This window comes from Streptomyces sp. NPDC060205, from assembly GCF_042728395.1.
In the GTDB taxonomy this organism is placed as follows: domain Bacteria; phylum Actinomycetota; class Actinomycetes; order Streptomycetales; family Streptomycetaceae; genus Streptomyces.
This window is the reverse complement of the sequence record NZ_JBHWZP010000046.1, coordinates 1-42569: the sequence shown is the minus strand read 5'-3', so window position 1 is coordinate 42569 and position 42569 is coordinate 1. Positions and strand designations below refer to the sequence as shown.

Annotated in this window: 40 protein-coding genes and 5 pseudogenes; 20 read left to right on the top strand and 25 right to left on the bottom strand. The window is 67.5% G+C overall.

Annotation, left to right across the window (positions count from 1 at the left end; translation table 11 throughout):
• Nucleotides 1-501: IS5 family transposase (locus ACFWGJ_RS11445; RefSeq protein WP_387322704.1), on the top strand; the 501-nt coding region annotated here is incomplete at its 5' end.
• A 506-nt stretch (nt 502-1007) separates the two neighbouring features.
• On the opposite strand, the gene ACFWGJ_RS11440 is transcribed toward ACFWGJ_RS11445, so the two are convergent.
• Nucleotides 1008-1409 (bottom strand): hypothetical protein, encoded by a 402-nt coding sequence (locus ACFWGJ_RS11440; RefSeq protein ID WP_387322702.1) that lies wholly within the window; start codon nt 1407-1409, stop codon nt 1008-1010.
• A gap of 127 nt (nt 1410-1536) precedes the next feature.
• Between ACFWGJ_RS11440 and ACFWGJ_RS11435 the strand changes: the two genes are divergently transcribed.
• The gene (locus ACFWGJ_RS11435) at nt 1537-2772 is read left to right on the top strand and encodes an IS701 family transposase (RefSeq protein WP_387322707.1); all 1236 of its coding nucleotides are present in this window, start codon (nt 1537-1539) and stop codon (nt 2770-2772) included.
• A gap of 560 nt (nt 2773-3332) precedes the next feature.
• On the opposite strand, the gene ppgK is transcribed toward ACFWGJ_RS11435, so the two are convergent.
• Together ppgK and ACFWGJ_RS11425 are read right to left on the bottom strand one after the other, a co-directional pair.
• Nucleotides 3333-4097 (bottom strand): polyphosphate--glucose phosphotransferase, encoded by a 765-nt coding sequence (ppgK, locus tag ACFWGJ_RS11430; protein WP_387322700.1) that lies wholly within the window; start codon nt 4095-4097, stop codon nt 3333-3335.
• Between the two features lie 288 nt (nt 4098-4385).
• A complete protein-coding gene (locus ACFWGJ_RS11425; RefSeq protein ID WP_387322699.1) occupies nt 4386-5234 on the bottom strand; it encodes an alpha/beta fold hydrolase in 849 nt (282 codons plus the stop codon).
• 493 nt (nt 5235-5727) lie between these two features.
• On the opposite strand from ACFWGJ_RS11425, the gene ACFWGJ_RS11420 reads away from it, so the two are divergent.
• On the top strand, nt 5728-6915 hold the full coding sequence (locus ACFWGJ_RS11420) for an MFS transporter (RefSeq protein WP_387322698.1): 1188 nt from the start codon (nt 5728-5730) through the stop codon (nt 6913-6915).
• Between the two features lie 148 nt (nt 6916-7063).
• The gene (locus ACFWGJ_RS11415) at nt 7064-7699 is read left to right on the top strand and encodes an isochorismatase family cysteine hydrolase (protein ID WP_387322696.1); all 636 of its coding nucleotides are present in this window, start codon (nt 7064-7066) and stop codon (nt 7697-7699) included.
• A 427-nt stretch (nt 7700-8126) separates the two neighbouring features.
• Here ACFWGJ_RS11415 and ACFWGJ_RS11410 read toward each other — a convergent pair whose 3' ends face one another.
• On the bottom strand, nt 8127-8894 hold the full coding sequence (locus ACFWGJ_RS11410) for an SDR family NAD(P)-dependent oxidoreductase (RefSeq protein WP_387322695.1): 768 nt from the start codon (nt 8892-8894) through the stop codon (nt 8127-8129).
• Between the two features lie 393 nt (nt 8895-9287).
• Between ACFWGJ_RS11410 and ACFWGJ_RS11405 the strand changes: the two genes are divergently transcribed.
• The 3 genes from ACFWGJ_RS11405 (at nt 9288) to ACFWGJ_RS11395 (ending at nt 11538) form a co-directional block, all read left to right on the top strand.
• Nucleotides 9288-9746: an OsmC family peroxiredoxin gene (locus tag ACFWGJ_RS11405; RefSeq protein WP_387322694.1), complete on the top strand. Its 459-nt coding sequence runs from the start codon at nt 9288-9290 to the stop codon at nt 9744-9746.
• Between the two features lie 29 nt (nt 9747-9775).
• On the top strand, nt 9776-10039 hold the full coding sequence (locus ACFWGJ_RS11400; RefSeq protein ID WP_387322692.1) for a DUF2630 family protein: 264 nt from the start codon (nt 9776-9778) through the stop codon (nt 10037-10039).
• A gap of 620 nt (nt 10040-10659) precedes the next feature.
• Nucleotides 10660-11538, top strand: a complete 879-nt coding sequence (locus ACFWGJ_RS11395; protein WP_387322691.1) for an enoyl-CoA hydratase/isomerase family protein — start codon at nt 10660-10662, stop codon at nt 11536-11538.
• A gap of 123 nt (nt 11539-11661) precedes the next feature.
• On the opposite strand, the gene ACFWGJ_RS11390 is transcribed toward ACFWGJ_RS11395, so the two are convergent.
• Entirely contained in the window at nt 11662-12180 is a 519-nt protein-coding gene (locus ACFWGJ_RS11390) for a winged helix-turn-helix transcriptional regulator (RefSeq protein ID WP_387322689.1), read from the bottom strand.
• 113 nt (nt 12181-12293) lie between these two features.
• On the opposite strand from ACFWGJ_RS11390, the gene ACFWGJ_RS11385 reads away from it, so the two are divergent.
• Nucleotides 12294-13751, top strand: coding sequence for an MFS transporter (locus ACFWGJ_RS11385; protein ID WP_387322687.1), 1458 nt, complete (start codon nt 12294-12296; stop codon nt 13749-13751).
• A gap of 104 nt (nt 13752-13855) precedes the next feature.
• Complete coding sequence (locus ACFWGJ_RS11380) at nt 13856-14734, top strand: alpha/beta fold hydrolase (protein WP_387322686.1); 879 nt, start codon at nt 13856-13858, stop codon at nt 14732-14734.
• 34 nt (nt 14735-14768) lie between these two features.
• Here the strand turns inward: ACFWGJ_RS11380 and ACFWGJ_RS11375 are convergent, their stop codons facing one another.
• On the bottom strand, nt 14769-14933 hold the full coding sequence (locus tag ACFWGJ_RS11375; RefSeq protein WP_387322684.1) for a hypothetical protein: 165 nt from the start codon (nt 14931-14933) through the stop codon (nt 14769-14771).
• 126 nt (nt 14934-15059) lie between these two features.
• A pseudogene (locus ACFWGJ_RS11370) lies at nt 15060-15512 on the bottom strand (IS5/IS1182 family transposase); the annotation flags it as partial.
• 50 nt (nt 15513-15562) lie between these two features.
• Between ACFWGJ_RS11370 and ACFWGJ_RS11365 the strand changes: the two are divergent.
• The gene (locus ACFWGJ_RS11365; protein WP_387322682.1) at nt 15563-15889 is read left to right on the top strand and encodes a transposase; all 327 of its coding nucleotides are present in this window, start codon (nt 15563-15565) and stop codon (nt 15887-15889) included.
• Nucleotides 15890-16124: 235 nt separating this feature from the next.
• Here ACFWGJ_RS11365 and ACFWGJ_RS11360 read toward each other — a convergent pair whose 3' ends face one another.
• Nucleotides 16125-16781, bottom strand: coding sequence for an FMN-dependent NADH-azoreductase (locus ACFWGJ_RS11360; RefSeq protein WP_387322680.1), 657 nt, complete (start codon nt 16779-16781; stop codon nt 16125-16127).
• 807 nt (nt 16782-17588) lie between these two features.
• On the opposite strand from ACFWGJ_RS11360, the gene ACFWGJ_RS11355 reads away from it, so the two are divergent.
• Together ACFWGJ_RS11355 and ACFWGJ_RS11350 are read left to right on the top strand one after the other, a co-directional pair.
• Nucleotides 17589-17882, top strand: coding sequence for a muconolactone Delta-isomerase (locus ACFWGJ_RS11355; protein WP_387322678.1), 294 nt, complete (start codon nt 17589-17591; stop codon nt 17880-17882).
• Between the two features lie 9 nt (nt 17883-17891).
• Complete coding sequence (locus ACFWGJ_RS11350; protein WP_387322676.1) at nt 17892-18278, top strand: PPOX class F420-dependent oxidoreductase; 387 nt, start codon at nt 17892-17894, stop codon at nt 18276-18278.
• A gap of 25 nt (nt 18279-18303) precedes the next feature.
• On the opposite strand, the pseudogene ACFWGJ_RS11345 reads toward ACFWGJ_RS11350, so the two are convergent.
• The 3 genes and pseudogenes from ACFWGJ_RS11345 to ACFWGJ_RS11335 form a co-directional block, all read right to left on the bottom strand.
• A pseudogene (locus tag ACFWGJ_RS11345) lies at nt 18304-18882 on the bottom strand (SDR family NAD(P)-dependent oxidoreductase); the annotation flags it as partial.
• Between the two features lie 163 nt (nt 18883-19045).
• The gene (locus ACFWGJ_RS11340; RefSeq protein ID WP_387322675.1) at nt 19046-19801 is read right to left on the bottom strand and encodes an SDR family NAD(P)-dependent oxidoreductase; all 756 of its coding nucleotides are present in this window, start codon (nt 19799-19801) and stop codon (nt 19046-19048) included.
• Nucleotides 19802-19946: 145 nt separating this feature from the next.
• On the bottom strand, nt 19947-20210 hold the full coding sequence (locus tag ACFWGJ_RS11335) for an Atu4866 domain-containing protein (RefSeq protein ID WP_387322674.1): 264 nt from the start codon (nt 20208-20210) through the stop codon (nt 19947-19949).
• A gap of 139 nt (nt 20211-20349) precedes the next feature.
• Here ACFWGJ_RS11335 and ACFWGJ_RS11330 point away from each other — a divergent pair, with 139 nt between their 5' ends.
• Both ACFWGJ_RS11330 and ACFWGJ_RS11325 read left to right on the top strand, forming a co-directional pair.
• Nucleotides 20350-21198: a helix-turn-helix transcriptional regulator gene (locus ACFWGJ_RS11330; RefSeq protein WP_387322673.1), complete on the top strand. Its 849-nt coding sequence runs from the start codon at nt 20350-20352 to the stop codon at nt 21196-21198.
• A 202-nt stretch (nt 21199-21400) separates the two neighbouring features.
• The gene (locus tag ACFWGJ_RS11325) at nt 21401-21928 is read left to right on the top strand and encodes an ANTAR domain-containing protein (protein WP_387322672.1); all 528 of its coding nucleotides are present in this window, start codon (nt 21401-21403) and stop codon (nt 21926-21928) included.
• On the opposite strand, the gene ACFWGJ_RS11320 is transcribed toward ACFWGJ_RS11325, so the two are convergent.
• Together ACFWGJ_RS11320 and ACFWGJ_RS11315 are read right to left on the bottom strand one after the other, a co-directional pair.
• Nucleotides 21877-22860 (bottom strand): helix-turn-helix domain-containing protein, encoded by a 984-nt coding sequence (locus tag ACFWGJ_RS11320; protein WP_387322670.1) that lies wholly within the window; start codon nt 22858-22860, stop codon nt 21877-21879. The two genes, ACFWGJ_RS11325 and ACFWGJ_RS11320, sit on opposite strands and share 52 nt — an antisense overlap.
• Nucleotides 22861-23536: 676 nt before the next feature.
• The gene (locus tag ACFWGJ_RS11315) at nt 23537-24250 is read right to left on the bottom strand and encodes a TetR family transcriptional regulator (RefSeq protein ID WP_387322668.1); all 714 of its coding nucleotides are present in this window, start codon (nt 24248-24250) and stop codon (nt 23537-23539) included.
• Between the two features lie 101 nt (nt 24251-24351).
• Here ACFWGJ_RS11315 and ACFWGJ_RS11310 point away from each other — a divergent pair, with 101 nt between their 5' ends.
• Together ACFWGJ_RS11310 and ACFWGJ_RS11305 are read left to right on the top strand one after the other, a co-directional pair.
• On the top strand, nt 24352-24834 hold the full coding sequence (locus tag ACFWGJ_RS11310) for an SRPBCC domain-containing protein (protein ID WP_387322666.1): 483 nt from the start codon (nt 24352-24354) through the stop codon (nt 24832-24834).
• A 178-nt stretch (nt 24835-25012) separates the two neighbouring features.
• Nucleotides 25013-25306, top strand: a pseudogene (locus ACFWGJ_RS11305) (Tn3 family transposase); the annotation flags it as partial.
• A gap of 81 nt (nt 25307-25387) precedes the next feature.
• On the opposite strand, the pseudogene ACFWGJ_RS11300 reads toward ACFWGJ_RS11305, so the two are convergent.
• The 7 genes and pseudogenes from ACFWGJ_RS11300 to ACFWGJ_RS11270 all read right to left on the bottom strand — a co-directional run.
• Nucleotides 25388-26319 (bottom strand): annotated as a pseudogene (locus tag ACFWGJ_RS11300) (FAD-dependent oxidoreductase); the annotation flags it as partial.
• 229 nt (nt 26320-26548) lie between these two features.
• Entirely contained in the window at nt 26549-27400 is an 852-nt protein-coding gene (locus tag ACFWGJ_RS11295; RefSeq protein WP_387322665.1) for a ketose-bisphosphate aldolase, read from the bottom strand.
• A 95-nt stretch (nt 27401-27495) separates the two neighbouring features.
• Nucleotides 27496-28446 (bottom strand): DMT family transporter, encoded by a 951-nt coding sequence (locus ACFWGJ_RS11290; RefSeq protein ID WP_387322663.1) that lies wholly within the window; start codon nt 28444-28446, stop codon nt 27496-27498.
• Nucleotides 28443-29435, bottom strand: coding sequence for a BadF/BadG/BcrA/BcrD ATPase family protein (locus ACFWGJ_RS11285; RefSeq protein WP_387322661.1), 993 nt, complete (start codon nt 29433-29435; stop codon nt 28443-28445). Before ACFWGJ_RS11285 ends, ACFWGJ_RS11290 begins: the two co-directional genes overlap by 4 nt.
• Before the next feature lie 70 nt (nt 29436-29505).
• Nucleotides 29506-30678, bottom strand: a complete 1173-nt coding sequence (locus tag ACFWGJ_RS11280) for an SIS domain-containing protein (RefSeq protein ID WP_387322659.1) — start codon at nt 30676-30678, stop codon at nt 29506-29508.
• On the bottom strand, nt 30675-31970 hold the full coding sequence (locus ACFWGJ_RS11275) for a D-tagatose-bisphosphate aldolase, class II, non-catalytic subunit (protein WP_387322656.1): 1296 nt from the start codon (nt 31968-31970) through the stop codon (nt 30675-30677). The genes ACFWGJ_RS11280 and ACFWGJ_RS11275 overlap by 4 nt, the downstream gene beginning before the upstream one ends.
• Before the next feature lie 197 nt (nt 31971-32167).
• Entirely contained in the window at nt 32168-32956 is a 789-nt protein-coding gene (locus tag ACFWGJ_RS11270) for a GntR family transcriptional regulator (protein WP_387322654.1), read from the bottom strand.
• Between the two features lie 447 nt (nt 32957-33403).
• Here ACFWGJ_RS11270 and ACFWGJ_RS11265 point away from each other — a divergent pair, with 447 nt between their 5' ends.
• Both ACFWGJ_RS11265 and ACFWGJ_RS11260 read left to right on the top strand, forming a co-directional pair.
• Entirely contained in the window at nt 33404-35479 is a 2076-nt protein-coding gene (locus ACFWGJ_RS11265) for a glycoside hydrolase family 36 protein (protein ID WP_387322652.1), read from the top strand.
• Nucleotides 35480-35888: 409 nt separating this feature from the next.
• Nucleotides 35889-36125, top strand: a pseudogene (locus ACFWGJ_RS11260) (toxin Doc); the annotation flags it as partial.
• 77 nt (nt 36126-36202) lie between these two features.
• Here ACFWGJ_RS11260 and ACFWGJ_RS11255 read toward each other — a convergent pair.
• The 5 genes from ACFWGJ_RS11255 to ACFWGJ_RS11235 form a co-directional block, all read right to left on the bottom strand.
• Nucleotides 36203-37093, bottom strand: coding sequence for an NmrA/HSCARG family protein (locus ACFWGJ_RS11255; RefSeq protein ID WP_387322650.1), 891 nt, complete (start codon nt 37091-37093; stop codon nt 36203-36205).
• A gap of 98 nt (nt 37094-37191) precedes the next feature.
• Nucleotides 37192-37617 carry a MarR family winged helix-turn-helix transcriptional regulator gene (locus tag ACFWGJ_RS11250; protein WP_387322648.1) on the bottom strand — a complete coding sequence of 142 codons (426 nt, stop codon included), beginning with the start codon at nt 37615-37617 and terminating at the stop codon, nt 37192-37194.
• Between the two features lie 359 nt (nt 37618-37976).
• Complete coding sequence (locus ACFWGJ_RS11245) at nt 37977-38810, bottom strand: alpha/beta fold hydrolase (RefSeq protein WP_387322646.1); 834 nt, start codon at nt 38808-38810, stop codon at nt 37977-37979.
• 383 nt (nt 38811-39193) lie between these two features.
• Entirely contained in the window at nt 39194-39952 is a 759-nt protein-coding gene (locus ACFWGJ_RS11240) for an SDR family NAD(P)-dependent oxidoreductase (protein WP_387322644.1), read from the bottom strand.
• Between the two features lie 227 nt (nt 39953-40179).
• Nucleotides 40180-41130 carry an AraC family transcriptional regulator gene (locus ACFWGJ_RS11235; protein WP_387322706.1) on the bottom strand — a complete coding sequence of 317 codons (951 nt, stop codon included), beginning with the start codon at nt 41128-41130 and terminating at the stop codon, nt 40180-40182.
• A gap of 121 nt (nt 41131-41251) precedes the next feature.
• Between ACFWGJ_RS11235 and ACFWGJ_RS11230 the strand changes: the two genes are divergently transcribed.
• Both ACFWGJ_RS11230 and ACFWGJ_RS11225 read left to right on the top strand, forming a co-directional pair.
• A complete protein-coding gene (locus tag ACFWGJ_RS11230; RefSeq protein ID WP_387322642.1) occupies nt 41252-42004 on the top strand; it encodes an SDR family NAD(P)-dependent oxidoreductase in 753 nt (250 codons plus the stop codon).
• A 340-nt stretch (nt 42005-42344) separates the two neighbouring features.
• The coding region (locus ACFWGJ_RS11225; RefSeq protein ID WP_387322640.1) for a hypothetical protein at nt 42345-42569 on the top strand (225 nt) is incomplete at its 3' end.

Here is a 42569-nt window from a genome sequence, read left to right as displayed (position 1 = left end):
CCTGACAGCTGGGGACGTTCGTCCGTACCCGACTGGGGAGAAAAGTCCGTACGCCGACACCTGAGCGCGGACGGCCGGTGCCGCCCGCTGTCCCTGATCGTCACGCCCGGTCAGCGGGCTGACTGCACCCAGTTCAAACCGGTGCTGGAGAAGATCCGAGTCCCGAAATCCGGGCCGGGCAGGCCCCGCAAACGGCCCGACAGCGTCGCCGCCGATAGGGCCTATAGCAATCGGCCCTGTCGTGAGTATCTGCGGCGTCGGGGCGTCCGGTACACCATCCCGGAGAAGACCAACAGCCAGGCCGCCCGCCTGCGCAAAGGCTCACGCGGCGGACGGCCGCCCGGCTTTAACGAAGAGCGGTACAAGAAGCGCAACACCGTGGAACGGGCCATCAATCGACTGAAGCAGCACCGGGCTGTGGCGACTCGCTATGACAAGCGTGGCTACGTCTTCCCCGGAACCGCGACCGCAGCAGCTTTCACCATCTGGCTCCGGACATGACCGGCCGGACAAGTCCTAGTCAGGGACCGCAGGCCCGGCAACCATCCCCCAGAACACCGCCTCTGCGGCACGTCGGGCGCTGGTGCGGCGCCGCACACCGCCAACGCGTGGCGTCAGCAGCACCACGTTCGGCGATCTGCGGCGGGCCGCGACACGCCGGTCCCGCTACGCCCCGCCCCAGCCGCCGCGGCCGGTGCGAGGTGTCGGCTGGATACGCCGTGGGAGGTGCACGTGCTGCACGTAGTCATCCCTCCGCGCAGCATTCCCACATCAGAGCCTGGGCACTGGAGTCTGCTGGGAGGCCAGCAGCTGTCTTCCTTCGGATGCCGAGGCCGTGCTGATCCGCACGTCCGCCGGGAGGGCGCCTCATCAGCGTCCTAGGCCGAGGCACTGACCGACAGGACGACCTCGTTCGAGGCCCTAGTACTCCAGCTGTAGATCGTGATCTTGATCAGGGTGGCCGCCGTGCGTTGAGCGGCTTTATGCCGGGATGGGCGTCTCGCGGGTCACTTGCTCGGGCTGGTGATGATGATGTCGATGGCGCTGGCGTCTGGCCCGGGTGCGTTCACTGCCACGCGAACGTTGAACTGTCCGCGGTCGCCCACTCGGTGCACGAAGCGAGTCAGTTGCTCGACATCGCCGACTGCGATGCGTCCGTCGGGTAGCAGGAGGGAGCCGTCGAAGACAGTGATGAACTCCGCGTCGGGGCCTTCGGTCTGCGGGTCATCAGGCGGCGCGAAGAGACGCACCTTGATCAGCTCCCTCTGCGGTCGAACCCGGACGGCCACATGGGTGTCGCAACTGGCCGCGGGGGCCGTGTCCAGGGCGAGGGAGAGGGGCACCCAGTCGGTTGCCCCGAGGTGCAGAACGGGATGATTGACGTAGATGTCGACGCCAGCGATCTGCATGGTGCTCCTCCTGCCCACTATGGCTGCGGCCACCGTTGATCATCAGTGTGTGAAGACAAACGATCATGCGGTGGCCGCAGGTCACAGCGTAGACCCTGCCCGCTGGCAGGAGGGGTTCGAGGGCCTGATGGGGCGCATAGCCGGACGGTTCGCGCGGGTGGAGGCCCGGCGCCGGGCGGGACGGTTGGTGCTCGGGCTGCTTTCGGACCTGCCACGCAAGAACTGCTGGACGATCGCCGAGTGGGCCGGGGAAGCGACGCCGCACGGCATGCAGCACCTGCTGAGCCGGGCATCCTGGGACGCCGACGCGGTTCGCGATGACGTACGTGACTACGTCGTGGAGCAGCTCCATGACGAGCAGGCAGTCCTCGTCGTCGACGAGACCGGCGACTTGAAGAAGGGCACCCACACCGTGGGCGTGCAGCGCCAATACACCGGCACTGCGGGACGAATCGAGAACTCCCAGATCGCTGTCTACCTCGTCTATGCAGGAGTGCGCGGGCATGCAGCGGTGGACCGAGAGCTCTACGTCCCGCGCTCGTGGACATGCGAGCCGGACCGCTGCCGGGCCGCCGGCCTACCCGAAAGCACGGCCTTTGCCACCAAGCCAGAGTTGGCGGGCCGTATGATCGGCCGGTTCCTCGACGCCGGCCACCACGTGGGCTGGGTCGCAGGCGGCGAGGTCTACGGCGGCAACCCACGTCTGCGGGCCCTGTTGGAGGAGCGTGGTGTCAACTACGTGCTGGCCGTCGCGTGTTCAGCCAAAGTCACCACTGGCGCAGGCAAGTTCCGGGCCGATGCGCTGGCCGCGAAGGTACCCAAGCGGGCCTGGCAGAAGCTGTCGGCCGGGGGCGGGGCCAAGGGGCACCGCTTCTATGACTGGGCGGTCATCGACCTGGCCGACTCCCGACCAGATCACCAGCAACTGCTGATCCGCCACAACCGGACCACCGGCGAACGGGCCTACTACCGTTGCTTCTCGACTGCCCCAGAACCTCTTGCCACTCTGGTCCGTGTCGCCGGGTCGAGGTGGCGAGTAGAGGAGACCTTCCAGTCGAGCAAGGGCCTGGCCGGACTGGACGAGCACCAGGTCCGCCGCTTCACCTCCTGGTCGCGCTGGGTCACCCTGGCCATGCTCGCGCACGCCTTCCTCGCGGTTACCCGGGCTGCAGAACACGCTCACCATCCCGCCCCGGACGACTTGATCCCGCTCAGCTGCAACGAGATCCAGCGACTGTTCATGGCACTCGCGGGACCCGCGCCCGATGCGGTCCACAAGCTGCGCTGGTCCCTCTGGCGACGCCGCCACCAGGCCCGGTCCAGGACCAGCCACTACCACCGACAAGCCGCCGATCAGACATGAAGATCACGATCTACAGCTGGAGTACTAGCCCGTGTCCGCGAACGCGGGTGAGGGGGAGAGACTTCCTGATGTAGCTGCCGACCGCAGCGCTCAGGTGCTCCTCCTCGGCAGAGTTTTGAACCTGCTCCCGTAGGCGGTGGCACGGCGTTGCAGCACACGAGCGCTGTGCGTCTTCCCCTCCTCGCCGGCGTAGCTCCTGTCTACGGCCTAGCGGCCTGGATGGAGAAGCGGCGTCACTGTGCGGTATCGACAGGACCCCTCAGGTAGTGCAGGAGCTCCCGGCTTTCTGCACGGTGGCGTTCAGGCATGGAGGCGTCTCGCAGAGCCTGCTTGAGGAGCAGGCCTCCGCGGCGCAGCAGGTCTAGCGCCGGGGTGCTCAACTCTATGTCGATGCCGCGGCGGTCACGGGCCGAGGGGTGTCGTGTGATGAGTCCGCCTGACGGTGGAGCAGGCCGAGCGTTCTCCACCTGGTGAGCAGGAAGGAGGAGTGACTCACGACGCGATCCTGGGCGACGAGGGGAGGGCGCACCTGCGCAACGGGCCCCAGACCTGAACTCGATTCACTGAGGCTGATGGGCGATCATGGCAGCTCCGACGATACCCGCGTCATTGTGCAACTCGGCCGGAACAACGGGCGTCTTGACACCCTGCAGCAAGGGTAGAAAACGATTCGCCTGGCGGCTGATTCCGCCGCCCAGAATGAAGAGCCCAGGTGAGAAGAGCATCTCGACGTGTGTGAGGTACCGCTGCAACCGCCGGCCCCACGCCTCCCAGGTCAGCCCATCTACCTGACGTGCTCTGGCCGAAGCCAGCTTCTCCGCATCATGGCCGTCCACTTCAAGGTGCCCGAGTTCGGTGTTCGGCACCAGGACGTCGTTGACGAAAATCGCGCTTCCGATACCAGTGCCCAGCGTCAGCATGATCGTTGGACCTGATGTGAAATGGACGCCTGGCTGGGCCCGCCTGCGACCAGCTCCGTGCGTCATTTCTGCGACGCCGGCTGCATCAGCATCGTTGACCAGCGCAACGGGGCGTTCCAGCCGTTGCGTGAGGAGGTGCTCGGCACTGCGGCCGACCCAGGCCGGATGCATGTTGGCGGCGCTCTGGACCACGCCGTCGGCTACGACTCCCGGGAACGTGACACCGATGGGCCCCTTCCATCCGAAGTGAGCAACCACATGACGAACGGCGTCTGCTACGTCTTCCGGCCGGCCCGACTGAGGGGTGCCGACCTCGAACCGATCCGCACGGAGCGAGCCGGCCTCAAGATGGACTGGCGCGCCTTTGATCCCAGTGCCGCCGATGTCCACTCCGAATGCTTCCATGACCTTCCGAAATGAGGAGAGTGCTGTCTGGGTCGCCGCAGCGGCGTGACGTCCCGTCGAGGGAGGCGTCGGGGTGGCTGCGGTTCTATGGGCGGCCCACAGCTCTGTTCAGCGGTGCGAGCACTGTGTGCCTTGCCGGGAGTGGGCCGCGAGTGTCCTTGACAGTCCGTCTCCACGTACCGTCATCCGTTGTGGACACTCACGGCCGCAACGGGCCTGGGGCCACAGGCTCTTCAGGAAAGAACCTGTCGGGGGAGGTGAATCCCAGGCCCGTCGCCTCAGGTGTGATCAGCGCGACTGCGCCGCCCGCTCCACCAGCCCGGTCACTGCACCCGGATTCGTGAGCGCCACCACGTGCGGAGCGTCCACTTCGACGGTGTGGGCGTTCGCGCGCTTGGCCATGAAGCGCTCGGCGGCCGGCGGGATCGCGTGGTCGTTCTTGGCCACGAGATACCACGACGGAATGGTCTTCCACGCAGGCTCGCCCGACGGCTCGCCGATGGCCTGGCCGGTGACAGGCCGCTGTTCGGCGCTCAGCGCGGCGATCTCCGAATCACTGACGGACTTGTTCAGGAACATGTCCCGGTAATGGTCCGGCTTGATGTACAGGTCGATCCCCTGGGTACCGTCCGCCTGGGTGTAGGGAACGGCGTTGAGGGCGGTCGGGACCTGTGCGCTGGGGTCATCGGTGATGTGCGAGCCGGGGAACTTGGCTACCAGATCGTTGGACGTCTCTCCCTTGTCCGGGGCGAACGCGGCCACGTAGACGAGGGCCTTGACGTTGGTGTTGCCGCGGGCGGCGTTGGTGATGACCGAGCCGCCGTACGAATGACCCACGAGAACGATGGGTCCGGGGATCGACTTGAGGTAGTCGGCGACGTAGGCGGAGTCGCTCGACAGGCCACGAAGCGGCAGGGCGGCCGCATTCACCGGGTAGCCGTCCGTTTGAAGGCGTTTGATGACGCCGTGCCAGCTGGAGGAGTCGCTCCAGGCTCCGTGGACGAGGACGACGGTCGGCTTCGGGGCGGCAGGGGTGTGATGCCGGGCGGGTTCGGCGGTCGCCAGGGGCGCGAGGGCAGCCACGAGGGCGACGCTGGCACCGCCGACCGCGACACGTACGGAAGTACGTCGCAACATGATGCAACTCCAGGGGGTTGATGCCGCGGTCACTTGTGTGCCAGTGCCGCCGCGTTCGTGTATTTCGTGGAGCGCAGCGGGTCCGCAAGCGTCAGGCCTGTGCGCTTCCCAGGCGCCGTTGTGTGCCTGAGGTCTGGCCATACTAGCCTGAGTTGCCAGAAACAATCCAGATGGCTAGGTTGTTCTGCATCACAGCAGGGAGCCCGGTTCGTACTCCGGCCGCCACAGCGCCGCCGATCGGGCTGACGGCGGGCGACACCGTGTGCTCTGCCCTGCTGAGCACACGGTCGTTCGGTGTCTCGTCTGTCTCTGCCTGACGGGGAAAGGCATCGGTGCTGTGCGTTGTGGACCTGAAGGCCGTCGTCACCGGCTTGGGCGTACGGCGCCCCATGAACGGCGTACGCAGTCAAGTGGATGAGGGTAGAACGTGGACGACGTAGCCAAGGCGCGAGCCGACACAGTGGAACGTGGGACCAGTCAATCCAGGTGGGCTATGCACCTGATGTCACTGGCGGCGGGATCCGCGATTGCGGTCGCCGTGATCTACCTTCCTCAGACGCTCCTTGCCGCGATGGCCGCCGACTTCAGCGTCACCGACGCTGCAGGAGGCATCCTGCCGACAACTGTTCAGGTCGGATACGCGTTGGGGATCTTCCTGCTCGTACCGCTGGCTGACAGGGTTGCCCCGAAACGCCAAGTGACGGTGCAGAGCGTTCTTCTAGCCCTCGCCTTGCTGGCGACCGCTGCCATGCCTGACGTCGCAGCGGCAGCCGCGGGCTTCGCCATTGTCGGGCTCGTGGCGAACATCGCACAGATCATCATCGCGACCTCCGTCAGACTTGCTCCTCCTGGTGCGGTCGGAAGCACCGTGGCCACGCTCGTGGGATCGCTGACGGTCGGAATCTTCGGCGGCAGGATCGTCGCGGGTCTCCTCGTAGGGTTGATCGGGTGGCGCTGGGTCCTGGTGTGCTTTGCCGCGCTGGTCTTGGCGGTGCTGCCGGCTCTGCGCGCGGCACTCGCGCCGGCGCAGACCACTACTTCAGCTGCACGATACAGAAACCTGCTGCAAGCAACATTCAACGCAGTACGACGAAACCGCACGACAGCTGAGTCGGTGATGCTCCAGTTCTTCGTCTTCGCTGCCTTCAATTCTCTGTGGGCCTCCATGGTGCTCCATCTGACAGGACCGCATCATGCGTGGCCATCCGGGCATGCAGGTTTGTTCGGAACTGTGGGACTCGCTGCGGGCCTAGCCAGTCCTGCTGTATTCCGCTCCCTGCGTTCCCTGAGCGAGATGAACATCATGGGAATATTCCTCGCGCTGTTCCTGGTCGCGGAATGTTCGATCATCCTCGACGCCGATGTGATACCTGTCTTCGCGGTCTCGGTCTTCCTGGCCACGGCAGCGAACCAGTTCATCCAAACAGCAGCTCAACGGCGTGTCTTGGAAGCAAACAGTGATCATCCCGGCTCGGCCAACGCAGCTTTCATGGTCGGCGTTTTCGCCGGAGGCGCCGTCGGATCTTACTTGGGCGTAGCGGCCATCACTGCCGGTGGAATGCGGCTGGTCGGGGCACTCGGAGCCGTTTTCATCATGTGTGCCGCCGTTGTCTGGAGCTCGGCCTTCCACCGTGCACGTCGCAGTGGAATTTCTCAGCAGCCCAGAGACGGCTCCGCATGACGGAAGAACTCCGCGTGACCCGATATTCCCGGGAACCCAGTCTTGCAAGAGGTTTGCATGGCCGAGAGGCAGCTGGGTGTAATTCTCCATGGCCTTGGCCAGGTATTCGCCACTTCGCAACCAATATTCAAACGAAATGAGAACAGCGATGACCGAGCAGCTCACCTATCCTACGGGCACGACAGGTCTGATCCTGATCGATCTCCTGAACGACTTCCTGGCAGAAGACGGAAAGATGAATCCGGCTATCGGCGAGCAGGTGAAGAGCCGGAATCTCGTTGCCAACCTCGCGCGCCTCATCGAAGGTGCACGTGAGGCAGGAATGAAGATTTTCTACGCACCGCACGGTCTCGACGAGCATTCGTTCGACGATTTCAACGTCGTGCACCCTGTATTCCAGGGCGGCCTGGCGAACCATATCTTCTGGAAGGGGAGCTACGGTGCCGACTTCTACCCGGCACTGCGCCCCAGAGACGGCGAAACTGTCCTCACCCAGCACCGGATGTATGACTCGTTCATGGGAACCGACCTCCAGGAACGACTCGAAGCCCAAGGGGTAGAGAAGGTCGTCTTCGCCGGCTTGACGTCGGGCACCTGCATCGAGGGGACAGGCCGACACGCGCTTGAGGCCGGTTACCACGTCACGTTCCTCGCGGATGGTGTTGCGGACTTCACCGCGGAGAGCCACCGTGCGGCGGTGGATATCGCCTACCCCACCTTCGGGCATGCGGTTCTCTCCATCGATGAGTTCCTCACATCCGTGAACAACTCCGCCAAGCAGTAGCCACCCCACGCCCTACTCCCTCAACCCACGGGGGCAGTGGGACAGGGGCAAGAAGCGGCAGCGATCGCTGTCTCCAGCGGCAGGCCAGCCGCAGCGTGTCTGGCTGGCAAGCCGCTCCATGACCAGTGTCCGGGGATGTCTGCCTTAACATCCCCGGACACTGCTGCGTTCGCCTCCAGCTTGCCTTGACGGCGCAGTGATCTGGTTGGTGCCAGCGCAATCCGGCGCCGGAGGCGCCGTCTCTTGAGCATGGCCATGACCTGCTCGCCGACCCATCGGATCTTGACGAGAGCGGCGTCGTTGCCCCGGTTGAAGTTATCGCCATGATCAAGCGGCTCGCTGTGTGCACGATCTCGCCGGAGCAGGGCCGCCCGCTGGGCCGGGCGGAGATGGAGCCCTCAGCCTGTCAGGGGCGGACGGGCGCGGATCAGACAGTCTCCGGGGCCGAGTCCACTGTCCAGATCTCTCCGCTGCCGTTGGTGCTCAGGTGCCGGAGCAGTGCGTCGGCGGACGCCTCCGGCGTGATCAGGCTGCCCTGTTCGTAGTACGTGACGAACCGTCCGTGGAGGGCTTCGCCGATACCCTGTGGGTCTTGCTCCCGGATCCATGCCTGCATGGACGTGTCCACGATGCCGGGGCGGTACACGTTCGCTGTGACGCCGGGCTGTTCGATTTCCGCAGCCAGGTTGAGCGTGTGGGCTTCAAGGCCTGCCTTCGTCGTCACGTACGCGTTGCCGCCCACAAAACTTGCGGGCCGGCCGGCGAGACCGCTGGAGACGTTGACGATGCGGCCCCACCCCTGCGCGAGCATGGTAGGCAGTAGAGCGCTGTTGAGTGCCGACACGGCCGCGACGTTCAGGATCAGCGCTGTGACGACGTCGTCCGTCTCGACGCTCGTCGACGGACCCATGGGGGTGATCGTCGCAGCGTTGTTGATGACGATATCGATGCCGCCGATCGCGCTGAGTGCCCGGCGGGCTCTGCCGATGCCTTCCACGGTAGATAGGTCGGCAACGACCGTGGTGGAGATCCGGCCGCGTTCACGGACTTCGTCCGCAACGGCGGAGAGTTGACCGTCCGAGCGGGCCAGGAGGACCAGATCCGCGCCTGCCTCTGCAAGGGCCAGAGCGGTGGCTCGGCCGATGCCGCGCCCCGCGCCGGTGACGAGAGCGGTCCGTCCCGTGAATGAGGGCATGAGTAGTACCTTCCAAAGGGTTTTGGCCCAGACGGGCTTCGTGCCGGCGGGGAGACCTTGTCATCCGAGGACATCGTCGGGCTGTGGCATGGCCCGATGCCCCGAAGGGATCGCCCAGCCGCGTCCACCGACTGCATACGCTGGCGGACAGGGGCAGATTCGGAGTGCTCCCCGCACATCTGGGTTGTGATTTAAGACTTAGAACCATATGCTCGTCGCCCGTGAGGTGCAAGCCAGGCCGCGAGGTGATGTGAAGGGCTGCTGGGCGACTCGCCGTCCGCACGCGCCGCTATGGAGCGCCGAGACGTCACGCGGGCGGCGGGTGACACAGGATGGATCAAGATCTCTGTCTGCGACATGCATCGGAAGTAGCTGAAAAGAGAGGTTCCAGCAATGATCGCTACGGGTTCGTCCGTGTGGAGTGGGTCTTTCCATCAGGGCAGCGGAAGCATCTCGACGGAGTCTGCGACGCTGAGAGGACATCCGTACACATTCGCGAGCCGGTTCGAGGGCGCGGAAGGGGCCAGCCCGGAGGAGCTGTTGGCAGCAGCTCATGCGGGCTGTTACAACCACGCCCTGGCGAACATCTTCCACAAGAACGGCCGGGAGGTCGGCAGTATCGCGACCCAGGTCGAAGTGGACATGGGCAGTGACGCTGTCAGCCCTGGCATCAAAGCTGTGCACATCAGCGTCGAAGCGGCCATGCCAGACGTCAGTGACGAGGACTTCCAAGCCTTCGCTGAACGAGCGGCACGGACGTGTGCCATCTCCCAGGCGCTGTCAGTCGAAATCACCCTGAGCGCCACGCTCGTACGCGAGGACGGCTCTGACCCTTCCCGAGAGCAGCAGTGAACTCGGTCTACACCCCTCGGAGGCAAACCATGGGACCGTCCAAGAACGATGCCGAGAGCGCCATACTCGGCCGGATCAGCACGATGGTGGGCCATGAAAAGGTGCTGCGGGCGCAGCTCGCCGAAGGCGCGATCGACGGGCACGAGGAGCATGTACGGCTCGCGGCGCTTGAGCGCGAACTCGACCAGTGCTGGGACCTGCTGCGCCAGCGACGTGCACTGAAAGGGGCCGGTGCCGACCCCGAGGAGGCGCAGGTGCGCACGGAGGGCACAGTCGAGGGCTACCTCTCTTGAACGCCGTCGACGGAATATCCGCTTGTTGACGCACGGCAACGGCGTGCACGGGGCAGAGGGATCTCTTCGCCGGGTCGAGTCTGTCTGGGCCATCGGGGAGAGCACACGGTCCAGGGTGTTCGAAAACCTGCCGTCGGCTGCCAGATGAAGCCCCGGATCATCCGAGCGAGGAACTCGCACTAATGACGCCGGCCTCATGCCTCTCGTGTGGCAGGGCTCGGGTGCGTGCGCTGCCGTGGTCGTTGGTCCTGTGGCCCGCGGGGAGCGACGGGGTCGTGCTGTGTGGGCCCGGACCGCGCCGAGTTCCATGACGCAGGCAGCCTCCGGTCCCGGGATCCTCTGTAGTTACGCCGGGACAAACGACACAGCCCATTCCGCGGACATCGCGGCGGTCTCGCGTAAGGCCGGGCGATGGGGGAGCAGTACAGGCCGGCTCTCGCGGGCACGGGTCGGGCCTGTGCGTCCCTGTGCGTCCTGTCTCCCGATTCGGTACGGAGTCTGGCTTCTTCTGGGGGTGCAGCAGCAGTTTGAGGACTCGTGGGCGGAGTGCATGCACTGGTGGTAGCACCGTCAGACCATCTAGGTTGTCTATGCAAAGTCAGCCTGCTACGTTGCGACGTATGACTGAAAATTCGCGGCATCTGGTTGTCAGGAAGCGAACACCTGCTCTGTGGTGGGTTACCTTCAGTAATCCGCCAATCAACCTCATCGGCCCTCAGATGGTGGCCGAGCTGCAGGAACTGCTCACGGAACTGGAGAACGACGACCTGGTCGCCGCTGTGGTCTTCGACAGTGCCGACCCGGACTACTTCCTCGCTCACTGGGACATCGCAGCCGACCCGGCCGAGGTCGACTCGCTGCCTTTGGGGCCCACCGGCTTCCATCCCTGGCTGGACATTCTCGTGAGACTCAGCCGCCTGCCGGCAGTGACCATCAGCGCCATCCGCGGCCGGGCGCGGGGAGCCGGCAGTGAATTTGCCCTGGCCACCGACATCCGGTTCGCCAGCCGTGAGAAGGCGGTGCTGGGGCAGTTCGAACTGGGAACGGGAGCGGTTCCGGGCGGAGGCCCCTCAAGCCGCCTTGCGCGCCTGGTGGGCCGGGGCCGGTCGCTTGAAATCCTACTGAGCGCCAACGACTTCGACGGGGATCTCGCCGAACGGTACGGCTATGTCAACCGGGCCGTTCCGGACGCAGAGTTCGGTGCGTTCGTCGAGGAGTTCGCAGTTCGGATCTCGCGGTTCGATGTGAGGGCGATCGAGGAGGTCAAGCAGTACGTCAACGCCGTCACGCTGCCGCCGGACGATGAATTCCCTCCCCAGATGGCAGCGTTCTGGAAGTCGGTCTCCCGACCCGAGACGCAGGACCGGGCCCAGCAGATGTTCGGCCTCGGTCTTCAGCAGCCGGGAGATACCGAACTCAACCTCGGAGCAGCGCTGGAGGACATCGTCGTTCCGCCGGCTGTGGGCCGTGACAGGGAGAAGACCCAGGAGGGGGCCTGACGCAGGAGGAACCCGTTGGTGAGCGTCTGGAGTGTCTTCGACGGCGCAGGCAAACGGCTGCGGTGCGTCAAGTCCGCCGATCGCAGGTGCCGGGCAGGACGGCTGTGGATCCGGCGCGGCAGTTCATGAGGAGTCCTTGTGAGCGCTGGCGTGGCGCCGATTGCGGCGCGGCAGGAGCGTGACTTCGTCCACTCCGACGGCGTGGTCCGCCTCGCAGCAAGCCTGCACTATCAAGGGCGACCCGCACTCGGTGTGACGTGCGAGCAGAGGCGGGGCGCCCTCCCTCGGGAGATGCCGGTCGCCCCACTGCATGAGAGCCAGCAGCACCGGCTGGAACTCCACGCCTGCCTGTGTCAGTACGTACTCGTAACGTGTGCGCTGACCGCTCTGCCTGTAGGGCTCGCGCCTCAGGAGCTGTGCCGCCACCAGTTCCTTGAGCCTGGCCGAAGCGACCGCTTCGCTGATGCCGACACGGCTCACGAAGTCGTCAAAGCGCGTAGTGCCGTAATGGGCCTCGCGCATAAGGAGCATGGCGGAGCGCGTCCCCACCACCTTCATCGCTGCATCGATGGAGCAGTCTTCGGCAGACCATCGAGTGCGGTCCTCAAGACCGCCGCCGAGCTTCATGTTGGACGGTTCCATATCGGCAGAATACCTCTGACTACATCTTTATCTAGTCAGGTTCCTCCCGGGGGTGGGTGGCTGCGGACCGCCCCTGGGTTGACTTTCGTCAAGCCAGCCGAAACCATCTGGCTATGCATAACGATAGCCAGCCTGTTCGGGATGAACCCGAAGCCGCGCGCGGCAGGACAGGCCTCGTCCTGGCAGCTCTGTGCGCATCAGCATTCATGGCGAGCCTGGACGTGTTCATCGTGAACGTTGCGTTCGACGACATCGGGCGTGCTCTGCCGGGGGCGTCCCTGCAGAGACTCAGCTGGGTGCTGAACGGATACGCCATCGCCTATGCGGCCCTGCTCGTGCCCCTGGGGCGACTGGCCGACCGGTACGGCCTCAGGAGGAGCTTCCTGATCGGCCTCGCCCTGTTCACCGCCGCCAACGTGGCCTGCGCCCTGAGCCCCAACCTCTGGATCCTCGTAGCGTTCCGCGTCGTACAGGCCACAGGGGCGGCGGCGCTCACGCCCGCCAGCCTTGGCCTCCTGCTGACAACCACACCACCAGAGCGCCGCGCGGCCGCCGTTCAGCTCTGGGCCGCATCAGGCGCGCTCGCGGCCGCTGTCGGGCCGACGCTCGGAGGGCTGCTGGTTCAGCAGTCCTGGCAATGGGTGTTCCTGGTCAACCTGCCCGTAGGCGTACTTGCCCTCCTCGCGACGTTCCTTGGAATCAAGGGCGGAAACACCACGTCAGCTCAGCCCATGCCTGACTTCGCCGGTGCTGTTCTCCTCGCCGCGGCGATAGGAGCACTGACCCTTGCGGTGGTCATGGGGCCTGAATGGCGATGGACGGCGGCACCCACCGCAGTTGCCCTGGCTGTCGCAGCGATCAGCACCGGGGTCTTCGCCTACCGCAACCACCACCACGACACACCGATCATCGAGCCGGCGCTGCTGCGCGTACGGTCCACCGTGTGGGCCAACGTCACCGGCCTGCTGTTCTCGGCTGCGTTCGGAGCATGTCTGCTCGGCATCACCTTGTGGATGCAGCAGTCGTGGCACTACAGCGCACTGCGCACAGGCCTCGCGCTCGCACCCGGCCCGCTCATGGTGCTTCCCTTTGCGCTCCTCGGACAGCGCATGGCTCGCACCATCCCCACCGCCCTCATCGTGGCAGCAGGGTGCCTGCTCCTCGCGGCGGGCAGCGCCACGATGACCCTCAGCCTGACGTCAACGCCGCACTACGCATCCGTGCTTCTGCCCGCGTGGATGGTGGTCGGTGCCGGGTTCGGTCTCGCTCTTCCCACCATCCTCGCCGCGGCCACAAAGGACCTTCCCGAAGACCGGACAGCGACGGGGAGCGCTGTGGCCAACATGAGCCGCCAGATCGGTACAAGCCTCGGCGTCGCGGCCCTCATCGCCGTGCTCGGTGCAGCCCCGTCGTCCCACAGCTACGACAAGGCCTGGTGGCTGGTCACGGCCGGAGCTGTCCTTGCCGGTCTGACGGCGCTGCAGATCGGTCCTCTTCGGCGTCCGGCTCCGCCACGGGAGCGAGCAAGCGCCCCTACGGTCTCGGACCGCTCTGCAGCGCCCGGCCGCTGACCTGCTGTCAGCAGAAGAGTTCGTGCCCAGCACGAGCTGCTACCGATCCAGTGTCGTTACAGCCCTCCCGCCTTGCCACCAAACCTTGGACAAGGAGCATGAGCATGAACACCACTTTGATACCCATGCCCGACGGCCGCCGGCTGCAGATCGAAGCCGCAGGACCCGATGACGGCATACCGCTGATCTTCCACAACACCACGCCAGGATCTGCCCGGCCATACCGGGCGCTGAAGACCGCCGCAGAAAAACACGGCCTGCGACTGATCACATTTGCACGTGCCGGTTACGGCCTGTCGACCCGCAAGCCCGGGCGAATCGTGGCAGATGCGGCAGCCGATGTTGCTTCCCTTCTGGATCACCTCTCCATCCAGCGGTGCCTCGTTCTTGGGTGGTCAGGCGGAGGACCTCACGCACTCGCGACAGCAGCGCTGCTTGCGGACCGTGTGGCGGCCGTCGCCTCGGTCTCGGGATTTGCTCCTTTCGACGCACACGGCCTGGACTTCTTCGCTGACATGGGCCAGGCCAACGTGGACAGCCTGACGCTTGCCCAGCGGGGCGAGGCAGCGATTGCCGCCCCCTATACCGCCGCGGCGGCAGCAATGGCCACGACAACAGGTCCTGACCTGACCACGCACCTCGCCACCCTGCTGTCGGACAACGACCGTGCCTTCCTGTCCGATCCGCAGACAGCACAGGACGTGGCCGCAACAGTGGCAACGGGTGTGCGGTATGGGGCGACAGGGCTGATCGATGACGACCTCGCCTTCGTCAAACCATGGGGCTTCGACATACGTCAGGTCGCCGTGCCTGCATTCGTGTGGCACGGAGGACAGGATCTAATGGTCCCCTATGCGCACGGCGAATGGCTTTCAGAGCAGGTGCCTGGTGCGGTGCCCCGCCTACTGAAGAGTGAGGGCCACTTCTCGGTGGCTCTCGGACAGACAACCGAGATCGTGAATGAACTCCTGGAAGCCTTCTAAGCCGAGCAGGGGAGATGTGAAGTCCTTCGTTCAGTCACCGACAGTCGAACGGCCCGTCGGTAAGGGTGAGGGCGCCGGTGATGCTGATGGGGATTGGGATGTTGGCCGGACCGCCGACGCCGACGAGCACGGACAACTCGACCTCGGCGACGCCGCCCGCCGCATCGCCGTGCGGACGCAGGCCGTTGTCGCCGTCCAACTGTGGGGCGCGCCCGAGAACACGGACGACCTGCTCTCCAAGCTCCGCATCCCCCGCTGGTCGCCGCACTCGCGGGCACGCAGCTTCTCCGCTAGGAGGGTTACCTGCCGGACGCGAAACCGCCTACAGGGGCCGGGGCCGGTGGCGACGCCGCCCTCGTGGACCCCGGATCGGAGGGAACGCATCCGGAAGCGGAAATAGATGGGTGACATCGTGTCGGTTCTCGCCGGGGAGCGTGACGGCCAGCGGGGTGCCGTGGCTGTCGACGCCCAAGTCGTGCTTGGAGCCGGGACGGGCGCGGTCGACGGGCGATGCGCCGACGTGATCCCCCTTTTGAGGGCTCGGACGTGCGATCCGTCCACAGCGCAATCGTCCAGTTCCGGCACATCCGCTCCGCGCAGTTCGCACAACAACCCGGCATGCAGGCGGGGCCAGACGCTTGCCTCGGTCAGCGCCCGAGCCGACGCCAGGCCATCACCCCGGAACAACCCACCGCCCCACTCGGCACGTCGCGCCAAGTCACGCCCTCTTGCGCAAGACGTCGACGATGCCAGCCAGCGCGCCCCGATCCGGCACAGGTAAAGCGCAACGGGTCTGATTGAGGGTCGATGTTCTGAGGGAATCGAGTCATGGCCCGTCAGTCCTCTTACCTAGCTGAGCTGCGTCAGCGTGCGGTGCGCATGGTCGCCGAGGTTGGCCCCAATTACCCAACTGAGCGTGCCTCGATGAAGGCGGTCGCTGCGAAGCTGGGCATCAATTCCACTGAGGCGTTGCGGACGCGGGTCCGCAAGACCGAGGTCGACGCCGGCCAGCGTCCCGGGGTGACCTCGGAGGAGGCCGCGGAGATCAAGCGGCTGCGGGCCGAGAACGCCGAGCTGCGCCGGGCGAATGGGATCCTCAAGGCGACCTTGGCTTTCTTCGCGGCCGAGCGCGACCGGCCGTCGAAACCGGGCTGACGTGGGTGGCTTCAGTCGAGAACCCGTATACCAGGAGCCTCGTCGTGCCATACAACTCATGCCCACTAACACTCCGACGCCACAGCCAGGTTGGAAAGGGTTCAGTAGGCGTGTGAAACCCGCCGTGGCTCCCACGTGCAGCCCCGAAGCCGTGGGCGCGTCGCGACATTCAGATGTTCCGCCACACCCACGAACTGGCCGCGGTCCGCGAGTCCGGACTGCGGCCAGAATCAGGTCACGCGGCCTGCGAGAGGCGTGCGCTCAGAACCTGAGCCCGCTCGGCGGCCTCCTTGTGGGCCTTCTCCAGGGACGCCTCGCCGCTTGGGATGAGGTCAGCCATTGCGGGCACGCTGCCTGCAAGCGTCAGCTCGGCGATGATGAATTCGACTTCGAGCTCCATAAGTCCCCCGAGCACGCCCTCCAGGTAGTTGAGGACGAACTCGAAGCGCTCCTGCGGCGCGCCATGGGCGTACGAGCCGCCGCGGCTGGCAACGACGGTGACGGGCTTGCCCTTTACCGTCGTCCCCTCGCCGCCCGTGCGCCCCATGATGATTACCTGGTCGAGCCACGCCTTCAGGGTGGACGGGATCGTGTAGTTGTACATAGGCGCACCGATCAGTACGGCATCGGCACTCTCAAGCTCCTCAACGAGCTTGATCCGCTCCGCGAATGCAGCGGACTGCTCGGGTGAGTGCGAGGCGGCATCGGTGAAACCCGCGAACGCGCGTAGTGCGTCGAGATGCGGCAGGGGGTTCGAAGCTAGGTCGCGGTATATCACCTTTCCGCCAGGGTTCTGCTCTTCCCACGCCTTACGGAAGGTCACGGCGACGGAACGCGAAGCCGATCCCGCTTGCGGAGCGAGGGCGTTGTCCAGGTGCAGCAGGGTGGGCATGCGTCATCCATTCGTTAGAGCTAGAAGTATTTGAGGGTGTTTCAGGCATTGGCAAAGGAGTCCTACATATTGCCCTCAGGACTCTACATTGTAGTTGACTACTCAGAAACCGTCCGTCTCGCCCTAGGAGGTCGGAGCGTCGACTACGGTCGGACCGTCTCCCTCGTCCCTGGTGTCCGCGGGTGTCCGATGAGCTCAGGCCGCCTGTGGTCCGGCGCTTTCGCCGCGGCGCGCCTGCGGCTGGAGGCTGCACGACGTCAGATGGCGGGAGCGGCTGCGCAGTCATGTAGTCCCTCATCGCTCCCGGGATGCGACCTGTGGGCAGTCCAGGGCCCAAGTTTGCTGGGCTGCCTGTAGCCCAAGGCCGAAAGGCCTTGCGCCGCGACACCTGGCCTGCCAGTGCCGGCGCAACTGAGCAACCTCGGAAGCGATCCATCCGCTAGGTCGTGGCCTGGATGGCGCTCTGGTCATTCATCCGGGGTCGACGCCGGCGACTGAAGCTCAGGCGCAAGGCGATGCCGCTGGAAGCAGAATCAGGATCCACGCTCAGGCGGGGTCTTGAGCGTAGGCGTGCTAGGTTGTTAGATGAGAGTCAGCGATGGTCGGGGGCCTCGTGAAGGGCGCAGGGTGCAGTGGTACGCGTCCCGAGCCTAGATAGCCGCCCAGAGAAGCCGTCGGTGTCGCAGTCAGCAACGGTGCCGTTGCTTGGCGCTTCAGAAATCTGATGGGCGGGTGCTTGCTTCCGTTGGTGCCCCTTTTTATTGAACGCTGAACAGCAAATATAAACCCCCGACTGAGAAGGTCACGATGCTCTTCCATGTGCATATAGCGCTCAAGCTGCCGCGCGACATTGCCCCTGAGACGCTCACACGCCTACAAGCCATGGAGAAAGAGGTTGCACGGCAGTTGCAGGTTGACGGCACTTGGCTCCACCTATGGCGGGTGGCCGGCAAATCAGAGAATCTGAGCATCTTCGAGGTTGCCGACGCGGACCAGCTTCACGAGGTTCTCAGCTCCCTGCCGCTCTATCCCTTCATGGAGCTGACCGTGACTGCTCTTTCTCGTCATCCGGGAGCTATTGCAACTGGAGCTCGGTCCTAGTACCCGATCATGGACGAGACAAGGCTCGATACGCTTGGTTCGGAGAAGTTCCTCCTGATCACGAGTTACCGGAAGAACGGCACAGGCGTCCCGACGCCGGTATGGGTAATCCGGGACGGTGACGCGCTCGGCGTCTGGACCGTCGCGGACTCCTGGAAGGTGAAACGGATCCGCAACCGACCGGACGTTCTCGTGGGTCCCTGCGACGTGCGCGGCAATCCGACGGGCGAGCAGGTTCCAGCGACGGCGGAGATCGTCGACCAGACCACGGCGGCCCGCTACCGCGGGCTGATCGCACGCAAGTACGGCGTCCTCGGCCGGGTCGTCCTCCTCGGCAGCCGGCTGCGCCGCGGGCGGGAGGGGACGGTCGGACTGCGGATCACCCTGACCCTATGAGAGACGTACGTGGGCCCGGCCGGTGCCAGTCGGTTTCGATGACGCCTGCGGCGACAAATTTGGCGCGGATGCCCCATGGTCCGCCTTCGGCGGCTAGCACCTTGGTCAGTTGGGCCAGGGCGCCTTTGGACGCGCTGTAGGCGGCGCCCTGGGGCACGGCGACCGTGCCGGCGTAGGACCCCGGTGCTGACGATGCTCCCGCCGCCCGGGCTCCGCATGGCTCGGAAGGCTTCTCGGGCGCAGAGGAAGGATCCGCGGGCGTTGACGGCCATCACTGTGTCCCAGTCCTCGGCGGCTGTTTCGGTGACGGGTTTGTTCAGGGTGCGTCCGGCGTTGTTCACCAGGATGTCCAGTCCACAGAAGGCGTTCAGCGCCGAGCGGACCGCGTCGACGGCGCTCTCCTCCCGCGTGATGTCACCTCGCATCGCGAGTACGCCGAGGAATTCGTCCTGCAGGGTCGTGATGCGGGACGCAGGTCGACGGCGACGACGCGGGCATGGAGCAGTGCCACGGTCTCCTTGCCCACGCCGCGCGCGGCCCCGGTGACCAGGGCGGTCTTCCCGGCGAACTCGGATGCTTCCACAGACGCGGCGGTGGGCGTCATGATGAGGTCCTCTCGTGAAGATCGGGGTCGCGCGCAGTGTTCCGCGCCGGCTGTCCGGGCTGCTTTACGGTCCCGCGTTCTCGGAGCAGACGGCACAGGTAGGGAGCGCGCGTGACCTCCCGTGCGTACGGGAGGTGCCGTGGACGCCCGGCGGGTGGGCGGTTCAGTGTGCGGTGAGGCCGCCGTCGACGACGAGTTCCGAGCCGGTGATGAAGGAGGAGTCGTCGCCGGCGAGGAAGAGGATCGCGGGGGCGATTTCGTCGGCGCGGCCGGCTCGGCGCAAGGGGGTGCGCTGTATGTCCGGTTGCTGGCCGCCCTGCTCGTCCAGGAGGTCCTGGATCATCGGTGTGGCGACCACTCCGGGATGTATCGAGTTGACCCGTGCGCCCTGCCGTGCGTACTCGACCGCGGCGGTCTTGCTCAGCAGGCGTACCGCGCCCTTCGACGCGTGATAGGCCGCGGCCGCGCCGCTGCCCACCAGGCCGAGCACGGACGAGGTGTTGATCACCGATGCGTTGCCGCTCGCTCGCAGCAGCGGCATCGCCGCTCTCATGCCGAGCCAGGTGCCTTTCTGGTTCACGGCGATCACGCGGTCCCACATCTCCTCCCGCGTGTCCTCGATGCCCGGCCAGTCCACGATCCCGGCGAGGTTCACCAGCACGTCCAGCCCGCCGAATTGATCGCGTACGAGGGCCGTCACCTCCTCCCATTGCCGGGCGGAGGAGACATCGAGGAGGGCGCTTGCCACATCCGCGCCACCTGCCTCGATGCGCTGGGCCAGCTTCTGGAGGGGTTCCCGGGCCACATCGGTGATCACCAGCCGGGCGCCCTCCTGGGCGAAGAGTTCGGCGGTCGCCGTACCGATCCCCCCGGTCGCGCCCGTGATCAGGGCCACCTTGCCCGCAAGACGTCCGGTCATGAATACGGTCCTTTTCTTGTGTTTGATACGTCGGTCAGCGGCTGTTGCCTGCCTCGGTAACCGGTCCGCTCCCACGAGGAGTCGCTCTTCCCGACCGGAGCATCTGCTGCTTGAACCCCGTTGCCCCGCTACGCTCGCCGCCCCGCTACGACGGGCTCGACTCCCGGTACAGCACGAGGTGTTCGTGGTAGAGCACTCCGTCACGGATGTCCCCTGTGGCGGTGAACCCGGTGTCGTCGACGTAGTCCAGGTGACTACCGGTGACCGTGTAACGGCCGGTGTACGCACTGGCCCGCTCGCCGCGAGCCTCGTCGTAACGGCCGTCCGGCAGCAGCTCCTGCCGGATGTATCCGTCCTCGGTCACCCACATACCGACCACGTCCACGTGGCCCACCTCGATCGCGGCCATGGCGGCCTCCTCTCATCGAACGGTGCGGTCCTTTCCGCTCTACCGAGTCTGCGCAGGTCAGCGATGATCGACCAGGACGTCTGCTGCCTGGGTGCATCACACCCAGGCAGCACGGCGGCGCGCCGCCTAGCCTGAGGACATGGACGACAACCACATGGGGGACTTCCTGCGCGCGTGCCGCGCCGCCCTGCGCCCGCACGACGTCGGGATGCCGAGCCACGGGACCCGCAGAGTCGCTGGGCTGCGCCGCGAGGAGGTCGCCGTCCTGGCCGGAGTGAACGCCGACTACTACACCCGCCTGGAACAGGGCCGCGAACGCAACCCCTCGCCGCAGGTGATCGACGCCCTCAGCCATGCGCTGCACCTCGACGAGGACGCCAGGGCGCACCTGTACCGGCTGGCCGGAGCCGCCCCCGCCGGCCGGCTGTCGCCCCGCCGCACCGAGCGCGTCGGCCCCGCCCTGCGGCAGCTGATGGATGGTTACCCGAACACCCCGGCGTTCGTCATGAACAGGTCCCTCGACCTCCTCGCGGTGAACGCGCTCGCCCAGGCCCTCTACTCGGCGTTCACCCAGGTGGACAACCTCGCCCGCATGACGTTCCTCGACCCGGCCGGCCCCGCCTTCCACACGGACTGGAACCGGGCGGCACAAGCGACCGTCGCGAACCTCCGCGAGGCGACCGGCTTCGAACCGGACAACCCTCGGCTGCGCGAACTCGTCGGCACTCTCACCGAGCACAGCGCGGACTTCGCGCGCCTGTGGCAGTCCCACAGCGTGCGGGGCAAGACGCGGGACGCCAAGCACTTCCTCCACCCGGATGTCGGCCCGCTCACGCTCACCTACCAGGCGTTCGACGTACGCGAGGCACCCGGCCAGCAGCTCGTCATCTATCACGCCGAACCGGGCAGCCCCAGCGCCCACTCCCTCCAATTGCTCGGCTCCCTCCACGCCACCCGGCGCCAGGACCGCTCCCGGCACACGGGCTGATCAGCCGACACAACCCGGGGACCCGCACCGATAGTGCTCCTTCGCCTCGGTGCGTTTCATGCCGCAAACGGCCGCCGGACGCAGGCCCGGCTCGGCCTGGACCGAACTGCTCCGGCCCGTGGGCGCCGGCGCCGAACCGGTCGGACATGTCCGCCTCGGCTATGCCCACTCCAGGCTTTGACGAGCGTACGGCTGAAGCCTCATGGAGCCTTTCGTCGCGCAGGCGACCGCCCTTCACGACCATATTTTTGCGGGTCTGCCGTCCGGGATGGGGAATGCTGCTGGCGGATATCGACCGGGCCCGGTCCTGTACGCCCACCGCAGCGTCCGGCCCGGGAGCACGGACGGCTCCGGCGATGCGGACGTGCGCTGGGCGCAGTTCACCACCGCCCTGGACAGCCGCATCGTCATCGAGCAGGCGAAAGGAATCCTGTCGGTGCGTCAGCGCGTCACGCTTGAGCAGGCGGTCTCCTCCCTGCGCCACTACGCTCGCTCCCACCGGGTCTTGCTCAGCGGCGTGGCTCATGGGGTCGTCCGCCAGGGCCTGGTGCCCCCGCCCGCCCCTGTTCAGCGCGTTCGGCCCGGCCGAACAGAACCTTTCGGGATGCCCTGCCTGGTCTCGTCATGTCGTCGCCGCCGGCTGACATGTTGTGTTGATCCGGGCTCCGGCAGGAGGTGTCACCAGCGGCGCAGGGTGTGGCTGGGTGGTTCGCCGTGGACGGTGCGGTAGTCGGCGGCGAAGCGGCCCGGGTGGGAGAAACCCCAGCGGTAGGCGACGGTGGTGACGCTCTGGGCGGCGGGGTCGGCGAGGAGGAGTTCGTGGTGGGCGCGGTCGAGGCGGATGCGGCGCAGGTACCGCAGCGGGGTGGTGCCGAGGTGGCGGCGGAAGGCGAGTTGGACTGCGCGGCTCGTGACGCCGGCTGCTGTGGCGATGTCGGCGATGCCGATGTCGCTTGCGGCGTTCGCCTCGATGAACGCGATCGCACGGCGCAGCGTTCCCGGGTGGGCGTCGTGGCTGTCCGCGGGGAGGGGATCGGTTGGCGCGTTGTTGGGGAAGACCGTCAGCGCGGTGGCGGCCAGCAGCCGGCCTGTGCTGCCGGTGATCAGCGGGCTGATGGCGGCCTGGTCGTCGAGCAGGAGGTCGCGGGCGAACGCGGCGGCCTGTTTCCACTGCCGGGCGGCGGCCGGTGAAGTGGCACGCAGCGAAGTGAACCGCAGCGGCGGGCAGGGTCGGCCGGGGGAGTCCATGGCAGCCCGCAGCGCGCTGTGGGGCACGGTGATGATGCTGGACCGGAACTGCAGGCAGCGCACTTGGTAGTCGCCGGCGGGATAGCTGCCGAGGAACGCGTCTCCGGCGCTGTAGCGCTCGGTGTTCTTGCCCAGTTCCGCCTGGGTGCTGCCGGTGATCAGTGTGGTCACCGACAGGTCATCGGTGCCGGTCAGGTGCAGCGTCACGTCCGGCGGCATGGTGAAGTCGACGTAGCTCAGTCCGCCCGCGCTGACCTGGGAGACCGACACGGGCGACGTCAGGCTCGCACTCCTGGTGCGGGGCGGGCGCCCGGCCCGGTACATCGCGGCGATGAAGTCCTGCGCTTCGTCCGGGTCGGTCGTGGCGAACGTGAAGCGCTGCGACGGGGGGCCGACAGCGGGGAGGTCAGACATGGGAGCACCTCGCTAGGACGGTCTCTACCCCGTGTCAGGCTACTCGGTCTCTGCCGGCTCGGCCGCTGTCGCCTCAAGGTGCCCAACCGCTCAACTCACCGCGCCAGAGGCAAGAGTGGAACCCGCTGCGGCCGGGACGCGTGGCCGGTGTCGCGCCGAAGGCGGCGCGACACCCTCGTGTCGGGGCGGCCGTGGGGCTGCGAGGACCGGATCGCTGATGCAACGTGACGGCCGAAACGGTTGCAGGACCGGCCGGGAGCCGGGGCGCGCGTTGTATCCATGACAGGGCCGTCACCGCGTGCGTGGGGTGTGTTTGGTCTGCGCGTGACCGCGGCGGGTGCAGAACGATCGCTTCGCGTGGCGCCGGCGTGTGACAGCGCACAGGACGGGGCGGGACGGCGGGGTCCGGGCCATTCCGTCCCGTGCCCGGCGGCTTTCGTCGCTCTCGTGAGTTTTCACCTTCGGAGCGTGGCGGGGCAGCACTCCAAGCGAAAGCTCGAACCGGCAGTTCAGAGCAGGACACCAGCCACATAACGAAGAAGCCGCTCCGCCGCAGTCGTGCTCCCTGAGGAGCAGTCCTTGAACCACGTTCGGTCCCCGCTGCTTTCGTGAACGCTCCGTTCGACCGCGCGGCCACCACGGGCTGGGCAAGGGACCCGACGACACCCCGAAGAAATCAGTGATTGCGCTGGGCCGGGGAAAGTGAGACAAGTCCGGTGTCGATGAGTCGGGCCGCGCGCCGGACGTCGGCGCTGACCTCGTTGCGCAGTTCCTCGGAGGTCTGGGCGCCGTTCAGGTGCCTGCGCAGCGCCTGGAACTGGATGGGCCACAGCGCGAGCAGTGAGGCTGCGGCGATCTGAGGTTCAGGGTCGTCCGGGCTCATCCCGGTGCGTCGGGCCAGGACTTCGGCGGCTACGGCGATCTGCTGGTCGGTCATGTCGCGCTGATACGCCCGCAGGGACGGGGTGGATCCGATCAGCCTGCCGAAGCGAAGGAGCACGGCCGTGGCCTGGGACCAGTCGTCCTGCGCCGCTAGCCAGGAGGTGAGGCCCGCCAGTTGGCCGGACAGGATCTCCAGCACTGCTTCGACCGGCGAGAGACCGGGATCGGCCAGTGTGGTCCGCAGGGCGCTCAGCGTGGTTTCGCCCAGGTCCAGGATCAGGGATTCCTTGGTCGGGAAGTAGTTGAAGACGGTCTTCTCCGACACCCCGCAGGCGGCGGCGATCTCGGAGACACGCACGGCGTCGAAGCCCCGGTCCATGAACATCTCGGTGGCCGTGTCGGACAGCTGCTGCCGTAGCAGCCGCTTCTTGCGATCTCGCAGCCCTTCGGCTGCCGGCTCCTCTTCGCGGCCTCGCAAGGCCGTCCAGTCCACGGTGCGTGCGCTCATTGCCGAAGCATAGTCCAGCCACCCTACATTTTCTGTTACTGTAAATTTTCAGCGACTGTAAATATGACTGGTCTTGAAGTCTGCATCCTTGGAGCCCGCACATGAGCGCCATTCGCATCGTCCGTGACTACCCGCAACCGCCGCGGAAGGTCTGGCGTGCGGTCACCGATCCAGAGCTGATCCCGCTCTGGACGGCCACCGGCGCCGGCGCGCGGCCGGAGGGCTTCGCGGCCGTTCCCGGCACCACGTTCAAGTTCGTCGCGAAACCGAAGCCCGGCTGGAGCGGCGTGGTGGTGTGCGAGGTGTTGGAGGTACGTGAGCCTTTGCTGCTGCGCTACTCGTGGCAGGACGAAGGCGGCGGTGAGGTCACCGAAGTCACCTACAGCCTCGCACCGCACGGCGGCGGAACGCGCTTCATCTATGACCACACCGGCTTCACCGGCGTCGGAGGCCTCTTCATGGCGAAGATCCTCGGCACCGTCCGCACCAAGATGCTCACCAAGGGCCTGCCCGCCGTGCTGAATGACCTCGACGACCAAGGCGCCCTGCGCCAGGACAGCCCTCTGCGTCCCAAGCCCCTCTAGACGGCCGACGCAAGAATCCCTCCGAACGGCGGGCACCTGCACGTTCCGCGTCGCCGGGGAGCAATGCCACTTGTCTCAACGGACGGGTCGACCACACCCCGCTCCCTGTCGCCTCGGCAGGAGACAACATCGGCGCCCTGGCCAGGGCGTACTGTCCCAACTGAACCGTCGGCTCCCTCAGATGTACCGCGCCGGTAGGGAGGACCAGTTCGGCGCGCTCGGCCTGGCCCTCAACGCCATCGTGCTGTGGACCACGAAGTACAGCGATGCCGCCGTCACCCGGCTCCGCGCCGAGGGCCACGAACTCCGCGACGAAGACATCGCATGGCTGTCCCCGCTCAAGCACCGCAACCTGAATCTGCTCGGCCGCTACAGCGTCACCGCCGGCGTCCCGGCCCCCGGCTCCCCGCGCCCGCTGCGCGACCCGGACACGCCGGAACTGGACGAGGACGACGACCGCTGCGAGGACTGAGGCGGCGCCGGTGACCCGCGCCTGGGACCACGGTACGGGGCACTGCGTCGGGCCGCCTGGTGCTGCACGTGCGGCTACGGATCACGCGCTTGGTCCGTCGCCGGTCATCAGGGCGAGCAGGCTGTGAGGTGCGTGGTCGTCGATCATGGTCGTGTAGAAGCCGTCGTCGTCCGCTTCCACCGCGGCGACGTGAGCGAACATCGCGTGTTCGTGCGCTGCGAGCGCGGTCTCCACATCGTTGGGGTGCGCGGCGAGGGCGCGGCCGAGTTCCGCGCCGTCCAGCATGGCCAGGTTGGCGCCTTCGCCGTTCGGCGCCCGCAGGTGCACGGCATCGCCCAGCAGGGTCACCCCCGGCACACGCTCCCAACGGTGCCCGGCCGGCAGGGTGAAGATGGGGCGCAGGACCGGCGGGGTGTCGCTGTCGGTGATCAGTGCGGTGAGTGCGGGGCCCACCCGTCGAACTCTTCCCTCACTCGTGCGGTGAAGGCTGCGGCATCGCTGGTGTCCAGGCCGGTGAACCATTCCTGGGGCTTCTTCAGCTGCACGTAGGTGTGCAGGATCCCGCCCCCTTCACGGTGAGCGAGCAGTCCGAGGCCCGGGGCGAGCGCGAACAGGGAGCCGGCTCCGACCGCCTTCGCGGAATCCGGGTGACGGGTTTCCGCCTCGAAGAGGAACGTCTCCACGCTGCATACGCAGAAGTACTGGGGCGTGGCCTTCGAAAGCAGCGGCCGCACACGCGACCAAGCGCCGTCGGCGCCAACGAGCAAGTCCGCGACCACGTTGGTGTCGTCGGCGAAACTCACCCGGTGGCGGTCGTCGCCGAGGGCCTTGACGGCGGTGACCTTGTGACCCCAGCGGACGGTTCCGGCGGGCAGGGAGTCGAGCAGCATCTGCCGCAGTGCGCCGCGCGGTACCTCCGGGCGTTCGCCGGTTCCGACGTCGGTCAGGTCGAGCAGCACGTTCGCCGCTCGGTCCATGATCCGGTACGCCTCTCGGCCCGGGAGGATCAGGCCGCAAGCGCCGCTCGCTGACCCGGCCGGTCAAGAGGGCCGGCCGGGCCCTGGACCTCATCGGCCGCGACTTCCACGCCGATGCGCCCGGCGCGAAGCCGGTCGGCGACATCACCGCGCTGCCGACCGCCGAGGGCTGGCATCGAGTGTCCGAGAGCACGGGGAAGCCTCACCGCCTGCCGTGCACCACCTCGTTGGTCGACATCAGGTGCTGGGAAGGCTTCGGCCCCGCTCAGCCGCTCACCACACCGAGCAGGACCCGGACCGTCTCCGCCATCGCCTCCCGGCCCTTGGCGACGTAAGGGCGGGGGTCGGTCAGGTCGGGGCGCTCCGCCAGCGTCTCGCGCACCGCGCCGGTGAAGGCGACGTTGAGAGCGGTACCGATGTTGATCTTCACGATGCCCGCCCGTACGGCCTGTCGCAGATCGTCGTCGCCGACGCCCGACGAACCGTGCAGCACCAGAGGTACGGGCACGGCCTCCCGCAGGCGTTCGATGAGGGCGTGGTCCAGGGTCGCGGAGCGTTCGGTCATCGCGTGGCTGCTGCCGACGGCGACCGCCAGGGCGTCCACGCCGGTGTCCGCGACATAGCGCGCCGCCTCCTGCGGATCGGTGCGCACCCCGGCCGTGTGAGCGCTCGCTGGGGCGTCGGGCTTGCCGCCCACATAGCCGAGTTCGGCCTCCAGCCACAGGCCCTCACCGTGGGCCCACTGGACCGCGGCGCGGGTGGCCGCGAGGTTCTCGGCGTACGGCTGCGCCCCGGCGTCGAACATCGCGGAGGAGAAGCCCGCGTCGGCCGCCGTGCGCAGCAGACGCATGTCCGTCACATGGTCCATGTGCAGTGCGACGTCGACGTCACAGGCCTTGCCGACCTCGGCCGCGGCCCGCGCGATCGGTTCGACCCGGCCGCCGTGGAACCGTACGGCGTTCTCGCTGATCTGCAGGATCACCCCCGGGGCGCCCGCCGCGGCTGTGCCGGCGGTGATCGCCTCGGCGTGTTCCAGCGTGATCACGTTGAACGCGGCGACGGCCCGGCCTGCGGCGGCGGCCTTCGCGACGAGTTCGCGCGTGGGAACCAGGGGCATGAGGGTGTCCCCTCGCTTTCGTGTCGGTTCGGTGGGTACGGGCCGGTGATGGCCCGTACCGCTGCGTGGTGCGGCCGGTACGGGTATGTGGGTGATCAGGACGTCTGCGTAGCCGGACTCACGTCCGCGCCGGTGTCCGCCGCCCCCGGGGCCACGGAACTCTCGCCGCTCTTCTCGTCGCTGTAGACCATGAGAGTGGAGCCGGCGAGGGCCAGCACGATGCCGAGGGTGCCCCACACGTTGGGGAGCCTCTGGTAGACCGCCAGGGACAGCACGATGGTCAGTACCGGCGCCAGTGCGTTGGTGACGGGGGCGACCACCGTGGCCTTGCCCCGGCTGAACGCCATGACCAGGAACAGCGCGCCGACCGCGTTGAGGACCTGTGTCACCGCGGTGAGCGCGGGTGCCTGCCACGGGGCGTCGGAGGGGTAATCGCCCATCATCACGAACGCCACCGGCACCAACAGCAGTCCGCTGATGGTCATCCAGCCGAAGGTCGTCGCGTCGTTGACCCCGACCAGCGCGGCCTTGCGCATGCAGAACGCCTGCACGCCCCAGGCGACGCAGATCAGGATGGCCATCAGCAGCCACGGGCCGTGTGAGTTCGAGTCGTCCTTGCTGCTGGGAATGCTGAACAGCACGATCGCCGCCAGCGCCGCGACGACACCTATGACGGCGAGCCGGTTGATCCGCTCACGCAGCAGCGCCATCGCCATGAGGACGGTGACCACGGGGGAGAGCGACACCAGGGGGAAGATCAGGTACGCCGGGCCGTTGGCGAGCGCCTGGAACAGCAGTAGTTGTCCGCCGGCACCGGTCAGTCCTGCGATCAGCCCGTACCCCGCGGCGACCGGCCGGCGGTCGAACGTGTTGCCGCGCATCGCGAAGTACGCGGGGATGAGCATCGTGCAGGCCCAGATGATGTAGATCATCTCGTTGGGATAGCCGTACCTGCTGTTCGGCTCGCTGGAGAAGGCGCCCCACACACCCCAGAACAGGACCAGCAGCGCCGCGTACACGATCCAGCTCTTGGTACCTCTGTTCATCGGTCGTCCTCTCCTGAGGCAGGGGTCCGGGAGGCCATGCGCAGCGCGTCGAGCGCGGGCCGGTCGAGCGGGGTTCCAGCGAGTTTCGCCGCGTACAGAGCGGCACCCACGACAGGCTCGTAGAGAGGGTGTCGCAGCTCGTAACTGGTAGAACGATCTTTCATTCCGGAGGTGAACGCCTCCAGAACCAGGTCGGCGCCGAAGGTGCCGCCGGAGTAGGAGACCGGTACGGTCTCGTCCGGGCCGAACTCCAGCCGTTCGCGGGTGACGTCGACGAGCAGGGCGAGTTCCCGGCCTGCGTCGGTGAGGATCTCCGTGGCGGCCGCGTCGCCCAGAGCGGCCGCCTCGGCCACCGGGCGGCTGAGCGCGGCGATCCGGCTCCGGTCGCCCTGCCACTGGTTGTGGACGACGTCGATCAAGTCGAGGTCGGACGCGAGCTGCAGGTGGCGCCGGAACACCTCGGCCAGGGAGCCCTCGGGGAGCCGCCCGTCGCTCATCCGCGAGAAGGCGTTGAGGCCCCGGATCGCGATCCAGTGCGCCGATCCCTCGTCGCCGAACATCTCGCTCCAGCCACCGATGCGCACGCCCCGGCCCAGCCGCTCGCCGTAGGTCATCGAACCGGTGCCGCTGATGACGTTGATGCCGTCGACCGCGCCCAGCGAACCCGCCCAGCCGCAGACCATGTCGTTGTCGCAGGCGTAGCGGTCGTGCCCGAGCACCGCTCGCGGGGTCGCGTTCAGGACGGGCAGATCGCGCGCCGCCTCCCCGTAGCCGGGCAGTCCGAAGAAGGCGTACTCGATGTCGGCGGGGGCCAGTCCGGCCGCCGTGCAGACAGTTTCGACGCCTTCCTTGAGTACACGTTCGACGAGCTCGATGCCGTGGGAGAAGTAGTACGAACTTGCCGCCTGCGCTCGCGCCACGACCTGTCCGGACCGGTCGACCATGCAGAATGCGGTTTTCGTACCGCCACCGTCGACACCTAGGAACATCGTTGTACCTCCGTCGGGCGCCCTCGGTCCGCGCCGTTGATGTCTTTGCTCAGTGGTGCGTTGCCTTTGATCAGTGAGGCAAGGAGTGCAAGGTCACGCCCTGCACCACGCGGTTGATCTCGCCCGAGGGGAACGGGTTGTCGGGCCGCAGACCCCGGGCCAGGGAGGCGCGCAGGGCGACGAGCTGGGCGTACACCACGGCGGACAGCGCCAGGGCGACATCATCGACGCCGTCGAGGCCCGGCAGCGGCCAGGCGTCGGCGCCTGTGCCCTCCGCTCCCGCGCCGGAGTCCGCTGAGTCCGCGGAGACCGTGACGACGCTGCCGGCGGGCAGGTTTCCGCACAGCTCCGCATAGATGTCCTGGTCGTACTTGCGGGTGTACGGGTCGTTCGACATGTACACCACCGCGACCGTACGGTCGTTGAGCACCGCCTTGGGGCCGTGCCGGAATCCCAGCGAGGATTCCGCGACGGCCATGAGTGTCCCACCGGTGAGCTCCAGCACCTTCAGCGCCGACTCCTCGGCGAGGCCCTTGAGCGGGCCGCTGCCGAGGAAGACGATCCGCTCGGGCGCGCTCTTCAGGAGGGTGCCGACGGTGCGGTCGACAGCGCCGCTCTCGGTGATCGACTCGGCTGCCCGGGCCAGGCGTTCGGCGACGCCGTCGTAGGCGCTGCCGCCCAGGGCGAGCAGCGCCGCGAGCGTCATGCACGTGAAGCTCGATGTCATGGCGAAGCCGCGGTCGTTGGACCCGGGCGGCATGAGCAGCACGTGGGACTTCGGAAGCTCCGCGTGTTCGCGCGCCAGGCGGCCCTGCTCGTTGCAGGTGATCACGAGGTGGTGCACCTCGGAGAGGACCTGGTCGGCCAGCAGCGTGGCGGCCACGGACTCGGGGCTGTCACCCGACCGCGCGAAGGAGACCAGCAGCGTGGGCACGTCCTCGGCGAGATAGCCGCGGGGGTCGGCGACGAGGTCCGTGGTGGGGACCGCGTCGACGCGCCGTTCCAGCCGCCGGGCCAGGGCGGGCTGGAGCACCTGGCCGGCGAAAGCGGAGGTGCCGGCCCCGGTGAGCACCACGCGCAGGTCGCCGCGGGAGAGGAGCGGACGCAGGAAGGCGTCCAGCGAGTCCCGGGAGCCCGCGACGATCTTGTCGACCTCGCGCCACAGCGTGGGCTGCTGGGCGATCTCGCGGACGGTGTGGGCAGCGCCGTCGTCCGAGGACTGCGTGCCGAAGGGCGTGGTCACACGTGCTCCTTGTGGTTCGGGTGGGAGGCGCGGTCGTAGTCGCGCAGAACATCGCGCACATGGTCCACGGCCAGGTCGCGTGGCCGGGCGGCGAGCTCGCCGTGGCGGACACGGGAGTACTGGAGCGGAAGATGCGCGCTGAGCAGCGGCAGGGGAATGTCCACGGCCGCGAGGTTGTCCAGCAGCCTGGCCTGGGCCTTGTCGATCTCGGGGTCGGGCCAGTAGTAGCGCATCCGGTCGCTGTAGCTGTAGCGGCGCGCGAGGCGCTGCTCGGCGGCGACGCCCGGGTAGTAGCCCTCCCATCTCGCCGGCTCGGCGAGCATCCGCTGCTCGACGACCTCGGCAAGCCCTGACCGCTCTGCGGCCGGCACCAGTTCGTCCTCGATCGCGGCGAGGGCGAACAGCGCCTCGCGCAGGGCGAAGGTCAGCCCGGGGCCCACCTTGAGGACTGCCCAGTGGTCCTCGACCAGTGCGGTGAGCGCCTCGGCGGTCTGGTAGTCGGTCGAGTGGGCCTCATAGACCATGGTGGGCTCGTCGTCGAGGACCTTGCGCAGTTCCTCGGTCAGCTCCCGCCGGTAGTCGACGACCTGAAGGTGGTCGAACTCCACGGCCGGCTGGACGACCAGGGCCATGACACGCGGCCAGACCTGGTCGATGCCGTGTCGGGCGAACGCCTTGCGGTGCTGCTCCAGAGTGGTGCGCGCCGCCTCGGGTGTGGTCGGGACGAGAGCGCCGAGCGTGTCGTGCGCGCCACCGGGTGTGGGTACCTCGGTACCGATCACGTACCGGATCCGCTCGGCCCGCTGGGGGCCGGCCGTTTCCTCTGCCACCCGGATCAGTCGCGCGGCGCGTTCGGCGACGACGTCGTCGGTCAGCGGGGTGGGATCACCGGCACACGCGAAGCTGCAGTCCAGGTGGATCTTGGTGAAGTCCGCCGCCACGTAGGCAGCGACCAGGGCGTCGGCCCGCTCCATCGCCTCGTCGGGCGTCAGGGACTGCCACCGGTTCGGTCCGAGGTGGTCGCCGCCGAGAATCACGCGGTCCAGTGGCAGACCACTTTCGGCGGCGATGCCGTGCACGAGGTCGCGGAAGTCCGTGGGCCGCATGCCCGTGTAACCGCCGTACTGGTCGACCTGGTTCGAGGTCGCCTCCACCAGTACGTGACCACCGGTCTCCCGTGCTTGCAGCACGGCTGCCTCGATGACCAGCGGATGAGCCGAACACACCGAGGTGATGCCCTGCGGCTGCCCGGCTTTTTGGCGCCGGACCACCTCGCTCAACGGGCTCTGCATGGCCGACCCCTCACTCAAACGCGTATCTCAAGCCACTGTGCCGTCCTGGCCTGCGGTTGATTTCGGACAGTACTGGTCTTGTTGGAGGTCGTCAATAGTCTTATTCTGGTATGCATCTGGTATTGCACGGGCAGCGGTCGATCCGCGGCGATCACTCAAGACCGCCGGGGCATCCTTCAGGGCCGAACGGTGGTCGGTTACGTCTGGTTGGTGATGGAGGCCCGGAACCGGTAGCGGTCCCCCCGGTAGACCTGCACGGTCAGTTCGATCGGGCGTGCTTCCTGGTTCGACGTCAGTTGGGTCGCGACCAGCATCGGCATGGTCTCGCCGATCTCGAACAGCTCGATCTCGCGTGGCGTCGGGTGGCGGGCCTCGACCGAATAGTCGGCGATGCGGGGCAGCTGCGGCGGGTCGGCGGCGCGCAGGGTGGCGTAGAGCGAGGCCGTGGTGAAGTCGGTTTTGGGCAGCGCAGGGCAGGCCGCCAAGGGGAGCCGGTTGTGCTCCAGCACGACCAGAAGACCGTCCAGGAAGCGCAGCCGGTGGAGGTCGAAGAGGTCGGCGCCCGGAGCGATCCGAAGCTGCTCGGCCTCGTGCACCGTGGCCGGGCGGACGGTGGCCGAGAGCACCTTGCCGGCCGTCGTCAAGCCGTTGGCCTGGGCGTAGTCGGCGAACCCCTGGACCTGCGGGGCCGTCGAGGCGGACGTCATGGTCGCCTCGGGGAGCAGCCCCAGCTCGGCGACGAACCATCCGCGCGACGACGACGGCCGCACGACGCCCCGCGACTCCAATTGTGCGAGGGCCGCGCGCAGCGTCACACGCGAGACGGCGTACCGGTCGGACATGGCGCGCTCGGAGGGTAGCCGGTCACCGGGGCGGGCGGCAGCGGCGCGCAGGTCGTCGAGCAGTTGCGCGGCTGTGCGCTCGTACAGCGGGAGGACGTCGTCCCCGAACAGGCCTCTGGGCATCGGCGTTCTCGCGTCGGTCATACCAGAAACATACCAATCCGATCGCCGGCGCGAACCCTCGTCCAGACGGCACCCCCCGTTGACATGCCACTCGAATACCACTTACGTTCTCGATGCAGGCCACCCGGCGAGGGGGACATCGTCCCCTGGGCGACCTTCCGTTTCGCCGCGCTCCGGACACCTTCCGGTGATCGAGGCAGCGTTGTCGCATTTCACCGGGGATGGCCGCGCGCGAACGCGGGAGACGACCTCGCACCGGGATGCCCGTTCGGACGACACGCCTTCTTTCGACCCCATCCGGCCCACTGCGAAAACCAGTAGCAGACCGAAACCAGTAGCAGGCCAGACCTCGACCGGTCCTAGGGGCGGTCGCTTCGACGCGAACACGCTGTTCGACTCCGATGATCCACAGCGACGGACAAAGGCGGCTGCCCCAGGTGGGCACGCACGACCGAAAGAGAGTTCGACATGACGGACATGAACCGGCGGAGCGTACTGAAGGTGGCGCTGGGGGGTGCCGGCCTGGCCGCGTTTCCGACCGTGGCGATGGGCGCCTCACCCGCGGCGGCCGCACCGAACTCGGATCCTGACCTCGTCGGAGTCGGCGACACCTCCATCACCCTGGAGTTCGACGACCAGCTGCGCAGCCGGGTGGCGCTGAAGGGCGTCGACCTCACTCGCTTCGACGCCGGCGAAGCCCTGCTGGTGGGGGACAGGACCATCGAGGCGTTCGCCTACCGCGGGCACCGCACCCGCACCACCCGGCACACTCGCCACGGCGCGGGCGTCCGGGTGACCATCGAGGGCACGACCGAGGAGGGCGTGCACAAGACGGTCGAGCTGACCTCGTTCGAGCGTCTGGCCGGCATGATCGTGATGAAGGTGACCTACACCAACAGGTCCTCGACCGCGCTGAAGGTCACCGGGTGGCGCAACGGAGCCCACGAACTCCTGGAGTTCCCCGGCGGCTTCTACACCTTCTCCGGCAGCACGTACACGGACCGCCGCGACTGGGTGAGGCAGGTGAAGGACGGCTACGTCCAGGAGAACTCGCTGGGGATGGACTCCTCCGACTACGGCGGCGGTACCCCGCTGGCGACCGTCTGGCGCCGGGGCGGGGGCCTGTCCGTCGGACACGTCGAGCCCGTGACGACGATCCTGCGTATGCCGGTCCGCAAAACGGCCGCCGGAGCGAGCATCGCCGTCCAGGACGACACCGCCCGCACCCTGAAGCCGGGCCGCCGACTCAGCACCAGCACCACGTTCTTGACCGCCCTCCCGGGCGACCACTTCGTGCCGCTCCAGCGGTACCGCGACTACATGAGCGACATCGGCCAGCGCGCCCCCAAGGTCCCCGCTTCAGCCTTCGAGCCCATCTGGTGTGCCTGGGGTTACGAGCGCGACTTCGCCACCGAGCAGATCACCGCGGCGCTGCCGAAGGCGCACGAGGTCGGCCTGCGCTGGGCCGCGCTCGACGACGGCTGGCAGACCAACGAGGGCGACTGGGACATCAACACGGCGAAGTTCCCGCGCGGCGAAGCGGACATGCGGGCCTTCACCAAGGAGATACGGGACGCCGGCCTGCGACCGCGCCTGTGGTGGGCCCCGCTGGCGGCGGACCCCGACAGCAACCTGATCCGGGACCGCTCCGACATGCTGTTGCTGGACCGCGACGGCAACAAGCAGGACGTCACCTGGTGGGACGCCTACACCCTCTGCCCGGCCTACCAGCCGACCGTGGACTACTTCGTCGAGCAGGCGAAGAGGTTCATCGGCGACTGGGGCTACGAGGGGCTCAAGATCGACGGCCAGCACCTCAACAGCGTCGCGCCCTGCTACAACCCCGAGCACCGGCACGCCCGCCCCGAGGAATCCACCGAGGGCGTGGCCCGGTTCTGGAAGGCGATCCACGAAGCCGCGCACGCGGCGAACCCCGATGCCCTCGTCGAACTCTGCCCCTGCGGTACCGCCTTCGCCTTCCACAACCTGCCCTACGTCGACCAGTACCCGAGCTCCGACCCGGAGTCCTCCTACCAGGTCCGCAGCAAGGGCAAGTCGATGAAGGCGCTGATGGGCGCCGGCAGCAGCTACGCCGGCGACCACGTCGAACTGAGCGACAACGGCGACGACTTCGCGTCCTCCTACGGGGTCGGAGCAGTCCTGTCGACCAAGTTCACCCTCCCCGGAACCGGAGCCCCGGACAAGGCGACCGACCTCACCCCGGAGAAGGAGGTCCTGTGGCGCAAGTGGGTGTCGCTGTACAAGAAGAACATGCTGCCCACCGGCGAGTACCGCGGCGAGCTGTACGACATCGGCTTCGACAAGCCCGAGGCGCATGTCGTGGCCAAGAAGCAGACCCTCCACTACGCCTTCTACGCCGACCGGTGGGACGGGACGGTCGAGCTGCGCGGTCTGGGCCGTACCCGGTACCGTCTGATGGACCCGTTCACCGGCACGTCACTCGGAACCGCCACCGCTCAGCACAACACCGTGAAGCTGTCCTTCGAGCGGTTCCAGCTCATCGTGGCCGAACCCGTCGGCTGACCAGCCGGGCTCGTGGCCTGTCGTCAGGCACAGCCACATGATCAACTCACTGTTGTCAGCTGGGCCAGAACGAGCGACCGCGGGCCGCCGCCGGAGTCCTCCCCGGTGGCCCGTGGCCCGTCGTTACCCCGTCGTGCACGAAACTCGGCGGGTACCTGCTCACTCAATGTCGATTTCTCCGATGCGGAGCTCGAAGCCCTTCGGGCTGCCGCCCGGGAGTACGGCACGACGTTGAAGGCTTTCGTGAAGGCCTCGACGACCGACACGGTCGCTCATCAGTGAAGGCGGAAGAGGGCGGCGACGGAGTTCCAGTGGGTCTTCGCGGATCCCTCTCTGGCCGTAGCCATCGGGGTGCCTGGCATCGACGACGGCCCAGTGGCGGACACGACGGGCGGGGCCGGCTGACCTGATGGCGCCTTCCCTGCACATCGACGTGCGCTGGCTGCTGCAGCGGCGCGAGTCGGCTCTTCCCGACCAGCCCTGCATCAGTGACTTCTCCGCCATGGTCGTGGCCATGGCGCGCCATCGTGTCGATCCGCCCCGCCTCGGTGCGGATCCGGACGCGTCCCGGCGTGCTGCGGCGCTGCCGCACACCCTGCTGCCGCTCAAGCCCCTGCCCTCGCGCAATGTCCGGTTCGCGTGTGCCGTCACCAGATGCGTTGCCGTGCCCGGAGCGCCGAGACCGTGGGCAACGATCACGGGGCGTTCATCGCGGCCGGAGGCTCAGGAACCGGCCACGTCTGTGGGCGCGGTCCAGCCGGTGGCTCGGATCCACTCGCCCAGGTCCAGGGTGGCCGGCTCGATCGAGCGCACCGCCGCGAGGTCCGCAGGGGATGGCGCCGCCTTCGCGAACTCGCGGAACATCGCCTTGTCGAGGTCGGTGGGAAGCACGCTCAACGGGAGGGCCTCGTACCGTGACGGGAGCCCGGCGCGCGTACCGAACGCCGCGGCGATCTGGGGGCCCGTCAGCTCGTCGCCGATGAGCTCGACGGCCCCGCCGGGGGCCTCCGCGATGTCGAGCAGGAGCGCCGCGGCGACCCGGCCGATGTCCCTGACTGAGATCATCTTCAGGGCGACGTCCTCCGGCAACGGCAGCCTCAGCACGATCTCCCCATGCTCCAGGGTCGGTGCCATCACGCTCGCGAAGTTCTCCATGAAGGCGGTCGCGCGAACCATCGTGGCCCTGAGGCCGGACTTCCTCAGGTACTCCTCGATCGAGTGCTTCGAGTCGTGGTGCGGCACACCCGACTCCCGGTCCGCTCCGAAGACCGAGTTGAACACGACGTGCGGGACGCTCGCCTCGACCGCCGCGTCGACGAGCGCGGTGCCGATACGGATCTCCGTCTCGACCTCTTCGAGGCTGTTCGCCTCCGGGGTCATGAAGTAGAACCCCTCGACCGCCGCCAGCGCGGCGGCCGGCGACGCCGGGTCGTCGGCCCGGATGGCCGCCAGCTCGACGCCGCGGGCGGCCAGCGCCTGAGCCCGGTCGGAGTGCGGGTCGCGGACCAGAGCCCGCACCCGCGCCTTGTGGTCCAGCAGCGCGTCGACCACCGCCCCACCCTGTTGCCCCGTCGCGCCGAATACTGCGACCGTGCCGGTCGTCCGTGTGCGCATCACTGCCACCCTTCACTAGTTCATGGCGTGAACGAAATTAGTTCACGGTATGAACTTCGTCAAGGTTCGAGTGGAACGGGACCTCACGGTGGGATGGGTTAGTTCGAGGTGGGCGAAGAGATTTCCGAGGTGTCCACGATGGCGGTGGCCACGCGCTCGAAGGCGCGCTGGTCGTCGGCGTCGAGATTCCTCGCGATCTCGGGCAGGCGCTTGCGGACCTCGGCGTAGAAGGCCTCGGCGAGCACCTTCCCCGTGGGTGTCGCACGGAGCATGACGACCCGCCGGTCCTGCGCCGAGCTGGCCCGGTCGACCAACTCGCGCCGCGCGGTGCGATCGACCAGCTGGCTCAGTGCGTTCTTGGCCATACCCAACGACGCGGCGAGGTCAGCCATCTGCCGCGGCTCGTTCCTGATCGCGCAGAGCAGCGTGGCCTGCGAGGGCGTCAGGTCGAACTCGGCGCAGATCTGCGCGTACTTGCGTTGAATCACAACCGAGAGCCAGAAGAGCTTGTCGCCATAGTCCACGCCGACCTCCACGGTCCGATCACGAACGATCAGCCTACTCGTCGCGGGCCGGCGGACCACCACTCACCAGGCGACACACACCACGGCGAGACCGGCCATGAACCGGGGCAGCTCTGTGGGCCCACTGGCGCAGCTGCGCGACGCGCACGGTGTCAGCCAGGTCCCGGGGTGAAGTACGCCAGGAAGTACGGCTGATCACAGCCGTACTCACTGAGCTCACCGAGCAGGACGTCTCCCCGCAAGAGCTGCCACCGCGTCATCTGGTGTCCCCGTCGCTTACCGCCCAGTCGAGTTCGCATCATCGCAGCGCGTGCCTCCCTAGTGCTGTGACCCGGTTAGGTTCGCCGGGTGGCTGGGCGTTAGCGCGGGTTCTGGAGGAAGGCGATGAGAGCGGCTGTGAGTTCGGCGGGTGCGTCTTCTTGGACAAGATGGCCCGCACCGGCGATTGGCTCAAGTCGCGCGCCCGGGATGCGGGCGGCGAGCTCGCGCCCCTTCGCCACGGGAATCCAGGTGTCGTCCTGGCCCCAGCACACCAGTGTCGGGATGCCGATCTCGCCGTACCGGTCCTGTATCTCGTCGGTGTAGAGCTGGTCGGCCTGGGCGATCTGCCGGTAGAAGGCCGCCTGGCCGAGGTCGCCGAGCCAGGGCCGGACGAGCCGGTCGAGGACTGCCGGGTGCAGGCCGGGGCTGCTGGCCGAACTTACGTACTCGCGTACCAGGGCGTGGTGCAGTGCGGGCGGCAGTTGCTCGAAGACCTCGGAGTGCTCACCGACAAGCCGGAAGAACGGGGAACCCCAGGGCGCCAGTGCGACCGGGTCGACCAGAGCGAGCGCGCGGTAACGGGCGCCGTGCAGCAGATGCGCCCGCAAGGAGATGGCGCCGCCGAAGTCGTGGGCGACCACCAGGGGTTTCTCCAAGTCCCAGTGCGCCAGGAGGTCGGAGAAGACCTTGCCCTGGGCAGCCAGGGAGACATCCTGGTCGGCGGACATCTGCGATGCCCCGTAACCGGGCATGTCCCACACGAACACCTGGTGACGGCGGGCGAGTGAGCGGGCGACAGCGCGCCAGACATACGAGGAGAAGGGTGTGCCGTGGAGAAGCACAACCGGATCCTGGCCGGGTTGTCCGAGGCTGTCCCAGCGGATATCGCCCGACGTGCTGCGGAATGTCTCGGCCAGTTGCCATTCACTCACGGGTGCTGTTCCTCTCGGTTGTGCCTCCGGCCCAAGCGGGTTGATCAAGCCCGTTCAGTCCGGACGGCACCGTCACAGGCCGGCAGCGCCGCGCTCGGACAGTGCATTCACCTTGTGCCTGGTCACGCGGCGCCGGGCGTGAGTGGGGTCTGCCGCCCCAGCGGATGCGGCTGGAGTGCGGGCGGCGCTGCACCGGGTCTTCGATGGCGGGTTCGATGCGCCGGCGGATGCGCCGCGGGCGTCCCCGGTGCGACACGGCCCTCCCGCATCGCCGAGGACTTCGGCGCCCTGACGCAGGTGGTCCCGTACGACTTCTGGAAGTCTCTGCGAAGCGCAAGGTCATCGCTCACGGCGCACCGGTGCCCGCACAGGGCTCCTGACGCTCAACCGCCAAGTGTATGGCCGCCGTTGACCTTGATCCGCTCACCCGTGACGAACGCCCCCTCGGATGAGACGAGGTACGCCACGGCAGCGGCGACGTCGTCCGGGCTGCCCATCCGGCGCAGCGGCACCTCGGCGGTGTAGGCGGCCCGCTCCCCGGCAGGGGTTGCGGTGTGCCGTTCGACCGGGATCCAGCCCGGCGCGATGGTGTTCACCGTGATCCCGTGCGGGCCGAGTGCGCGGGCCCAGCACTCGGTCAGGCTGTGCTGGGCCGCCTTGGCGGCGACGTACGCCGACATCTCGGGCAGCAGCCGCTCGGTGACGTCCGAACCGATCTGGACGATCCGGCCGCCGTCGCGCTCCCGCATGGCCGGCAGCACCGCCTGCATCAGCAGGGTCGGGCTCTTGACGAAGAAACTGAGCTGGGCAAGATGGTCGTCCCAGCTCACCGCGGCCGGATCCCTCGCGGGTTGCGGGCCGGTGGCGTTGACGACGAGCGTGGTGACGGGGCCGAGACGGGCAGTGACGCTCAGCACCAGGTCCGTCACTGTGGTCTCGTCCGTCACGTCGGCGGCGAACGCCTGCGCGGTCCCGCCCGATGCCCGGATGTCCGCCACCACCGAGCGGGCCGCCGTGGCGTCCGAGCGGTACACAGCGGCGACGGGGTGTCCGGCGGCCGCGAGACGCCGGGCGATCACGGCACCGAGGCCGCGGGACGCACCGGTGACCAGGGCAGTACCCGTGGTGCCTGAAACTGTCATGCCGTCAACCTAAGCGGTCTTGAGGGACTGGGATGTGGTTATTGCCGTCGCGGCTGCGCGGCGGGTCAGGGCGTCGGTCCGCGCCCGGGATCCGGGCCCCACAGCCGACAGGAGCACCGACACCTGCATGCCAAGGAGTTCAAGCCACACGTCTGACCGGCGATTGTGCGACGACTGCTCGCTGGAGGGCGTGTGATCGCCGCTGAACGCCGACGCCGACGCCGTCTTCAGTTTTCGTTTGCGGACGAGTGCGCCGGCTGTCTCACCTGGTTCCGGAATTGTGCGGGAGACGAGCCGACCACGCGGCGGAATGCGGTGCTGAATGCGCTCTCGGACTGGTAACCCGTGGCCCGTGCGAGTTCGGAGATCGACAGGGTGTCGCGGGCGAGGGCGTCGCGCGCCAGACTCATGCGCCAGTGGATCAGGTACTCCAGTGGTGGGACCCCGACGTGGTTCTTGAAGGCGTGGGCGAACGCGGAACGCGACATGTTACTGATCCGGGCGAGTTCCTGGAGGCTCCAGGAGTGGGCCACGTCCGCGTGCAGGGCACGCAGGGCGCTACCGATGCCGTCCTCGTTCAGGGCGCCCAGCCAGCCGGTGGGCCGCTCCGTCCGGGCGGCGTGAGCACGCAGCATGTGGACGAGCAGGATCTGTGCAAGGTGGTTTTGCACCAGTGGACCACCGGCTGCGGTGAGGCCGACCTCGGTGGCCAGCAGATCGATCAGCTGGGCGAGCCTGCCGCCATGGGGATCGTCCACGCGGACGATCACGAGCGGCGGCAGGAGATCGGTCAGGAGAGCCGCGTTCCTGTCGTCGAAAGCGATGTGCCCGACGCAGAGGTAGAGGTTCTCCTCGGATTCCGGGCCGATCCGCACGAACCCGTCCGCGGCGCCCGCCAGTACCTGCTTCGCAGGACGTGGGCTTGCGTCGAGTGTGCTGGCCAGCACGTAGGGAGGCGGGTTGCCCATCATGAAGGTGTCGCCCTCATGCAGGAGCACAGGTTCGTGCCCTTCGAGGATCAGCCAGCACGTGCCGTGCACGAGGCCTCCGATCCGCACGTGCAGGAACGTGTCGAAGCGCAATGCCCACGTCCCTGCGGCTCGGAGGCTGGGCCCGATCACCGTGCGGGGCCGGAGCAGGCCGATCGCGTCAGCGACGGGGTCTTGGAAGCCGAGCATCAATGACACCTCTTGGACGATGCGTAAAGGATTCTGGACTTCGCATTATGGATGATGTTGCCGCTGTCCCTCAGGGTGGAGGTGAAACGGATCGCATCGAGAGCATTACGGAGACGCTCACATGGGACAGCTGGAAGGCAAGACGGCAGTCGTCACCGGAGGCAGCACCGGTATCGGTCTGGCCACCGCCGTACGACTGGCGGACGAGGGTGCGTACGTCTTCGTCACCGGGCGGCGGGAGACCGAGCTGGAAGCCGCCGTCAAGACCATCGGAACGGACCGGGCCACCGCGGTCGTCGGAGACGTCGGAAAGCCGGAGGACCTGGACCGGCTCTACGACACGGTCCGGGCGCGGGGACGGAATCTGGACGTGCTCGTGGCGAACGCGGCGGTCGGCTCGTTCATGACGATGGAACAGACCACCGAGGAGCACTTCGACGAGATCTTCGCGGTCAATACCCGAGGCACGCTGTTCACCGTGCAGAAGGCGTTGCCGCTGCTCAACGACGGAGCCTCGGTCGTCCTGGTCGGATCGACGGCCGCTGATCGCGGGATGGAGGCGTTCGGCGCCTATGCGGCGTCGAAGGCGGCCGTCCGGTCCTTCGCACGGACGTGGTCCGTCGAACTCAAGGGCCGCGGCATCCGGGTCAACGTGGTCTCCCCGGCATGGATCGAGACTCCCGGCGGCACCGCCGCATTCGGCGACGACCAGGCCTTCCAGGCGATCAGGGAGCATGTCGCCACGACCGTGCCCAAGGGCCGCATGGGTACGTCCCAGGAGGCCGCCGCAGTCGTGGCCTTCCTGGCCTCGGAACAGAGCAGCTACGTCGTCGGCGCGAACCTCTACGTCGACGGTGGCACGAACCAGATCTGAGGCACCACACGGTGGTCGGTATTCGGAGCAGGCAGGCTTCGATGCCGCCTCCGGCGCGCTGCCCTTCACGCGGTGGCCCGGCAGGCTTCCGGCGCCGACGCCCTGCAGATCGTCCAGGTTCGGCCCGGTCGCCGCCACCCGGCCGGCTTGGGCGATGTGCAGGGACGGAGGGTTCGCGCCCGGCAGTTCGGGCGGGCTGCCGAGGCGAGGCGGATCTCGGCAGAGTATGTGCCGCACTCGCGGACCACTCCGAGGATCAGCAGCATGCCTGAGGGTCGTCCGACCTGTTGATCAGGAAGGCCACGCGTACACGCCGCTTACGGGTGCTGCGGGAGGGCCAATGGCCTTGCGGCGCGATCGCGGCAACGGAAGCGCGTCGAGGCTGTGCAGGGCGCACACCGAGGACGGCTGTCCGGTTGCCCAGCAGGCGGAGGCGGTGCCGGTTCCCAGTGGGACTGCTTCCGCGTGCTGGATCGATGGCGGTTGGCCTCATGGGATGCGCGTCACCAGGGAGCTGCCCACGTTCGCCGCGGGCGAGGTGGACGTGCCGTTCGTGATCCAGGGC

Excerpts from the sequence above, each read along its gene's own strand:
- ACFWGJ_RS11265 (WP_387322652.1), top strand. The coding sequence starts at position 33,404 with ATGACGGACATGAACCGGCGGAGCGTACTGAAGGTGGCGCTGGGGGGT.
- ACFWGJ_RS11295 (WP_387322665.1), bottom strand. The coding sequence starts at position 27,400 with ATGCCCCTGGTTCCCACGCGCGAACTCGTCGCGAAGGCCGCCGCCGCA.
- ACFWGJ_RS11390 (WP_387322689.1), bottom strand. The coding sequence starts at position 12,180 with ATGGAACCGTCCAACATGAAGCTCGGCGGCGGTCTTGAGGACCGCACT.
- ACFWGJ_RS11310 (WP_387322666.1), top strand. The coding sequence starts at position 24,352 with ATGAGCGCCATTCGCATCGTCCGTGACTACCCGCAACCGCCGCGGAAG.
- ACFWGJ_RS11435 (WP_387322707.1), top strand. The coding sequence starts at position 1,537 with ATGGGGCGCATAGCCGGACGGTTCGCGCGGGTGGAGGCCCGGCGCCGG.
- ACFWGJ_RS11380 (WP_387322686.1), top strand. The coding sequence starts at position 13,856 with ATGAACACCACTTTGATACCCATGCCCGACGGCCGCCGGCTGCAGATC.
- ACFWGJ_RS11415 (WP_387322696.1), top strand. The coding sequence starts at position 7,064 with ATGACCGAGCAGCTCACCTATCCTACGGGCACGACAGGTCTGATCCTG.
- ACFWGJ_RS11365 (WP_387322682.1), top strand. The coding sequence starts at position 15,563 with ATGGCCCGTCAGTCCTCTTACCTAGCTGAGCTGCGTCAGCGTGCGGTG.
- ACFWGJ_RS11440 (WP_387322702.1), bottom strand. The coding sequence starts at position 1,409 with ATGCAGATCGCTGGCGTCGACATCTACGTCAATCATCCCGTTCTGCAC.
- ACFWGJ_RS11320 (WP_387322670.1), bottom strand. The coding sequence starts at position 22,860 with ATGTCTGACCTCCCCGCTGTCGGCCCCCCGTCGCAGCGCTTCACGTTC.
- ACFWGJ_RS11425 (WP_387322699.1), bottom strand. The coding sequence starts at position 5,234 with ATGTTGCGACGTACTTCCGTACGTGTCGCGGTCGGCGGTGCCAGCGTC.
- ACFWGJ_RS11355 (WP_387322678.1), top strand. The coding sequence starts at position 17,589 with ATGCTCTTCCATGTGCATATAGCGCTCAAGCTGCCGCGCGACATTGCC.
- ACFWGJ_RS11350 (WP_387322676.1), top strand. The coding sequence starts at position 17,892 with ATGGACGAGACAAGGCTCGATACGCTTGGTTCGGAGAAGTTCCTCCTG.
- ACFWGJ_RS11395 (WP_387322691.1), top strand. The coding sequence starts at position 10,660 with ATGACTGAAAATTCGCGGCATCTGGTTGTCAGGAAGCGAACACCTGCT.
- ACFWGJ_RS11275 (WP_387322656.1), bottom strand. The coding sequence starts at position 31,970 with ATGCAGAGCCCGTTGAGCGAGGTGGTCCGGCGCCAAAAAGCCGGGCAG.
- ACFWGJ_RS11385 (WP_387322687.1), top strand. The coding sequence starts at position 12,294 with ATGCATAACGATAGCCAGCCTGTTCGGGATGAACCCGAAGCCGCGCGC.
- ACFWGJ_RS11270 (WP_387322654.1), bottom strand. The coding sequence starts at position 32,956 with ATGACCGACGCGAGAACGCCGATGCCCAGAGGCCTGTTCGGGGACGAC.
- ppgK (WP_387322700.1), bottom strand. The coding sequence starts at position 4,097 with ATGGAAGCATTCGGAGTGGACATCGGCGGCACTGGGATCAAAGGCGCG.
- ACFWGJ_RS11285 (WP_387322661.1), bottom strand. The coding sequence starts at position 29,435 with ATGTTCCTAGGTGTCGACGGTGGCGGTACGAAAACCGCATTCTGCATG.
- ACFWGJ_RS11255 (WP_387322650.1), bottom strand. The coding sequence starts at position 37,093 with ATGCGCACACGGACGACCGGCACGGTCGCAGTATTCGGCGCGACGGGG.
- ACFWGJ_RS11330 (WP_387322673.1), top strand. The coding sequence starts at position 20,350 with ATGGACGACAACCACATGGGGGACTTCCTGCGCGCGTGCCGCGCCGCC.
- ACFWGJ_RS11290 (WP_387322663.1), bottom strand. The coding sequence starts at position 28,446 with ATGAACAGAGGTACCAAGAGCTGGATCGTGTACGCGGCGCTGCTGGTC.
- ACFWGJ_RS11230 (WP_387322642.1), top strand. The coding sequence starts at position 41,252 with ATGGGACAGCTGGAAGGCAAGACGGCAGTCGTCACCGGAGGCAGCACC.
- ACFWGJ_RS11405 (WP_387322694.1), top strand. The coding sequence starts at position 9,288 with ATGATCGCTACGGGTTCGTCCGTGTGGAGTGGGTCTTTCCATCAGGGC.
- ACFWGJ_RS11410 (WP_387322695.1), bottom strand. The coding sequence starts at position 8,894 with ATGCCCTCATTCACGGGACGGACCGCTCTCGTCACCGGCGCGGGGCGC.
- ACFWGJ_RS11420 (WP_387322698.1), top strand. The coding sequence starts at position 5,728 with ATGCACCTGATGTCACTGGCGGCGGGATCCGCGATTGCGGTCGCCGTG.
- ACFWGJ_RS11315 (WP_387322668.1), bottom strand. The coding sequence starts at position 24,250 with ATGAGCGCACGCACCGTGGACTGGACGGCCTTGCGAGGCCGCGAAGAG.
- ACFWGJ_RS11400 (WP_387322692.1), top strand. The coding sequence starts at position 9,776 with ATGGGACCGTCCAAGAACGATGCCGAGAGCGCCATACTCGGCCGGATC.
- ACFWGJ_RS11240 (WP_387322644.1), bottom strand. The coding sequence starts at position 39,952 with ATGACAGTTTCAGGCACCACGGGTACTGCCCTGGTCACCGGTGCGTCC.
- ACFWGJ_RS11340 (WP_387322675.1), bottom strand. The coding sequence starts at position 19,801 with ATGACCGGACGTCTTGCGGGCAAGGTGGCCCTGATCACGGGCGCGACC.
- ACFWGJ_RS11335 (WP_387322674.1), bottom strand. The coding sequence starts at position 20,210 with ATGGCCGCGATCGAGGTGGGCCACGTGGACGTGGTCGGTATGTGGGTG.
- ACFWGJ_RS11235 (WP_387322706.1), bottom strand. The coding sequence starts at position 41,130 with ATGCTCGGCTTCCAAGACCCCGTCGCTGACGCGATCGGCCTGCTCCGG.
- ACFWGJ_RS11360 (WP_387322680.1), bottom strand. The coding sequence starts at position 16,781 with ATGCCCACCCTGCTGCACCTGGACAACGCCCTCGCTCCGCAAGCGGGA.
- ACFWGJ_RS11325 (WP_387322672.1), top strand. The coding sequence starts at position 21,401 with ATGGAGCCTTTCGTCGCGCAGGCGACCGCCCTTCACGACCATATTTTT.